The organism is Nonomuraea mangrovi (genome assembly GCF_042681425.1).
GTDB classification, from domain to species: Bacteria; Actinomycetota; Actinomycetes; order Streptosporangiales; family Streptosporangiaceae; genus Nonomuraea; species Nonomuraea mangrovi.
In genome coordinates, this window is the sequence record NZ_JBHUFV010000035.1 from 112,617 (window position 1) to 168,396 (window position 55,780).

The following is a 55,780-nucleotide window of genomic DNA, read 5'->3' on the forward strand; positions in this document are numbered from 1 at the left end:
GACGGCGTCGTCGAGGAGCTGTGCAGCGGCGGATTCGAGCTCGACGTGGAGTTCTCCGCGACGCGGCTGCGCGAGCTGGCCAAGATGGACGGTGCGATCGTGCTGAGCTCCGGCGATCACAAGATCGTGCGGGCCGCGGTGCACCTCGTCCCCGATCCGTCCATCTCCACCGACGAGTCAGGCACCAGGCACCGTACGGCGCAGCGCGTCGCCCGGCAGACCGGCTTCCCCATCATCGCGATCAGCAAGTCGATGCGGATCATCGCCCTCTACCTCGACGGCATCCGCTACGTCCTGGAGGAGTCGGCGGCCATCCTGTCCAAGGCCAACCAGGCCCTGGCCACGCTCGAACGTTACAAGCACCGCCTCGACGAGGTCTCCGGCACGCTGTCGGCGCTGGAGATCGAGGACCTGGTGACGGTCCGCGACGTGGCCGCCGTCGCCCAGCGCCTCGAGATGGTGCGCAGGATCTCCGAGGAGATCCGGGGTTACGTCGTCGAGCTCGGCACCGACGGCCGCCTGCTGTCCCTGCAGCTCGACGAGCTGGTCGCGGGCGTCGACTCCGACCGCGAGCTGATCGTGCGCGACTACCTTCCGGCGTCATCGGCGCGGACGAAGCGCAGGGTGGCCGACATCCTCAACGACTTCGACGGTCTGTCGGCGAGCGAGCTGCTCGACCTTTCAGCGGTGGCGCAGGTGCTGGGGCGCGCGGCGAACGAGACGCTCGACAGCCCGGCGAGCCCGCGCGGATTCCGGCTGCTGGCGAAGGTCCCCCGGCTGCCGGCGACGGTGGTCGACCGGCTGGTGGACCATTTCGGCGGGTTGCAGAAGCTGCTGGCCGCGAGCGTCGACGATCTCCAGGCGGTGGGCGGGGTCGGCGAGTCGAGGGCCAGGAGCGTGCGCGAGGGGCTGTCCCGGCTGGCCGAGTCCAGCATCCTCGAACGCTACGTGTGACCCTTCCCTTTCTGAACCCCGGTGCCGGTGACATCGGCCACGGGAGACGAGCCGTCACCATCCGAGAGGGTCTGCTGCGCGACGAGATCAGCGCAGGTGGAAGACCGCCTTGGGGCTGCGCATGCCGCCCGTCCGCACCACCGCGACATACGTGCCCGGCAGCGCGTCCGCCCCCCTGCCCGCGCAGTCGGCGCCTGAGCGGCGACGGTTCCAGTCGAGGCTGCGGACGTAGGGGATGCCGCGTTCCAGCTTGTGGATCTCAACGCCCGCGCCGCTCACGCAGTCGGACGTCGACCACACCCGGTCGGTGCCCGAGGTGATCCGTACCTCCATCGAGCGCGGCCCCACATCAGCCGTGCACATCACGGGACCGGTGTTGACCAGGGTGAGCATGAAGGTCGGCTGGGCCTGCGCCGTGTAGACCTCCTGCCGCTGCTCCAGATTGAGCACCAGGTCCTTCTCCTCGCACGGCATCCCCGCCCTGCGCACCGGCTGCGACGGCGACGGCGACGGAGGCGGCGCGGGAGAGGACGAGGGCGTGGCACGGGTCTTCGACGGCTTCGGCGTCGGCGTCATCGTCACGGAGGGCAATCCTGCGAGGACCGGCTCCGCTGACGGCGAAGACGCCCTCCCGGCGTTCGAAGCGTCCTGCGGTCCGCTCGTGGCCGAACACGCCCACGCCACGAAGGCCACCACGACCAGCACCCCGACGAGTACGGTCATACGCCTTCGCCAGTAGACATCCCCAGTGCCGCCACGCAGGGTATCCGGATCCATAGTCACAGGATGCTGATGGCTCGCGCACGGAGGGTGACGACACGCCGTAACCCACTAGTCTGAGCGGGTGGCCGACCCGAACCTCCTACGAGAGCCGATTCTCGACTGGTACGCCGACAATGCCCGTGATCTCCCCTGGCGCCGCCACGACGCCACCCCGTGGGGCATCCTGGTCAGCGAGATCATGCTCCAGCAGACCCCCGTCGTCCGCGTCCTGCCGGTGTGGGAGCAGTGGATGGAACGCTGGCCCGCCCCCGCCGATCTGGCGGCCGAACCACCCGGCGAGGCCGTACGCCACTGGGGGCGGCTCGGCTACCCGCGCAGGGCGCTGCGCCTGCACGCCTGCGCCAAGGCGATCACCACCGAGCACGGCGGCCAGGTGCCCGCCGACCACGCGACGCTGCTGGCGCTCCCCGGAATCGGCGAGTACACCGCAGCGGCCGTCGCCAGTTTCGCCTTCGGCGGCAGCCACCCGGTGCTCGACACCAACGTGCGCCGCGTGCTCGGCAGGACGGTCCGCGCGGAGGAGTACCCGCCGACCGCCACCACGGCCGCCGAACGCCGCCTCGCTCACGACCTGCTGCCCCTCGTCGGAGCGCCCGTGTGGGGCGTGGCGGTCATGGAGCTCGGCGCCCTGATCTGTACGGCACGCAGCCCCCAGTGCGAGCGGTGCCCCGTTCAGGCGCAGTGCGCCTGGCGTCTCGCCGGCAAGCCACCTGGCCAGGCACGCAAGGGCCAGACCTACGACGGCACCGACCGGCAGTGCAGGGGGCGCCTGCTCGCGGTGTTGCGCGCGGCGCACGGCCCGGTCCCGAAGACGGCGCTCGACGCGGTCTGGGACGAGCCCGTCCAGCGGGAGCGCGCCCTCGACGGGCTGATCGCCGACGGCCTGGCCGAGGTCCTGGACGACGGCACCTACCGGCTTCCCACCTGACACGCCGCTCCAGTGATTCGGCGCGGGTGCCTGCCGACTCGAGGCCGTGCGAAGGGGGTCAGGCGGCGAGTTGGAGGCCCAGGGAGGTGAGGTTGGTGCGGGCCCAGTCGAGCTCCTCGGCCAGCAGCGACACCAGCGCCCCCGGCCCCTTGGCGCGTCCCGGCACCATCAGGTTGTGGGTCTCGACCTCGATATGGGCGGTGCCGTTCACCGCGCCCGACAGGATGGCGGTCAGCGTGTCGTGCAGGACCGCGCCGGTGTCGGTGTGGTTGTGGACGTGCCCCAGCTTGACCACCGGCGCGCCGACCTCGGCGAGCCCGCGCAGCGCGGCGCCAGGCTCCTCGCCGCCGCCGCAGGCGAGGTTGCAGGCGTCGAGGCAGACGCCGAGGTGCTCGGAGTCGATGCCGCCCACCCGCTCGAGGGCCTGTTCGGTCGTCTCGAGGACGCACCCGGGCCACGGCTCGAAGCCGACCCGGATCGTCTTCCCCGTGACGCTGTAGATGCCGCGCAGCTCGCGGGCCAGGCGCTCCAGCCTGCGGGTGGCGATGGTGTGCAGGTCGGCGGGCCAGTCGCGGCGCCAGCCGATCGGGATCGTGGAGATGCTGCCGAACCGCACGTCCTCCGGCAGCAGGAAGGCGAGGATCTTGGCGAGGGACATCGTGTAGCGGTAGCGCTCGGGCTTGGCCCAGTCGGGGCCGGGCACCTCCTGGTTGCGCCCGCCGGTGCCGTTCAGGCTGACCACTTCGAGGCCGCGCTCCTCGAGGGAACGGCGCAGCCGTACGAGCTCGATGCGGTCGGCGATCAGGTGGTCCGCCACGGCGGGCGAGAGCCACAGGCCGATGCCCATCCGCTCGACGGCCAGGCGCTTGCGCACGGGCACGGCGTAGCGGGTCAGGTGGGCGATCAGGTTTTCGAGGTCCTCAGCGGGGTGCACGCCGGCGTTGTAGGCCAAGTGAACGAGCGTTCCGTCATCGTGACGCAGGCGCATCGGCTTCCTCCACGGCTTGCACTGGGTGTTGTGTCCATTGCCCGGACGTATACCGAGCTTGCCCGCCCGGCGGTGGCCTCCGCGTCCGCCCTGAGTTGACTCCTGACTACGCCTCAGGGATTAGCCCCACCCTAAGGACGCCTTCTTGTGGGTCACTTGTGCGGGACTGGCAGGCCTTGCTCTACAGATTGTAGTACTACTTCCGGTGGCGGTATAGCCGATCTCAACCTGGAGTCACCAATCTGACATCAAACCGATGCGCCGCGTCCGCCATCCCGCTCGCCGCCCGTCGGCCGGCGCCCGCGTGAGCCACCGAGCCGGCCCCTCGTGCGGCTCGACGTGCGCCGTGACGGCGGGAAGCGAAGTCCTGCTGGGCGGCGCGCCTTCCGCGATGGCGCGGGTCAGGCGGGAGGTCCGTCGTCCTGGGCGGGGCAGCTGTCCACGCAGCAGCGAACGAAGTCGCGGATCACGGGGTCGCTGCCGGCGGCGGCGGGCCAGGCGACGCCGACCCGGCTGGGACTGATGCCGGTCACCGGCCGGTAGGTGACGCCGGGGCGGCGGTAGAAGCGGGCCGAGGCCGCCGGCGTGAGGCTGATGCCGTATCCGTTGGCGATCGCGGTCAGCCATTCATCGGTGTTGCGGGCGACGGCGCCGACCCGTGCGGTGCTGCCCTCGCGTGCGTCGTTGCCCATCCAGTAGTCCCGCCACGAGCCCGTTTCACGTGGGGCGGCCACGAAGGGCTCATCCCACAGGTCCTGGAACGGGATCTGCTCCTGCGCGGCCAGGGGATGCGTGTCGCGGAGCGCGACCCAGCGGGGCTCGGCGAACAGCTCCTCCACGCAGAAGGCGTCCTGACCGGGGAACGGCAGGCGCACCAACGCGGCGTCCACCTCGCGGTCGGCGAGACCGGCGGTGGGATCAGTCCAGTCGGAATGTCGCATGGCGACCTGCCAGCCGGGGCGGTGCCGCGCGAACGCGGCGACGATGCGCTGCGTGAACTCGTTGGCGGCACTGGCGACGAATCCGACCCGCAGTACCCGGGTCTCCCTGCGGGCCTCGGCGCGGGTCTCCCGCAGCGCCCGGTCCCAGCCGGACAGGAGGGTGGGCGCCTGATCCGCCAGGACCCGGCCCGCTTCGGTGAGGAGCATCCCGGCCCTGGACCGCGTGAACAACTCCACACCCAGCTGGTTTTCCAGCTGCCTGATCTGCTTGGTCAGGGTCGGCTGCGCCACGAAGAGCCGCTGTGCAGCGCGGGTCAGGTTCCCCTCTTCCGCTACCGCGACGAAGTAGCGCAACAGCCGAGTGTCGACGTCCATGCCGCCAGGCTATGGAAGCAACTATTGGACGAGGACGCAGGGCTCTCGCGAGAGTTGACCGTGAAGGGGAACACCAGTTCGCAGGCTTCCCCGTAGCGCGACCTCTATCCCACGGAAGTGCCCATGTTCACGGCCTATGTCGTCGTCACCGTGCTGGCCGCAGCGGCCAGCGCCTACTCAGCACTCAACCACTTCATCCGCCCCAGGTGGATTCTCGACAACATGACCAGGTACGGCGTGCCGCATTCGTGGCTGCCCCCGCTGGGCGCCCTCAAGGCGGCCGGCGTGGTGGGACTGCTCGTGGGCATCGGCGTGCCCGCGATCGCGGTCGCGGCGTCAGCCGGGCTCATCCTGTACTACCTCGGCGCCGTCGTGGCCATCCTGCGCGCCCGTGTCTATACGCATCTCGTCGCCCCGCTCCCGTTCCTCCTGCTGGTCGTGGGCTCGCTGGTGCTGCGCCTGACCGCGTCCTGAGCGAGCCCACCGGCGCTCCCTCGGGTACGCCGCCTGGCGCGGGCGCGCACCGGCCGACGAACCGACCCGCGCGCGGCACCCGGCCACACGAGTGCACAGAGACGAACCGACCCGCGCGCGGCACCCGGCCACACGAGCGAGGGGAACGAACGAACCGCGACGGCGGCCGGTCATGCGGGACCCTTGGCGCGGCCGGACACGGGGGGCGTCATGCGGGACCCTCGGCGCAGCCGGACGCGGGGGGCGCGGGGTGGCAGGGCGGGGTGAGGTGGGGTGCGCGATGGGGCTCGGGGGCGCGTCTTCGGGCGGAGCACGACGCAGGGCCCGCGCGGGAAGTCCCGCGCGGGCCCTGGGAGAACCTTGCGCTAGTTCTGGATCGGCTCCGCGATGGCGGCGGCCGAGTCGGGAACGCGCGAGGCGGTCTCGCCGGTGAAGGTGAACTTGGCGTTGTCACCCTCGCCTTCGATGTCGACCTTGACCACCTGGCCGGGACGCAGCTCGCCGTACAGGATCTTCTCCGACAGAGAGTCCTCCAGCTCGCGCTGGATCGTACGGCGGAGCGGACGGGCGCCCATCACCGGGTCGTAGCCGCGGTCGGCCAGCAGCTGCTTGGCGGCGGGCGAGACGTCGAGCCCCATGTCGCGGTCCTTCAGGCGCTCGTCCACCTGGGTGAGCATCAGATCGACGATCTTGATGATCTCCTTCGGGGTGAGCTGGTGGAAGACCACGATGTCGTCGACACGGTTGAGGAACTCCGGCCTGAAGTGCTGCTTGAGCTCTTCCTGGACCTTCGACTTCATCCGGTCGTAGTTGGACTCCGCGTCGTTGGACTTCGCGAACCCGACCCCGATGCCCTTGGAGATGTCCCTGGTGCCGAGGTTGGTGGTCATGATGATGACCGTGTTCTTGAAGTCGACCACCCGGCCCTGGGCGTCGGTCAGGCGACCGTCCTCCAGGATCTGCAGCAGCGAGTTGAAGATGTCGGGGTGGGCCTTCTCGATCTCGTCGAACAGGACCACGGAGAACGGCTTGCGCCGCACCTTCTCGGTCAGCTGGCCGCCCTCTTCGTACCCGACATAGCCGGGCGGGGAGCCGAACAGCCTGGAGACGGTGTGCTTCTCCATGAACTCCGACATGTCCAGCATGATCAGAGCGTCTTCGTCGCCGAAGAGGAACTCCGCCAGAGCCTTGGACAGCTCGGTCTTACCGACGCCCGAGGGGCCGGCGAAGATGAACGAGCCGCCGGGACGGCGCGGGTCCTTCAGACCGGCGCGGGTACGCCGGATGGACCGCGACAGGCCCTTGATGGCGTCGTCCTGGCCGATGATCCGCTTGTGGAGCTCGTCCTCCATGCGGAGCAGGCGCTGGGACTCCTCCTCGGTCAGCTTGAAGACAGGGATGCCGGTGGCGGTGGCCAGGACCTCGGCGATGAGCTCCTGGGTGACCTCGGCCACGACGTCCATGTCGCCGGCCTTCCACTCCTTCTCGCGGCGCTCGCGCTTGAGCTGGAGCTGCTTCTCCTGGTCGCGGAGGGCAGCCGCCTTCTCGAAGTCCTGCGCGTCGATCGCGGACTCCTTGTCGCGGCGGACGTTGGCGATCTTCTCGTCGTACTCGCGCAGGTCCGGCGGCGCGGTCATCCTGCGGATGCGCATCCGGGAACCGGCCTCGTCGATGAGGTCGATCGCCTTGTCGGGAAGGTAGCGGTCGCTGATGTAGCGGTCGGCCAGCTGCGCGGCGGCCACCAGCGCGTCGTCGGTGATGGACACGCGGTGGTGCGCCTCGTAGCGGTCGCGCAGACCCTTGAGGATCTCGATCGTGTGGCTGAGCGAGGGCTCGGCCACCTGGATCGGCTGGAAGCGGCGCTCCAGCGCGGCGTCCTTCTCGAGGTACTTGCGGTACTCGTCAAGAGTGGTGGCACCGATGGTCTGCAGCTCGCCGCGGGCCAGCATCGGCTTGAGGATGCTGGCGGCGTCGATCGCGCCCTCCGCGGCGCCCGCGCCGACGAGCGTGTGGAGCTCGTCGATGAACAGGATGATGTCGCCGCGGGTGCGGATCTCCTTGAGCACCTTCTTGAGGCGCTCTTCGAAGTCACCGCGGTAACGGGAGCCGGCCACCAGCGCGCCGAGGTCAAGCGTGTAGAGCTGCTTGTCCTTCAGCGTCTCGGGGACCTCGCCCTTGACGATCTTCTGCGACAGGCCCTCGACGACGGCGGTCTTGCCGACGCCGGGCTCGCCGATGAGAACGGGGTTGTTCTTGGTCCTCCTGGAGAGGACCTGCATGACCCGCTCGATCTCCTTCTCACGGCCGATGACCGGATCCAGCTTGCCCTCACGGGCCGCCTGGGTCAGGTTGCGGCCGAACTGGTCGAGCACCAGGGAGGTGGAAGGCGCGGACTCCTGCGGGCCACCCGCGGCGGCCGGCTCCTTGCCCTGGTAGCCGTGGAGCAGCTGGATGACCTGCTGCCGCACACGGTTGAGATCGGCTCCAAGCTTGACCAGCACCTGAGCCGCCACACCCTCACCCTCACGGATGAGCCCGAGCAGGATGTGCTCGGTGCCGATGTAGTTGTGACCCAGCTGCAAAGCCTCACGGAGCGACAGCTCAAGAACCTTCTTGGCCCGCGGGGTGAACGGAATGTGCCCCGACGGAGCCGATTGGCCCTGGCCGATGATCTCCTCGACCTGCTGACGCACACCCTCAAGGCTGATGCCGAGGCTCTCCAGAGCCTTGGCGGCTACGCCCTCACCTTCATGGATCAAACCAAGAAGAATGTGCTCAGTGCCGATGTAGTTGTGGTTGAGCATCCTGGCCTCTTCTTGGGCCAAGACGACAACCCGCCTTGCTCGGTCGGTGAACCTCTCGAACATCTCGTCGCTCCTCACAGAGCGGTCAGTCAGGCCGGTAAATCCGGTCCCGTCCTCCCGCATGCTAGCCCTGGCTCGGCGAACCATGCCTCTTGCCGCTGACACGCTCTATAGCAGAGACGTTCCCCGAGAGCAGGGCGTTCACCCTCCATCCAACTACCTACTGGGGGTGCTGTGTTCCCGATACGCCGCAAGCGAACGACGTTTAGCGCGCCGGCCACTGGCAGCGCGACAGACCCGGTTTTCACGGGCAAACACGATCATGCGCTTATGGCGATCTCCGGGGTTCTAGGCGATCGGCATAAGCGCATGATGTCAGTGGGCTGCTTCGTACTTCTCCACGATCGCGGAGGAGATGCGGCCCCGCTCGCTGACCTGGAGGCCGTGGGCCTTGGCCCACTGCCGAATCTCGGAGCTCTTCTCACGGCTCATCGAACGCGCGCCTCCGCGTACCCGGCGACGGGCCGCAACGGCGCCCGACTTGCGGGCCGACGACACGAAAGGCGTCAGCGCGTCCCTCAGCTTCTTGGCGTTAACATCGCTGAGATCAATCTCATAGGACGCTCCGTCAATGGCGAAGCTGACCGTCTCATTGGCCTCGCCCCCATCGAGGTCATCGATGAGAATCTCCTGGATCTGCTTGGCCATCTACGGAATCCTTTCCCGGAGCATTGTTTCATTCGCCTGCCAAACATATACCCGGAAAGGCGACGAGACAATTCAGCGCTTCGCGGATTCCCTGACTACTGGGTCAGATCCGGTTCCCGGCGGACCCGTCCTGTTTGGACGGCGCCCGGCGGCTCATTCCGCTCCACTCCGCCTCATGGGGTTTGTGGGAGACGCGCCCTTTATGCACAAGCCGCTCGGCGACGGGCGCGGCGCGGCTGTTGTCGACTCTCCGACCCGACGATAGCGCCCCCAAAGAGGGCGACCACCAGGCGGGGTGTGCCACCTAGCCTAATGCCAGTCTCTCCAGAGTTCTTACCCGATCGCCCGGAAAATCCTGAAAAATCGGCGTCTGGGGGTAGATGCACACTTCAGTGAGGGTCTTTGATCACCAAGGAACCCGCCCATCTGTCGTGCAACCCCCGTTGCAAGGGCTTGTCGATCAAGATAGACAGCCCGACGGCGAACACCAGGATTCCCACTACGACATTGACTCCCGGAATCTCCGCCAGGGCGATGGGCCCGGGATAGAGGATCGCGCGTTTCGCAAGGTCCCCCGGCGACAGCCGGCGGCCCGGCGCGGGCTCCAGCCTAATCTTCATGATCGCCTTCCCGAAGGTACGGCGGCGCCGGTAATGAGCCAGGCAGTCATAGCCCGCATAAGCCAACCCGACGACGAGCCAGGCGAACAAGCCGGGCAACCAGTCGCCGTACACCTCGAGAAGCCCTACAGTTCGCAACAAACCCCAGGCCGCGATGAACAGAATGTAATAGAAGACCCCGATGACGAGGGCCTCAATGCTTCGCGCGACGAGCCGTTCCCACCAATCAGCCGGTACGGCCCGCACTCCCGGCGGCGGCGCGACCATAAGGCCCATTCTGTACGCCCGCCGACGGCGATTACAGGGCCAAGACGCGAAAACGGGGGCCGGCGTCCAGCCGGCCCCCGTTTTTTAAGTGTCCGCTTACTTGATCTTCACGACCACGGTTCCGCCGACCTTGTCGGCGAAGGTCTGCTGCAGCGGCTTGTCCCAGAGCTGGGAAGCGGCGTTGACACCGATCGCGGCGAACGAGAGAAGACCGCCCACCACCGGCACCACCTGAAGAATGACGCCGCCCCAGGTGACACCCGCCCGCTTGAGCGCGGCATCGCCGGACAGTCCGCCCGGAGTCAGAGCACCGCCAACCGGGACGATCTTGATGCCCATGACCATCTTGCCCAGCGTCTGCCCCTTGGCCTTGGTCATCAGGTACTCGTAGCCAACGTAGAACAGCGTCGCCAGGACCGCCGCAATCGCCGACGCCGCGAACCCGCTCAGCCCGCTCGTCGCACCGGTGCTGAGGTTGTAGCTGGCCACGAAGAAGATGGCGAGGATGAGACCCAGCACGAACCAGAAGATCCCGAAGATCACACCGTCGACGATGCGGGCGACCAGGCGCTGCCACCACTCGGCGAGCGGGGCGGGCGCGCCGGGCGGCTGCACCCCTGCCGGCGCCCCGTAGGGCTGGCCGTAGCCGGGCTGCCCGTACGCGGGCTGCTGCTGGCCGTAGCCGGGCTGGGCGTAGGGCTGCTGCTGGCCGTACGGGGACTGCTGGCCGTAGCCGGGCTGCGACTGGCCCTGCTGGCCGTAGTCGGGCTGACCGTAGGAAGGCTGCTGGCCCGAGGACGGCTGCTGCTGCCCGTAGCCGGGCTGCTGGCCGTAACCAGGCTGCTGCTGCCCATAGCCGGGCTGCTGCTGGCCGTGGCCGGGCTGGCCGTACTCGGGCGGCTGGCCCGAGGATGCCTGCTGACCGTAGCCCTGCTGCTGCCCGTAGTCGGGCTGACCGTAGGAAGGCTGCTGGCCCGAGGACGGCTGCTGCTGCCCATAGCCGGGCTGCTGACCGTAGGAGGGCTGCTGCTGCCCATAGCCGGGCTGCTGCTGGCCGTAGTCAGGCTGGCCGTAGGGCTGCTGCCCCGAGGAAGGGGCCTGCTGCCCGTAGCCGGGCTGCTGGCCGTAGGAGGGCTGCTGCTGGCCGTAGCCGGGCTGCTGACCCGAGGACGCGGCCTGCTGGCCGTAGCCCTGCTGCTGGCCGTAGCCGGGCTGGCTGTAGCCCTGCTGACCATAGCCCTGCTGCTGCTGGCCGTAGCCCTGCTGCTGGCCGTAGTCGGGCTGGCCCTGGGACGGCTGACCGTAGCCGCCGCCTTCATGGCGGTAGCCCACGATCGTCACGTCAGGATCGGGCTGCTCGCCCGGGCGTCCTGCGTTCTGCTGACCGTATCCGGAATTGTCATCAGGTTGATCCTGCGGATACGGCGGCTGTCCGGTGCTCACCGTGTCACCTCGCTTCGATGGCGCATGTGGCACATGTCAGGACACATGCTTGCTGTTGCCCAACGTATCGACATGAGTATCAACAATCACCTTTCCTCTTGGTCAACGCCATAGTCAACTGCTTCCAGATGGAGCAGCATCCTGGTGTTGCCAAGGGTGTTGGGCTTGACATGCTCCAGATCCAGAAACTCGGCCACACCCTCGTCGTAGGAGGCCAGCAACTCGGCGTAGACCTCGGGTGACACCGGTGTTCCCTGGATCGGGACGAAGCCGTGCCGGGCGAAGAAGTCGACCTCGAACGTCAGGCAGAAGACCCTGCGGAGCCCCAGGTCACGGGCCGTTCCCACCAGCGCGGTAACAATACGGTGACCGATGCCTGAACCTTTGACGGCGGGGTCGACCGCGACCGTGCGAATTTCGGCGAGGTCCTCCCAGAGCACATGGAGCGCGCCGCAGCCGACGACCTGGCCGCCGCGCTCGGCGACCCAGAACTCCTGGACGTCCTCGTACAGCGTGACCGTGGCCTTTTCCAGCAGCTTGCGGCCCGCGCCCGCGTAGATGTCGACCAGGCGCCTGATCGACCTGACGTCCGGCGTGCGGGCTCGCCGTACGACGATCTCGGTGTCCTGCATTGTGCGCTCGACGACCTGCTCCATGGCCCTTCAGCGTACCTAGCTCGTTTCGGCCCACCCTTAACTACCGTCACATGACGCACTGTAGCGAGGCGGGCACGCTATGCATCTCTGCACGACAAACCCGACAAACCTTCGCGAAACTCAGTAAAGGCTTTGCAATCCCCTGGTCGATCGGGCTTTTGCGTGATCTGCCCGTGATCCTTTGGATGCGCATCCTCTACTGGATTGGCAGTTCTGGTTGAGCACGAACCTTGCTTGCACTAGTGTCCACCGACGATGTCCCCCACGCGGCCAGGCGTGGAGACACGCCTAATCCCCCACAAGGGGAGCCGGGGACCCGCCGGCGGCCGCCCAGCCGTCAAGGGGTGAATCCGAGCTCGGGCTCGGTAGGGCTGCTCCGGCCCGAACCCGTCAGCTAACCCGGTCGGCGACTACGAGAGGAGCTGGTTGGTGAAGCGCAGGCGCATCCGCGAAGGGGAGTCGGCGGGCGAGCACGCCCGCCCCCACGAACCCGGTTCCCGCCGGAAGCGGTTCGCGATCCTGGGCGCCGCGATGGCCGTTCTGGTCCTCACCACGCCTCTCGGCTCGGCCATGGCCGACCCCAAGCCGTCGCTCAGGGAGCTCTCCAAGCAGGTCGAGAAGCTCCACAACGACATCGAGACGCTCACCGAGCAGTACAACGGGCAGCGCGAGAAGCTCAAGAGCGTCAAGAAGTCCGCGGACAACGCCAAGAAGATCCTGGCCACCAGCGAAGCCGATCTGGCAGCCAAGCGCGCCAGGGCCACCCTCCTGGCCGAGAGCACCTACATGTCCGGCGGTTTCACCGACGGCCTCGCCTTCGCCAACGCGACCGATCCCGGCGCCTTCCTCGACGCCGCCGCCACCTCCTTCGCCATCAACCAGCAGCAGGGCCAGGAGGTCAAGGAGCTCGCCGAGTCCATCGCCGCCGCGGAGAAGGCCAGGGCGACGGCCAAGACGCGCCTGGCGGAGGTCCAGAAGCTCGTCGACGACCTCGGCGGCAAGCGGGACAAGATCACCTCGATGGTGGCCAAGGTCGAGAGCAGCCTGTTCAGGCGGGCGATCGGTGAGGCGGGACGGCCCGGCACCCGCGCCACCAAGGTCAACCTGCCGATCATCGGCAGCGGCAAGGCGGCGGAGGCCGCACGCTGGGCGCTGACGCAGCAGCTCAAGCCGTACGTGTGGGGGGCCGAAGGTCCCGGCTCCTACGACTGCTCGGGGCTGGTCATGGCCGCCTACCAGCGCGTCGGCATCAGCCTGCCGCACTACACCGGCGACCAGTGGACCGCGGGCACGCACATCACGCGCGAGGAGCTGCGCCCGGGTGACCTGGTCTTCTTCTACAGCGACCTGCACCACGTGGGCATCTACATCGGCGGCGGGATGATGGTGCACGCGCCCCAGACCGGCGACGTCGTCCGGATCGCCACGATCGGCAACAGGCCCTTCGCGGGAGCCGTCCGCATCGCCGACTAGCCGGGAGCCGCTCGCGCCGGAACCGGATGGAGGCCGTACGCGAGACGCAACCGCGCCGGCTAGATGAGTCTTCGGCGCGCCGCCCAGGCCACCGCCTCGATCGCCGTGGCGACGCCGATCCTGTCGCAGATGACCCGCAGGCGGCGGCGGACCGTGCGACCGCTGATCTCCAGCGTCCTGCCCACGCGGTCGACCGTGACGCCCTTGGCCAACTCCGCCAGGAGTTCCAGGTCGTCCTGGCTCAGCACGACTCCGTCGTCGGTGAGCACATCCATCGGGAGCCCTCCCCCCAACAGCACAACTCGGCGACGTCTCGGCCCGAGCAAGCTGCTCGTCTCGCAGACGGTAAACGCATACGGGAAAGGTCGTCAAGGTCGATTCGTGCGGCGCTTGACGGCGGCTATTGACTTGATCGTTTCTATATGAAGAACTCGCATGGCGTGTGGTGCGTAGAACGGTCCACAACCGCCTAACAGGAAACTGTCCTTATCCGGAATTTCGCCCCGATTGTTCGCCGTCCCGTTGGGCGTCATAGTGTTCGCGGGCGAGCTCGACATCCTCGATGTGGCTCTCGGCCCATTCCTTGATCGCCGCCATGAGTGGCAGCAGGCTCGTTCCGAGTGGCGTCAGCCGATAATCGACCCGCACCGGCACCGAGGCGGTCACCGTTCTGGAGGCCAGGCCGTCCCTTTCCAGTCCGCGAAGCGTCTGGGTCAGCATCTTCTGACTCACACCCGCCACCGTCCTGGCGAGATCGCTGTAACGCAGCGGCCCATTGGCGAGAGCCGTGAGCACCAGACTGACCCATTTGTCACTAAGCGCGTCGAGCAGCTTCCTTGAAGGGCACTGCGCGATATAGGCGTCATAAGCCTGCTTGGCCTCGGCGCGGCGCTCGGCCGCCGTCATGGTCGCCAACGGGGCTCCTTCGGGTGGGTTACGCACTTCCAGGTGCCTTCTTACCAGAAGAGAGCAGCTCTCCCTAGGGTCGGCGGCATGACGACAATGCGTGCGCTCATCGGCGGTTCAGGCTCGCCCGAGCTCATCGAGGCTCCGATCCCTCAGGCGGGCAGCGGCCAGGTGCGAATCAAGGTGGCGGCGGCGGGGGTGAACCTGTTCGACCTCGCGGTCGCGGCGGGAACCCTCGTCGACTACGGCGTCGCCCGCAGGCTCGCCTCCTACGGGCTCGGCTTCGACGCGGCAGGCGTGATCGACCAGGTCGGCGAGGACGTGGCCTTCACGCCCGGCCAGGAGGTGATCGCCCTCGTCGGCCGGCTGGAGCTGCCGACCAAGGCGCAGGCGGAGTACGTGGTGGTCGACGCCCACGCGGTCGCGCCCGCGCCGCAGGGGATCTCCGCCGTCGAGGCGGCCACGCTGCCGCTCAACACGCTGACCGCGTGGCAGGCGCTCGACAGGGCGCGGCTGGACCAGGGCAGGACCGTGCTCGTCACCGGCGCCGCCGGCGCGGTCGGCGGGTTCGCGGTGGAGCTCGCGACCGCCCGCGGCCTGCGGGTGGTGGGCGCGGCCGGGAGGGACGACGAGGAACTGGTGCGGGGCTTCGGTGCGGAATGGTTCGTCCCGCGCGAGGAGGACCTCGGGGAGGGCGTCAGGCGGCGGGTGCCCCACGGGGTGGACGCCGTGATCGACGCCGCGGTGACCGGCCTCGCGGGGCTGAACGCTCTACGCGACGGCGGCACCTTCATCACGCTGACGGCCGGCGTGGCACCCGTCGCGCTGCGCGGGACCGACGTGGCGACCGTGTTCTTCAGGGAGGAGCCGCGCCAGCTCGCCGAGATCGCCCGGCTCGCCGGGCTCGGCAGGCTCACCGCCAGGGTCGCCGGCACCTACCCGCTGGAGAAGGCCGCCGACGCGCACGCCCGCCTGGCCGCGGGAGGCCTGCGCGGCCGCCTGGTCCTCACACCTTGACGCGTCACGACGCGTGTCCGGTACGGCGAGAGCCGCTCGCCTGCCGTACCCGGTCCCTCGCGGGAAGCCCGTGCGGGACCGGGGCAGAGGCAGGGTCAGTGGGAGGGCTTGACCAGCGGGAACAGGATCGTCTCCCTGATGTTCTTGCCGGTGAAGGCCATGATCATCCGGTCGATGCCCGCGCCCATGCCACCCGTCGGCGGCATCGCGTACTCCAGCGCCTGGAGGAAGTCCTCGTCGAGCTGCATCGCCTCGAGGTCGCCCCCGGCGGCCAGCACCGACTGCTCGGTGAGCCGGCGGCGCTGCTCGATCGGGTCGACCAGCTCGGAGTAGGCCGTGCCGAGCTCGGTGCCGAATCCGATCAGGTCCCACTTCTCGGTGAGCAGCGGATCGTCGCGGTGCTGCCTGGTGAGCGGCGAGGTCTCCAGCGGGTAGTCCATGACGAACGTCGGCTGGATCAGCGTGTGCTCGACGAGCTCCTCGAAGAGCTCCTGGACGAGCTTGCCCTGGCCCCACTTCGGGTCCCAGTGGATGTCGCGCTTGTCGGCGTACTTCCTGACCTGGTCGAGCGGGGTCTCGGTGGTGATCTCCTCACCGAGCGCCGCGGAGACCGACCCGTACAGCGTGATGCGCGGCCACTGCGCCAGACCCAGGTCGATCTCGACGCCGTCGTGGACGACCACGGTGGTGTCCAGAGCGGCGACGACCGCCTTCTGGTACATCCGCTGCGTGAGGTCGGCCATGTCGTTGTAGTCGAGATAGGTGCCGTAGGCCTCGAGCATCGTGAACTCGGGGTTGTGCGTGGAGTCCGCGCCCTCGTTGCGGAAGTTGCGATTGATCTCGAAGACCTTCTCGATGCCGCCGACCACGAGCCGCTTCAGGTAGAGCTCGATCGCGATGCGGAGGTAGAGCTCCATGTCATAGGCGTTGATGTGCGTCTTGAAGGGACGCGCCGCCGCGCCGCCGTGGATCGGCTGCAGCATCGGCGTCTCGACCTCGAGGTAGCCCTCCTCGTGCCAGAAGTCGCGCACCGCGCGGACCGTGGCGCTGCGGACGTGGGCCATCCTGCGCGCCTCGTCGTTGACGATGAGGTCGACGTAGCGCTGCCGTACCCGGGCCTCGGGGTCGGTGAGGCCGACGTGCTTCTCCGGCAGCGGGCGCAGGCACTTGGAGGTGATCTGCCAGCTGTCGGCCAGGATGGACAGCTCCCCGCGGCGGGAGGTGATGACCTCGCCCTCGATGCCCACGTGGTCGCCGAGGTCGACGTCACGCTTCCATGCGGCCATCGACTCCTCCCCGACCTTGTCGAGGGAGATCATGACCTGCAGGTCGCCGCTGCCGTCACGCAGGGTGGCGAAGCAGAGCTTCCCGCCGATGCGGTTGAGCATGACGCGCCCCGCGACGCCGACCTTGTCGCCGGTCGCGGTGTCAGGGTCGAGGCCCTGGTATTTCTCCCTGATCTCGGCGTTGGTCGCCGTACGGGGAAAGGTCACCGGATAAGGGTCGACGCCCTCGGCGCGAAGGCGGTCGAGCTTCTCCCTCCGGATGCGCATCTGCTCGGGAAGTTCGTCGCTCACAACACCAAAGGGTACCGATATGGCGCAATGCAAGAGTTCGTCAGCTCTTTGCAAAGGGAGTGCAAGCAGAGGGGCTTAGAACTGACGCATAGAGCCCAGGGGGGATCCGGCAGGGAGCCGGAACCGTGGGGCTCAAGGAGAGATCATGATGAAGAAGCTCGCGACAGGCTTCCTCGCAGTGGCCGCCACCGGCGCACTCGCTCTGTCGCTCCCCGCCACCGCCAACGCCTCCACTTCCTCCTCCACCACCTCCGCCTCGGACTACGACGACTACTGGGGCCCCTACTACTCCAAGTACGGCCTCGCCAGGGCGAACGGCTGGATCGGCGTCGAGGGCGACTACGAGGACGGCAACTCGGTTCACGTCAAGGGCCGGCTGTACGACCTGGACAACAGGAAGTACAGCGAGGGCGGCAAGTGCGCCTACGTGAAGTTCCAGGCGGCCGACGACGAGTACGACTGGTACCAGGTCTACTCCCGCTACTACTGCGGCTACCCCGGCTACAAGACCTTCTCCTTCCACGAGGACGACGTCTACGCGGTCCGCGTCAAGGTCTGCCAGTACGACCCCTACACCCACAAGGTCAGCAAGTGCGGCAAGTGGTGGGACATCTACGACGCCGAGGAAGTGTGATCGTCACTGCGCCGAAGGGCCCCTTCCCGCGGGGGCCCTTCGTCATGTCGTGTTGCGGTTGTAGATGAGCCTGAGCCCGATGAGCGTCAGCCACGGCTCGTGCACGTCGATCGAGCGCGACTCCCTGACCACGAGCGAGGCGTGGCCGCCGGTCGCCACCACCGTGACGTCGTCGGGGTCGTCGGCGAGCTCGGCCGCCATCCGCTCGACGATGCCGTCGACCTGGCCGGCGAAGCCGTAGATGATGCCGGACTGCAGCGCCTCGACGGTGTTCTTCGCGATGACGGACCGCGGCCTGATCAACTCGACCTTGTGCAGCTGCGCTCCCGCGGCCGCCAGTGCGTCCACGGAGATCTCGATGCCGGGCGCGGTGACCGCGCCGACGTACTCGCCCTTGGCCGACACCGCGTCGAAGGAGGTCGCGGTGCCGAAGTCGACGATGATGCAGGGCCCGCCGTACTGGTCGATGGCGGCCAGGGAGTTGACGATCCTGTCGCTGCCGACCTCCTTGGGGTTGTCCATCCTGACCGGCACGCCGGTGCGGATGCCCGGCTCCACGATGACCGCGGTGACGTCGCCGTAGTAGCGGCGGCACATCTCGCGCATCTCGTTGAGGACAGAGGGGACCGTCGAGCAGATCGCGATGCCGCTCACGTCCGCGCCCTTCAGCAGGGGCGACTGGGCCAGCAGCCCCTGCACGACGACCGCGATCTCGTCGGCGGTACGGCGGGCATCGGTGGCGATCCGCCAGTGTTCGATGACCTCCTCGCCCTCGAAGAGGCCGAGAACCGTGTGCGTGTTGCCGACGTCGATCGCTAGCAGCATTTAGTTCCCCCGTAGATCCAGGGCTATGTCAAGCGCAGGTGCCGAGTGCGTGAGCGCTCCCACAGCAACGTAGTCCACGCCAGTTTCGGCTACATCACGGGCCGATTCCAAGGTCAGCCCTCCGCTCGACTCGAGTCGCGCCCTCCCGTCGACGAGTTTCACGGCCCGGGCCAGCTCCTCCACCGTGAAGTTGTCCAGAAGGATCTCTTCGGCGCCTTCGGCGAGGAGGGGCGCGATCTGGTCGATCCTGTCCACCTCCACCTCGATCGGGAGGTCCGGATACAGATCTCTCACCTTGCGGAAAGCCTCGGCGACGCCTCCCGCGGCGACCACGTGGTTGTCCTTGATGAGGGCGGCGTCCGAGAGCGACATGCGGTGGTTGACCCCGCCGCCCGCCCTGACCGCGTACTTCTCCAGCGCCCTCAGCCCCGGCAGCGTCTTGCGGCTGTCGCGCACCCTGGTGCCCGTCCCCTCGACCGCGGCGACCCAGCGGGCGGTGAGCGTCGCGACGCCGGACAGGTGGGTGAGCAGGTTCAGCGCGGTGCGCTCGGCGGTGAGCAGGTGGCGCGTCTCGCCCTGGACGGTCATGAGCACGTCGCCGCGGCGCACCCGCTCGCCGTCCTTGACGGTGCGCTCGACGGAGGTGACGCCGAGCCTGCGGAAGACCATCTCGGCGACGGCGAGGCCCGCGACCACGCCGTCGGCCCTCGCGACGACGTCTGCGGTCGCGAGCTGGCCCGGCGGGATCGTGGCCAGGGAGGTGACGTCGCCCGCCTCCTGGAGGTCCTCGGCGAGCGCGCGCGAGACGACCTCGTCGACGATGGCGGCGTCGAGGCCCGCGGACTCCAGTTCGTCCGCCAGGCGCGGCCCCGTCCCGTGCGGGGTGTAGGTCATGGTCAGTCCTTCCGGTGTCAGCGTGATGTCCAGGTGTCCGAGCCAGTTCTCGTCGTCGCGGTCGGGGAAGTCCTCCCGCCAGTGCGAGCCCCTCGTCTCCAGGCGGGCGTGGGCGGCGGCCACGAGGACCGAGGCCACGGTGAGCAGGTTCGTGCTCTCCCACGACTCCACGCATGGCTGGACGGCCACCGGGGTCCATCTGGCGTCCCGCAGCGCGGTCCCCGTCCTGACCACCGAGGACCTGCTGCGCAGCACGCCCGCGCCGCTGCTCATGTGGGCCTGGACGCGCGTGCGGGCCCGGGGGTCGACGAGGCCCTCCTCGGCGGTGGACACCACGGGCTCGCCGGGGGCCGGCCGTACCTGGTGGATGTCCTCGGCGATCCGCTCGGCGAAGACGAGCCCCTCAAGCAGCGAGTTGGAGGCCAGCCTGTTCGCGCCGTGCACGCCCGTGCAGGCGACCTCGCCGCAGGCGTAGAGGCCCTCGATCGAGGTGCGCCCCCGCAGGTCCGTCCTGACGCCGCCGCTGGCGTAGTGGGCGGCGGGCATGACGGGGATCGGCTCGGTGGTCGGGTCGATCCCGTGGTCGAGGCAGATCGCGTAGATCGTCGGGAAGCGGTTCTTCCACTTGTCGAGGCCGAAGTGGCGGCCGTCGAGGTAGACCTGCCCGGGCTCGCTCGTGATCGCCTTGGCCACGACGTCCCGCGGCGCGAGCTCGTCGGTGAACCTTTCGCCCCGGGCATTGACGAGGTGGGCGCCCTCGCCGCGCACGGCCTCGGAGATCAGCGGCTGCTGGCCCGTCGACTCCTCCCCCAGCCACAGCACGGTGGGGTGGAACTGGACGAACTCCAGGTCCCTGACGACGGCCCCCGCGCGCAGCGCGAGCGCCACGCCGTCGCCCGTGGAGACGACGGGGTTGGTGGTGGAGGCATAGACCTGGCCCATGCCGCCGGTGGCCAGCACCACGGCCCTGGCCCGCGCCTCGCCCACGCCGTCGCGCGCGCCTTCGCCCATCACGTGCAGCGTCACGCCCCTGGCCCGGCCCTCGGCGTCCTTGACCAGGTCGAGCACGAGCGCGTGCTCGATCACCTCGATCGTGGCGTGCGCGAGCACCGCCTCGATGAGCGTCCGCTGCACCTCGGCGCCTGTCGCGTCGCCGCCCGCGTGCACGATGCGGTTGCGGTGGTGGCCGCCCTCGCGGGTGAGTTGCAGCTCGCCCCGCTCGTCGGTGTCGAACCTGGCGCCCCTCGCGATCAGGTTCCGCAGCGCGCCGGGCCCCTCGGTCACCAGCGTCCTGACGGCCTGCTCGTCGCACAGCCCGACCCCCGCGACCAGCGTGTCGTCCAGGTGCTCGGTGGGCGAGTCCGCGGGGTCGAGCACGGCGGCGATGCCGCCCTGCGCCCACCTCGTGGAGCCGGACGACAGCACGTCCTTGGTGACGACCAGGATCTTCGCGGCGGGTTCGAGCTCGGCGTAGCGCAGAGCCACGGTCAGCCCTGCGACACCCGAGCCCACCACGACGACGTCGGCCTCGACCGTCCACCCGGGGGCGGGCGCGGTGAGCTTCATGGGGATCGCCGGTGCACTCATGGGGGACCTCCTCAGATTTCGTCAATATGACGATAACGCCCGGCGGCCCGTGCTCCCTTCCCGCCCCCCATGTTTCATCAGTGGACCACGTCGCCCCGCATGGCTCCTTCTACGGCCGCCGCCAGGTCGGAGCCCAGTTCGACGATGCGGTTGTCGCGGTCGACGTGGACCACCCGAGGCGTGAAGGAGCGCGCCTCGGCGTCGTCGAGCTGGCCGTACGCGATGATGATCACCAGGTCGCCTGGAGAGATCAGCCGGGCGGCGGCGCCGTTGACGCCGATGATCCCCGACCCTCGCGGACCGGTGATCGCGTAGGTCACCAGGCGGGCGCCGTTGTCGATGTCGACGACGTGGACCTGTTCGCCCTCCAGCAGGCCGGCCGCCTCCATCAGGTCCTCGTCGATGGTGAGGGAGCCCACGTAGTGCAGGTCGGCCTGGGTGACCGTGGCTCGATGGATCTTGGACGACATCATGGTCCTTAACACAAGCGCCTCCTCAGAACGTCACAAGGACGTTGTCGATCAAGCGGGTGGTGCCGACTCTAGCCGCCACCGCCAGGACCGCCTGGCCGCTGAAGGAGTCGGGAACCTCCGCGAACGTCGCGGGGTCGACGAGGACGAGGTAGTCGACCGCGAGCCCCGACGCGGCCAGTTCCGCGGTGGCGGCGGCGCGCACGGAGGCGGGCGCGCTCTCGGCTGCTCCCGCGAGCAGGGCGCGGGACAGGGCGAGGGCGGTCCGCCTGTCGTCGGTGGTGAGGTACCGGTTACGGCTGGACAGGGCGAGCCCGTCGGGCTCGCGCACGGTGGGCGCGCCGACGATCTCCACGGGCAGGTCGAGGTCGGCGACCATGCGCCTGATAAGCGCGAGCTGCTGGGCGTCCTTCTGGCCGAAGACGGCCACGTCGGGCCGGACCAGGTTGAACAGCTTGAGCACGACGGTGAGCACGCCGTCGAAGTGCCCGGGGCGGACCGCGCCCTCGACGATCGCGCCCATCTCGCCCGCCGAGACGCCTACCTGCCGGTCGGGGCGGTACATGTCGTCGGCCGAGGGGGCGAAGACCACGTCCACCCCCTCTTCCGCGCAGACGTCGAGGTCGGTGTCGAAGGTGCGGGGGTAGCGGGAGAAGTCCTCGCCGGGGCCGAACTGCAGCGGGTTGACGAAGACGCTGACCACGACCTGCTCGGCCAGTGCGCGGGCCTGCCGCATCAGCGAGCGGTGCCCCTCGTGCAGGGCGCCCATGGTGGGGACGAGCGCCACGCTCCCCGAGGAGCGGGCTTTCTCGAGGTCGGCGCGGTCGTGCGCGACGATCAGTTCCATCGATTCCTCCTAGACTGATCAGGTCCAGGCGGAACGTCCCGGCCCGATCAGGTCCAAATGTTCCCCCCGAGCGCGTCGAGCAGTCGCTCGGCCGCCTCGGGCTTCAGCAACCCGGCGGCGAGCGCCCGGTCCGCCGTGAGCCTAGCGAGTGCCACGTATGCGTCGGCCGCTTCGGGTGCCGCCAGGATGAGCGCGTCGACGTGTTTGCGCACGGTGCCGGCGTCACCGCGCACCACGGGCCCCGTCAGCCCCGAGATGCCGAGCCTCAGGACGTTGTCCAGCGCGGCCCCGAGCAGCGGTCCCAGCATCCTGCCGGGGTGCTCGACGCCGATCCTTTGCAGGAGCTCGGACGACTCGGCGATCAGCGTCACCATGTGGTTGGCCGCCCCCGCGATGGCCGCGTGGTAGAGGGCACGGTCGGTGTCGGCGATCCAGACCGGCTCGCCGCCCATCTCGATGACCAGCGCCTCGGCGATCGGGCGCAGCGGGTCGGGCGAGGTGACGCCAAAGGAGATGCCGGTGATCCTGTTGAGGTCGTCGTCCCTGCCGGTGAAGGTCATCACGGGATGCAGGGCCAGCGGCAGCGCGCCTTCCTGCGTGGCGGGATCGAGTACGGCCAGCCCGTACGCGCCGCTGGTGTGGACGAGCAGCTTGCCGCGAAGGTCGGCGCCGGTGGCCGCGAGACCCGCGACCAGCTCGGGCAGCGCGTCGTCGGGGACGGTGAGCAGGATCAGCTCGGCCCTGGCGACGACCTCTTCCGGGCTGAACGTGCGCACGCCGAGCCGCTCGGCCGCCCAGCGCTGCGAGGTGTCGGAGACGCCGCCGGCGGCCACGATCCTGTGGCCTGCCTGGGCCAGCGCGGCGCCGAGCACCGAGCCCACCTTGCCCGCGCCCAGTACGCCGACGGCCAGCCGGCCCGGGCGATCACCTGCGTCCATGACGTCGCGCTCCCCTGTCATCCGACACTGCTGACCAGGGTATCCGGCGCTCTACAGCAGCCACGGTCATGGCTCTTTTGCCGCATGTTGGGCTGAGTCAAAGCCTGACAAGGGCATACATATGGGACACCCCCGCCAGAGGGCGGGCGCCGAGCCATGGTGACTCGGCGCCCGTTCCCGCACCAGAGGGCCGACCCACCGCCGACGGGCCGGCCCCTGGTGTGAAAGCGCGGGTGTGAAAGCGCGCCCGCCCTGCTTCGTCGCAGGACGGGCGCGCGGTCTTCAGGTCACCACCGGTTGACGACCGAGGCACCGCCCTTGCAGCCGGCGACAGCCACGCCGAAGAGGGCCACGGCGTTGCCGCACACGTTCACCGGGATCGAGATCGGCGCGATGATCTGGTTGCCCGACAGCACGCCGTTGTCACCGCTGGTGACGTTGTCCGCGTGGGCGGCGGGCGCGCCGAACGCCATCATGGCCAGCACGCCGGCGGCGACGACAGTCTTCTTGAGCATGGGGGTGTCCTCTCATTGCGCGGCGCGCGGCCGCGGTACCGATGCCTGCATCGACGATCGGCCGGGCCCACTGGGGGTAAGGTCGGGGCGACCGTCCGATGACACCGGGTAACCGTAGCGCAAAGCAGCGACAGGGAGTAGTCATTACATCACTGGGCGTGTCATCGGGTGACCATGAGATAGTCCGTGACATGTGGCTCACCTGGCGAGCGGCGATGGAGCGGGCACTTTACGGGGAGAGCGGCTTCTACCTGCGCGAACGCCCCTCAGGGCACTTCCGCACCTCGGTCGGCGCCTCGTCCGTCTTCGCGGGGGCCGTGCTGACGCTGCTGCGGCGCCTCGACACCGATCTCGGCCGGCCCGACCGGCTGGACCTGGTCGACATCGGCGCCGGCGACGGAGCGTTGTCCGCCGCCGTGCTCGCGGCCGCTCCGCCGTCGCTGCGCGACCGGTTGAGCGTCACGGCCGTCGACCTGTCCTCCCGCCCCGCCGGGCTGCCCGACGAGATCGCGTGGAGCCACGCGATCCCGCAGGGGATCACCGGCATGGCGATCGCCAACGAATGGCTGGACAACATCCCCTTCGACGTGGTGGAGCAGACCGCCGAGGGCCCTCGGGTGGTGCTCGTCCACATCGAGACGGGCGAGGAGCGGCTCGGCCCGCCGCCCTGCGAGGACGACCTGCTCTGGCTGGAACGCTGGTGGCCGCTGCGCCGCGTGGGCCAGCGGGCCGAGGTCGGCAGGTCGCGGTGCGCGGCGTGGGCGGCCGTGATCGGACGGCTGGCCGGCGGTCAGGCGATCGCCGTCGATTATGCACACCCTGTGGATAACCGACCGCCCCGCGGCACGCTCACCGGATACAGGGACGGTGCGGTCGTCGCGCCGATACCCGACGGGACCTGCGACATCACCGCTCACGTCGCGCTCGACGCGTGCGCGGACGCGGGCCGGCGAGCCGGCGCGATATCCACAACCTTGTCCACACAGCGCGACATTCTGCGCACTCTCGGAGTGACCGGCGTCCGCCCCCCGCTCGACCTCGCGCGGACCGATCCGCCCGGATACCTGCGGGCGCTGGCCCGCGCCTCGCGGGAGGCCGAACTGATCGACCCGGCAGGCTGGGGCGCCTTTGGGTGGCTTAGCCAGATACGTTAACCATGTGGAGATCGAACAGACCCCGCTTCCAGGCATCGGACTCAAACACGAGTTCGGTACCCAGTCAGGCCGCCGCGTCGCCGTCGTCTCACACCGTTCGGGGCGGCGTGACCTCATCATCTACGACCGGGGCGATCCCGACCGGGCGTGCGAGGCCATACAGCTCAACGACGAGGAAGCCGACGCGCTGGTCGAGCTGCTCGGCGCGCCGCGCATCGTCCAGCGGCTCAACGCGCTGCACCGGGAGATCGAAGGGCTGGTCAGCCTTCAGGTAACGGTCCTTCCCGGCTCGCCGTACGACGGCAGGACGCTGGGCGAGGCGCGCATCCGCACCCGCACCGGCGCCTCCGTGGTCGCCGTGGTGCGCGGGTCCCAGGTCCACGCGAGCCCCACGCCCGACTTCAGGTTCGCGGCCGCGGACGTCGTGGTCGTCGTCGGCGACGCCGAGAACACCGCCGCCGCCGCCGACATCCTCGCGGACGGCTGATGCGAAGTCTGCTCGTCAGCTCGTCAGAGGCCATCTGATGGGAGTTCTCGCAGGAGAAGTCCACAACACGGCCATAGTCTTCCTCGAACTCGGCGGCATCATCCTCGGCCTCGGCGTGCTCGGCGCGCTGGCGTTGAGGGTGGGGATCTCCGCCATCCCCCTCTACCTGATCGCCGGCCTCGCCTTCGGACAGGGCGGCATCCTCCCTCTCGCGACCAGCGAGGAGTTCATCGCCATCGGCGCCGAGATCGGCGTCGTGCTGCTCCTGCTGACGCTCGGCCTGGAGTACAACGCGGGCGAACTCGTCTCCAGCCTGCGCGGCAACGCCCGGGCGGGCCTGGTCGACATCGTCCTCAACGCCACCCCTGGCGCGGTCGCGGCGCTGCTGCTCGGCTGGGGTCCCGTGGCGGCCGTCGCGATGGCCGGCGTCACCTACGCCACGTCTTCGGGCATCACCGCGAAAGTGCTGTCGGACCTCGGATGGATCGGCAACCGCGAAACACCCGTCGTGCTGTCGCTGCTGGTCTTCGAGGATCTGGCGATGGCCGTCTACCTGCCGCTGCTCACCGCGATGCTGGCCGGCGTCTCCCTGGTGACAGGAGCGATCTCGCTGAGCATCGCCCTCGGTACGGTCACCGTCGTCCTGGTGATCGCGCTGCGCTTCGGCAGGTTCATCGAGGCGTTCGTCTCCAGCCCCAACAACGAGGTGCTGCTGCTCAAGGTGCTCGGCCTGGCCCTGCTGGTGGCGGGTTTGGCCCAGGAGCTGCAGGTGTCGGCGGCCGTCGGCGCCTTCCTCGTCGGCATCGCGCTGTCGGGCGAGCTCGCGCACGAGGCGAGAGCGCTGCTGATGCCGCTGCGCGACCTGTTCGCCGCGGTGTTCTTCGTCTTCTTCGGTCTGCAGACCGACCCGACGAAGATCCCGCCCGTGGCGCTGCTCGCGCTCCTGCTCGCCTTCGTCAGCATCGTCACCAAGCTGCTGACCGGCGCCTACGCCGCCCGCAGGGCGGGCATCGCCAAGGCGGGCCGGATGCGCGCGGGCATCGCGCTGGTCCCGCGCGGCGAGTTCAACATCGTCATCGCGGGACTGGCGGTGGCGGCGGGAGCCCATCCCGATCTCGGCCCCCTCGCCGCCACCTACGTGCTGATCCTGGCGGCCTTCGGCCCCCTGGCGGCCAAGCTGGTCGAACCGCTTCTCACCCGGCCTCCTGCGTCGGCCCCGTGAGAAGACCCGCTGTGCCCGCCGGCTCGCTCGCTTCGCTCAGTCGCAGGAGACCTCCAGCGACCGGAGCCCGCGAATGATGTAGCCGGGGTTCCAGACGGGCTCGCTCGTCAGCTCCATCGCCGGCGCCCTCCTCAGAAGGGCGCCGAAGGACTCCACCAGCTCGATCCTGGCCAGCGGCGCGCCCAGGCAGAAGTGGATGCCGGCGCCGAACGAGATGTGCGGGTTGTCCGCCCGGCCGACGTCGAGCGTGTCGGGCTCGTCGAAGACCTCGGGGTCGCGGTTGGCCGAGCCGAACAGCAGGGCCACCTCCACGCCCTTCGGGATGGCCACGCCGCCGACCTCGATGTCCTCCAGCACCCAGCGCTCGAACATCTGCAGCGGGGTGTCGTAGCGCATCAGCTCCTCGATCGCCGTGGGAAGCAGCGAGAGGTCCTCGCGCAGCCGTACCAGCTCGGAGGGGTTGCGGAACAGCGACCACCAGCCGTTGCCGGTCACGTTCACGGTCGCCTCGTGGCCCGCGTTGAGCAGCAGCACGCAGGTGCCGACCAGCTCGTCCTCGGTCAGCTCCTCGATCTGCGCGAGGGCGCTGATCAGGTCCTCGCCGGGAGCGGCCTTGCGGGCGCGGGCGAGGTCCTTCAGGTAGTCGGAGAACTCCGACGCGGCCCTGACCGCGGTGTGCTGCGCCTCCTGCGAGGGGTTCAGCTCGTACATGCCGCAGATGTCGGCCGACCACGGGCGCAGCAGGTGCCTGTCGGCGTCCGGGACGCCGAGCATCTCGGCGATGACGGTGACCGGCAGCGGCTCGGCGACCTCGGCGATCAGGTCGCCGCCGCCCTTCTCCACGAAATCGTCGACCAGGCGCTCGACGATCACGCGGACCCTGGGCCGCATCGACTCGACCATCCTCGGCGTGAGCGCCTTGGAGACCAGCCGGCGCAGGCGGGTGTGCACCGGCGGCTCGACGTCGAGCATGCCGGCGTTGACCACCCGCCAGAACGGCTCCTGGAACTCCGGCTCCGGCTCGCGCCCGAACTCCTCGTGCGTGGCGAGGTGCAGGTAGGACCTGCCCAGACGGCGATCCCTGAGCAGCGCGTTGACGTCCGCGTGCCTGGCGATCAGCCACTGTCCCGTGGGCTCGAAGAAGCTGACCGGCGCGTCGCGCCGCAGCTCGTCGTAGACCGCGTAGGGCGAAGCTACAAAATCCGGATTCCAAGGATCAAAGCGCACTACTGCATATTAGATTCGGCCTTCGCGTGCCTGCTCCTCATCCTGATGTTGAGCAGCTCGACGATCACCGAGAACGCCATCGCGAAGTAGATGTAGCCCTTCGGGATGTGCTGGTCGAAGCCCTCGGCCAGGAGCACCACCCCGATCAGCACCAGGAAAGACAGCGCCAGCATCTTGATGCTCGGGTGCCTGTCCACGAACCTGCTGATCGGCCCCGACGCGAACAGCATCACCAGCACCGCGACGATGACGGCCGCGACCATCACGCCCAGCTCGTCCACCATGCCCACCGCGGTGATGACCGAGTCGAGCGAGAACACGATGTCGAGCACCATGATCTGGAGGATGACCGACGTGAAGGAGGTCACCTTGCGGTCCTTGCCGTCCTTGTCCTTCAGCTCCATGCTCTCGCCGATCTCCAGCACGCTCTTGGCCAGCAGGAACAGGCCACCGAGGATGAGGATCAGATCGCGGCCCGAGATCCCGTGCCCGAAGACCTCGAAGAGCGGCTCCGTCAGCTTCACCACCCAGGAGAGCCCGAGGAGCAGCAGCAGACGCGAGACGAGGGCGGCGGCGAGTCCGAGGACCCTGGCCCTGTCGCGCTGCTCGGGCGGAAGCTTCCCCGCCAGGATCGAGATGAAGATGATGTTGTCTATTCCCAGGACGATCTCCAGGGCGACCAGGGTGAAGAACCCGATCCAGATCTGTGGGTCTGCCACCCAGTCCATCATCATGTGCCTCCTTGGTTCGCTGTCCCCAACCCCAACGACCCGATCGCCCCAGAAGTTCGCGGCTTGCGAAGTGGCACCCCGTGTCGGTTATAGTTCGGGCGTAGGTCATGAGTGCCAGCGCTTAGCCCCGGCTTGCTGGCCGGCAACCCTCGCGTCCGCGGCGGGGTGCCCCGGGTGAAGACCTGGTCCGCCACGAGGTGTGGCGGGCAAGCGCGGGCTCCGATGCGCCACGGCCGGGGGTCCGATGACCCCAGAAGGGCTGTGCCGTGTCCGTTGCGACGATCTTCAACCCCGTTCAGGTCAAGGTGCTGGGCGAGGACCTCGAGGTGCCGGTCAAGGGTGGCCGCCTGGTCTCCTACGCCAACCTCGACTACGCCGCCAGCGCGCCCTGTCTGGAGCCGGTCAGCGCCGCCGTCACCGCCGCGCTCCCGGCCTACTCAAGCGTCCACCGCGGCGCGGGCTACGCCTCGCAGCTGACCACCGCCCGCTACGAGCAGGCGCGCCACACCGTCCGCGCCTTCGTCGGCGCCCGCACCGACGACGCGGTCATCTTCACCCGCAACACGACCGACGCCACCAACCTGCTGGCCCGGTGCCTTCCCGAGGGCACCACGACCGTCGTCTTCGACACCGAGCACCACGCGTCCCTGCTCCCGTGGCAGCGCGTCGTGCGCCTCGCTCCCCCCGCCTTCCCCGGCGAGGCCGTACGGCAGGCCGACGAGGCGCTCGCCGCCATCGAGGGCCCCAAGCTGCTCGTCGTCACCGCCGCCTCCAACGTGACGGGCGAGCTGTGGCCGATCGCCGCCCTCGCGCACATCGCCCACAGGCACGGCGCCCGCGTCCTCGTAGACGCCGCCCAGCTCGTCCCGCACCGCAAGCTCAACCTGACGGCGCTCGACCTGGACTACGTCGCCTTCTCCGGCCACAAGCTCTACGCGCCCTTCGGCGCGGGAGTGCTGGTCGGGCGGCGTGACTGGCTGTCGGACGGCGAGCCGTACCTCAAGGGAGGCGGGGCGGTGAGGTCGGTGGGCGCCCTCGACGACGGGGCCACCGAGTGGCACGAGGACGCCGAGCCCAGGCACGAGGCGGGCACCCCGAACGTGCTGGGAGCGATCGCGCTGGCCGCCGCGTGCGACGCGCTCACCGCGACGGGGTGGACGCCGCTGGTCCGCGAGGAGGAGCGGCTGATCGCCAGGCTGCGCGAGGGACTGGGCGCCATCGAGGGGGTGCGCGAGCTGTCGCTCTGGGGGCCCGACCACCCGCGGGTCGGCATCGTGTCGTTCGTCGTCGACGGGTACACCGCCAGGCAGGTCGCCGAGGCGCTGTCCACCGAGTACGGCATCGGCGTGCGGGACGGGAAGTTCTGCGCGCACCCGTTCCTGCGCCACCTGCTCGACATAGCGGACGGCGGTTGCGAGGACGACGCCGCGTCGGCCGTCAGGGCCTCGATCGGGATCGGCACGACCGAGGAGCACGTCGACCGGCTGATCGGCGCGCTGCAGGATCTGGTCGCCCGCCGCTAGGGGCGGGTGGGCGGCGCGTCGGGCGGCAGGTCGTCGTCCCTCCGGGGCTCGTCGAAGATGTCCATGGGGGGACGTCCGTCCGCCCGCTCGCGCTCCTGCTGGTCGGTATCCCGCTGCTCGGCCCGCTTCCTGGTGTAGCGCATGAACAGCCCGTCGATGCCGAAGTGTCCCCCGCCGACCGCCATCAGCAGGACGCAGCCCGCCGCCAGCGCGCCGACCAGCTCCCAGCCGCCGCTCGTCACGAAGACGCCCTTGCTGCCGTGCACGAACACGAACGCGCCCACCATGTCGACGGCCAGCGCGAGCGCCGCCAGGCGCACCAGCAGGCCCAGGATCAGGCAGACACCACCCAGCAGCTCGGCCGCGGCGGCGAAGGTCGCCGACAGCCCCGGCATCGGGATCCCCATCTGGGTGAACATCTGCGTGACCGCGCCGAGCCCACCCTGGAACTTCTGCCAGCCGTGGGCGACGAAGATCACGCCGATCACCACCCGGCCCACCAGCACGGCCAGGTCGAAAACCGCTCGCTTCATGGGCCCTATGTCCCCGCCACCACCTGGCGAAATGCGCAAATAGACCATTCCTTGACTGGATCACTATCAGCGCCAGTGGCAGCATGACGGTATGGAAGAACGCGTGGTCGGCATCGGAGCTGGCGCCAAGGAGCTGGCCACGGAGGACATGATCCTCAACATCGGCCCCCAACACCCCTCGACGCACGGTGTTCTCCGGCTCCGCCTCACCCTCGACGGCGAGCGCATCGCCACGGCCGAGCCGATCATCGGGTACATGCACAGGGGCGCGGAGAAGCTGTTCGAGGTCCGCGACTATCGCCAGATCATCATGCTGGCCAACAGGCACGACTGGCTGTCCGGCTTCGCCAACGAGCTCGGCGTGGTGATCGCCACCGAGCGCATGCTCGGCATGGAGATCCCCGCCCGCGCGGTCTGGACCCGCACCCTGCTGGCCGAGCTGAACAGGGTGCTCTCCCACCTGATGTTCCTCGGCTCCTACCCCCTCGAACTCGGCGCCATCACGCCGATCTTCTACGCCTTCAACGAGCGCGAACGCATCCAGGGCGTCATGGAGGAGATCTCGGGCGGGCGGATGCACTACATGTTCAACCGCGTCGGCGGGCTCAAGGAGGAACTGCCCGCGGGCTGGCTCGACCGGGTCACCGCCGCCGTCGCCGCCACCCGCGCCAAGGTGCCCGACATCGAGGACCTCATCCTCGACAACGAGATCTTCCTGGCCCGCACCAGGGGCGTCGGCGTCCTCGACCGCGAAACGATCATGCAGTACGGCGTGAGCGGCCCCATAGCCAGAGCCTCGGGGGTCGACTTCGACCTGCGGCGCGACCAGCCGTACCTCGCCTACGACGAGCTGCCCGTCAAGGTCGTCACCCGTACGGCGGGCGACTGCCACGCCCGCTTCGAGGTCCTGCTCGACCAGCTCAAGGTCTCTCTCGACCTCGCCGACGCCTGCGTCGAACGGCTGCGCTCGCTACCCCCTGGCCCGATCAACCAGCGCCTGCCCAAGGTGCTGAAGGTGCCGGAGGGCCACACCTACGCCTGGACGGAGAACCCGCTCGGCATCAACGGCTACTACCTGGTCTCCAAGGGCGACAAGACACCGTGGCGGATGAAGCTCCGCTCGGCCTCCTACAACAACATCCAGGTACTGCGCGAGATGCTGCCGGGGCACCTGGTCGCCGACATGGTCGCGATCCTCGGCTCGATGTTCTTCGTGGTGGGTGACATCGACAAGTGAGGGACAAGTACGTCGACTGGCTCCGGGCGGTCAGTCTCATCACCGTGGTCGTCTGGCACTGGGCCTTCACCATCCTCGTCTGGACCCCGGAGGGGCCCTCGCCGACCAGCCCCCTCGGCTTCACCTCCGGCCTGTGGATCCTCACCTGGCTGTTCCAGGTGCTGCCGCTGTTCTTCTACGTCGGCGGGCACGTCCACCTCCTGTCCTGGCACCGGGCCTGCGAGCGGGGGACGGGCATCGGCTCCTTCGTCTGGCGGCGCATCAAGGCCCTGGCCGTCCCCGGCCTGACCCTGGCGGGCATCTGGCTCGCCATCGGCCTGGTCGTGACCCTGCTGTTCGACGTGCCGTGGATGTGGCGGGTGGTGCTGCTCGTGCTCAGCCCGCTGTGGTTCCTCATCGTCTACGTGATGCTGGTCGCGCTGCTGCCCGTCGCGCTGTGGCTGCACCGCCGCTACGACGTGCTCGCCCTCATCTGGCTCGGCGGCGCGACTCTCGTCGTCGACGTCATACGGCTGCGCTACCACGTCGAGTGGGTCGGCTGGCTCAACATGATCCTGGTGTGGGGCCTGGCCCACCAGGCGGGCTTCTTCTACGAGCGGGTCGTGATCCTGCCCCGCCGCTACGACTTCGCCATCCTGTGGACCGGCCTGTTCGGCCTGTTCGGCCTGGTCTACTCCGGCCTGTACCCGGGATCGATGGTCGGCGTGCCCGGCGACAAGCTGTCCAACATGGCCCCGCCCACGTTCGTCATCGTGGCCCTGCTCATCTTCCAGATCGGGCTGGTGGAGGTGCTCAGGCCGACGATGGAGCGGGTGCTGGAGCGGCCCAGATGGAAGCGCGTCAACGAGACCATCAACCGGTTCGCGCTGCCGCTGTTCCTGTTCCACACCACGGGAATGGCGCTCGCGCTGGGCGCGTGGTGGGGACTGTTCGGCTTCCCCTCGGCCGACCCGCGACCGAACCTGATGTGGTGGCTGGAGCGGCCCTTCGCCGTCGTCGGGCCGCTGCTCTTCACCCTCCCCGTCATCTACCTGTTCTCCAGGGGAAGACGAGCGGACCGCACGCCCACCCCCACCTGAGCCGGCTCAGAGGGGGCGCTTGAGCTCGTCCTCGGGCTCCTTCGGGACGCGGCAGGAGTTCTCCAGGTAGAGGGCCGCGACGATCAGCACCACGAACGACATGAACGACCCCGTGGCGACGAAGAACTCCGCGCGCGGCGTCTCCCTGGTCAGCAGTTGGACCGTCGTCAGCGAGAACCCGGCGAAGATCCCCGCGAACACCGCGCCGGCGTACGCCGAGGCCTTCGCCAGGGCGGCGAGCCTGGCCACCGCCAGCGGCTCCACCGGCTTGGTGTCGGGCTTGCGGGCGATGCGCGCACGCGTCATCCAGCCGCTGTAGAGCTCGCCGACGGCCAGCAGCAGCACGGTCGGAATCGCCGTCCACGGCACCAGCGGCAGGCTGGCGTAGAACTGCCTGACGATCAGCCAGGACACCAGGGCGACGACGACCAGCACGCCTACCAGGACGGCGGGGCGGGTGGGCTTCAATCCGGCCCCTGCAACTTGAGGTCCTGGCGCAGCCGTACGCCCGACTGGTCCAGAGCCGCCAGCAGGTCGGCGACCGCGCCGCGACCCGGCACCACCGCCGTGGGGTCGGCGTTCGACCACGGCACCAGCACGAACGCGCGCTCGTGGCAGCGGGGATGCGGCAGCGTCAGGTCAGGGTCGTCGGAGACGACGTCGCCCGCCGCGATGACGTCGACGTCGAGCGTGCGCGGCCCCCAGCGCTCGGTGCGGACCCGGCCGAAGGCGTTCTCGACGCTCTGGGCGCGGTCGAGAAGCGTCTCGGGGGTGAGCTTGGACTCGGCGATGACGACCGCGTTGAGGTACGGCTTCTGGTCCTCGGGACCGCCGACAGGGTCGGTCTCGTAGACCGGCGACACCGCGACGAAGCGCAGTCCGGGCGCGTCGAACAGCGAGTCGATCGCGCCCTGAAGGGTCTGGAACCGGCGTCCGAGGTTGCTGCCAAGAGCGAGAACCACTTTCATGCTCGGCTCCGCAGGATCGTGACGGCCACGTCGTCGAAGGGCAGCGGAATCGGGGCAGACGGCTTGTGCACCGTGATCTCGGCCGCCTGCACGACCTCGCTGGCGAGGCAGAGCTCGGCCAGCCGTTCGGCGAGGGTCTCGATCAGGTTGACCGGCTCGCCCTCGACCACCTTCGTCAGGTCCTGGGCAAGCTCCCCGTAGTGGACGGTCCTGGTGACGTCGTCGGTGTCGGCGGCGGGCCTGGTGTCGAGGAAGAGCGTCGCGTCGATCACGAATTCCTGGCCGAGCTCGCGTTCGGCGGGCAGCACCCCGTGCCGGCCCCGCGCGCGCAGCCCCTTGAGAGTGATCCGGTCAGCGGTCACGTTCGGCTTCCTCCTCCTCGTCCTCGTCCTCGCTCTGCAGCACGGGCGAACCATGGTGCATCCACAGCCGCCACCCCCTGCCCGACCTGACATAGACGTTGCTGGCCACGACCTTGCCCGCGGCGAAGCTGGACTCGCCCTCCTCGCCCGCGGTCAGGATGTTCTCCACGCAGGTGAGCACCGCCAGGTCGCCCAGCACGGTCGTCTGGACGTCGGTGAGCACGAACTGGATGTAGGTCGTGTTGGCCATGATGAGCGCCCACGAGCGCAGCACCTCGGCCCTGCCCGCCAGCATCGACCAGCCGGGATGCACGCACGAGACCTTGCCTTCGAGGGTGTCCTCGGCCCAGATCTCGGTCATCTTGTCGAGGTCGGCGTCCTCGATCGCGGTATAGAAAGCCTGGTTGACCGTCTCGATCGCAGCGACGTCCACGCTCATCGGCCGCCTCCTCGCTTCCAGGCGGCCGCCACGCGGACGGCGTCGGCGTTGGGACCCACCTCGTGCACCCGCACACACCACGCGCCCGCCTGCGCGGCCAGCGCCGTCACCGCGGTCGTGGCGTGGTCGCTGCGGTCGAAGGGGCGGGGAGCGCCGTCGGCATCGGCCAGCAGCCTGCCGAGGAACCTCTTGCGCGAAGCCCCGATCAGCAGCGGGAAGCCCAGCTCGGCCAGCTTGTCGATCCCGGCCAGCAGCGCCCAGTTGTGCTCGGCGTTCTTCGCGAACCCCAGCCCGGGATCCAGCACGATCTGGCTCTCGGCGACACCCTCCGCCATCACCAGCGCCACCCGCTTGGCCAGCTCCTCGCGCACCTCGGCGACGACATCGGTGTAGACGGCCCTGCTCTCCATGTCATGGCTGTGGCCCCGCCAGTGCATCACGACGTACGGCACGCCCGTCGCGGCCACCACCCTCGACATGTCGGGGTCGGCCAGGCCGCCGCTGACGTCGTTGACGAGCGCGGCGCCCGCCTCGACCGCCGCCCGCGCCACCTCGGCCCGCATCGTGTCGACGCTCACCGTGACGCCCTCGGCCGTCAGAGCGCGGATCACGGGGACGACCCTGGCGAGCTCCTCCTCCTGCGACACCCGCGCCGCGCCGGGCCTGGTGGACTCCCCGCCGACGTCGACCAGGTCGGCGCCCTCCTGGACCAGCTCGAGACCGTGCTGGACGGCGGCGCGCTCGTCGAACCACAGGCCGCCGTCGGAGAAGGAGTCAGGCGTCACGTTGACCACGCCCATGACGAGACAGCGCTCCTCAACTGGCAGCCCCATCCTCATATCCCCAAGCCTAGGTGCATCACTCGTGCCGTCTCCCCGCCGGGTCGCCCCTTTGTGGATAACGATCTGGTCCGTCGCCCACCCCGGCCACGCGCGCTCGGTGACGCGTATCCCTGGACAGACGCCGGCCACGTGCGGTGGGTGGCGCCTGCCCGGGCTTGCCGTACAGAGGAGGGGGCGGGCAGAGGGAGGAACAGGGTCAGCGACCCAGAATGAGCGCCATCGCCTCGGCGCGGGTCTTCTCGCTGGTGCGGAAGTCGCCCCGCACCGCGGACGTCAGCGTCTTCGCGCCGGGCTTGCGGACCCCGCGCATGGTCATGCACAGGTGCTCGCACTCCAGCACCACGATCACGCCGCGCGGCTCCAGCACCCGCATGAGCGCGTCGGCGATCTGCGAGGTCATCCGCTCCTGCACCTGCGGCCTTCTGGCGAAGACGTCGACCAGGCGGGCCAGCTTCGACAGCCCCGTGACCTGTCCCTTGTCGTTGGGGATGTAGCCGACGTGGGCCATCCCGAAGAAGGGGACGAGGTGGTGCTCGCACGTCGAGTAGACCTCGATGTCGCGGACGAGCACCATTTCGTCGTGGTCGACGTCGAACACCTTGTTCAGCACGTCCTCGGGGCGCTGGTTCAGCCCCGAGAACTGCTCGGCGTACGCGCGGGCCACACGGGAGGGCGTGTCGAGCAGGCCGTCACGGTCCGGATCCTCGCCGATGGCGTAGAGGATCTCCCGGACGGCCTTCTCGATCCGAGCGTGGTCGACGTCGCGCGGGTTCACGCACCCTCGCCAGCGGGGAGGGCGTTGTCCGCGTGACCGCCGGTCAGAGCGCCGTTGCCGGACTGCTCCTTCGGGGTCAGCACCGGCGGGCGGTCCGACGGGAGCCGCTTGCCGTAGCCCGCGTAGGACGGGCGGTGCTCCTTGACGACGACGGGGGCGAAGATCTGGAGCACCATCTCGCGGGAGAGGGTCTCCTTCTCCATGAGCTCGAGCACCAGGTTGTCGAGGACGTCGCGGTACTCCACGAGGATGTCCCACGCCTGGTCGTGCGCCGTCTCGATCATCCGGCGCACCTCCTCGTCGATCGTGGAGGCGATCTTCTCGGAGTAGTCGCGCTCGTGGCCCATCTCGCGGCCCAGGAAGACCTCGGCCTGCCCGGTGCCGAACTTGCGGGCGCCGAGCTGCTCGCTCATGCCGTACTCGGTGACCATGCGGCGGGCGACGGCGGTGGCCTTCTCGATGTCGTTCGAGGCGCCGGTGGTGGGCTCGTGGAAGACGAGCTCCTCCGCCGCGCGACCGCCGAGCAGCATCGCGAGCTGGTCCATCATCTCCGACCGCGTGGCGAGGAACTTGTCCTCCATCGGCAGGGTCATCGTGTAGCCGAGCGCGCGACCACGGGAGAGGATCGTGATCTTGTGCACGGGGTCGCTGTTCGGCAGCGCGTGCGCCACGAGCGCGTGACCGCCCTCGTGGTAGGCGATCATCTTCTTCTCCTTGTCCGACATGACCCGGGTCTTGCGCTCGGGACCTGCCATGACACGGTCGATCGACTCCTCGAGGGTGTCCATCGAGATCAGCTTCTGGTCGGCGCGCGCGGTGAGCAGCGCCGCCTCGTTGATCACGTTCGCCAGGTCGGCGCCGGTGAAGCCCGGCGTACGGCGGGCGATGACGTCGAGGTCGACCTCGGGCGCGAACGGCTTGCCGCGGCCGTGGACCTTGAGGATGCCCTTGCGGCCCTCCAGGTCGGGACGGTCGACGGTGACCTGCCGGTCGAACCGGCCCGGACGCAGCAGCGCGGGGTCGAGGATGTCGGGCCTGTTCGTCGCGGCGATGAGGATCACGCCGCCCTTGACGTCGAAGCCGTCCATCTCGACGAGCAGCTGGTTCAGCGTCTGCTCGCGCTCGTCGTGCCCGCCGCCGAGACCCGCGCCGCGGTGACGGCCGACGGCGTCGATCTCGTCGATGAAGATGATCGCCGGGGCGTTCGCCTTGGCCTGCTCGAACAGGTCGCGGACGCGGCTGGCGCCGACACCCACGAACATCTCGACGAAGTCGGAGCCGGAGATGGAGTAGAACGGCACGCCCGCCTCACCCGCGACCGCGCGGGCGAGCAGGGTCTTGCCGGTACCGGGCGGGCCGTACAGCAGCACGCCCTTGGGAATCTTGGCGCCGATCGCCTGGAACTTGGCCGGAGCCTGCAGGAACTCCTTGATCTCCTGCAGTTCCTCGATGGCCTCGTCCGCACCGGCGACGTCGGCGAACGTCGTCTTGGGAGTGTCCTTGGTGATCAGCTTCGCCTTGGACTTGCCGAAGTTCATCACCCGGCTGCCGCCGCCCTGCATCTGGTTCATGATGAACAGGAAGATCAGCACGATGATGACGATCGGCAGGAAGCTGACGAGGAGACCGATCAGGAAGTTCTCCTGCGGCACCTCGACGTTGAAGCCGTTCTTGAGCTTGCCGGCCTGATCCTGCTTCTCCAGCTCGCCGACGAGCTGGACGCCCTGCCCCGCCACCCAGCTCGACTGGATGCGGTTGGTGGAGACGTCCCCGACGTTGATCGGGCTGTTGAGAGTGAGCTCGATGCGCTGGTCCTTGTCGACGACCTTCGCATTGGCAACATTGCCGTCGCGGATCTGCTTGAGCACCGTGGACGTGTCGGCAGTCTTGAAGTTGCCGTCACCGCTCCACATAGTGGTGACAAGCAGGAGCAGCACGACGATGCCCAGGATCCACAGCAGTGGCCCACGTGTAAATCGCTTGAGATCCATCCGATGCGGAACCCCTGCGGGCCCGTCCCTTCCTGACCATGGCCTGGAACCCCGGAACCATCCGGGGCTGCGGCATCCGACACCGCTCCTACTGACTACCCGGGGGCGACACGCGGTCACCCCCTCGGTGTCAGAAGGTACACCGGGGGAGGCGCAGGGTCACTGCCCGCTCCTCCGGCCTTGCCCTACCAACGTACGTCAGGTCGCTCGATGTTCCCGGCTATTCGTCGTCGGTCAACCGCTGTAGACGTGAGGGGCCAGCGTCCCGATGAACGGAAGGTTGCGGTAACGCTCGGCGTAGTCGAGGCCGTAGCCGATGACGAACTCGTTGGGAATGTCGAACCCGACGTACTTCACCGAGATCGGCACCTTGATGGCGTCCGGCTTGCGCAGCGCCGTGCAGATCTCCAGCGAGGCGGGGTTGCGCGACTTCAGGTTGTCGAGCAGCCAGCTCAGCGTCAGGCCGGAGTCGATGATGTCCTCGACGATCAGCACGTGACGGTTGGTGATGTCGGTGTCGAGGTCCTTCAGGATCCGCACGACCCCGGACGACTTGGTGCCCGCGCCGTAGGAGGACACCGCCATCCAGTCGGTCTGCACGGGCAGGTGCAGGGACCTCGCCAGGTCGGCCACCACCATCACGGCGCCCTTGAGCACGCCGACGAGCAGCAGGTCCTTGCCTGAGTAGTCTGCGTCGATCTGAGCCGCCAACTCCTTGATCTTGGCCTGGAGCTCGTCTTCGGAGATGAGGACCTTCTCGAGGTCCTTGCCCATGTCGGCTGCGTCCACCTGGGTGTCCTTACGCTTGGTTCTCGGGCGCGGGGGCGAACACAAGGGTGCCATACCGCCGAACCACGCCAACTCCCCCGGGTAGGTCCGCCCTTCCCTGCCCTCTCCACGCCGTGATCAGCCGTTCCGCGGCCATCACGTGGCCCGCCGACAGCGCCCCTGAGGGCGCGCCCGCGGCGATCGCCGCCCGCCGCAGCACCCGCCGCCTTACGGCGGAGGGAAGGCCTTCGAGCGCCGGGACGGCAAGCGTCACGACTGCCCCGATATCGCTAAGAGCGCAATCGTCGAAGACCTTCGAAGCCCATTCGTCAAGAGCGTCGGAGTCGTCCCTCGCCAGTTCGGCCGTCCGGGCGAGGGCCTGGGCGACGCCGGGGCCGAGCTCCTTCTCCAGCACCGGCAGGACCCGCCTGCGCACCTTCACCCTCGTGTAGCGGGTGTCGGCGTTGTGCGGGTCGTCCCAGACGTCGAGGCCGAGCGCCTCGCACGCACTCTCGGTGCTGTCCCTGCCCAGGTGCAGGAACGGCCTGCGGTAGCGGCCCGCCCGCCGCGCCATCCCCGACAGCGACCGCGGCCCGCTGCCCCTCGCCAGGCCCAGCAGGACGGTTTCGGCCTGGTCGTCACGCGTGTGGGCGAGCAGGACCGCCGCGGCTCCCCAACGATCGGCCGCCTCGGCGAGGGCCTGGTAGCGGGCGTCGCGGGCGGCGGCCTCAGGGCCGCCGGCCGTACCGACGCGGACGGTGAGGACCTCGACAGGGTCCAGACCCCACGCCTTCGCCGTCTCGGCGACCTTGACGGCCCTGTCCTTCGAACCTTCCTGCAACTGGTGGTCGACGGTGAGCAGACCGGCGCGGATGTTCGCCCTCGGCGCAACGAACGCCAGGGCGGCGGCCAGCGCGAGCGAGTCCGCGCCGCCGCTGCACGCCGCCAGCACGAGGTCGCCGGGGCTCAGGTCGGCCAGCGCGTCGCGCACGGCTCGCCGGACGTCCGCGACGGCGGGGTGTGGACCCATGCCCACCATTGTCCCGCCCCGGCCACCACTCGCCACCGGACGCCCGGATCCTCACGAGGTCCGTCAGCGCGCGGCGCGGAGACCTCCCGCTCTCCTCGCGACCCGCACCGCCGGAGCTGGGTGCGGGCGGAAAGCGTCACAACAGCCCCCGGATCCCTTCGCGACCCGCACCGCCGGAGAGGGTCGGTGCGGCGCGAGGGCACGGATCCGGAGGGAGGGGTCAGGCCTCCGGATCGGACGGCTGGGCCGGGATGGCGGTCGGTTCCCGCGGGACGACGCGCGCGATCCACCGGTCGGGCTCCGCGATCTCGTCCGACATCGGCAGGGTCTCAGGCGAGGTCCAGATGCGGTTGAACCCGTCCATCCCCACCTTGCCGACCACGTGACGCACGAACGCCGACCCCTCGGCGTACTGCTTCATCTTCATCTCGAGACCCAGCAGCTTGCGGACCGTGCGGTCCAGCCGCGAGGTCCCCTCCCGGCGCTGGCTGAACTTCGCCCTGATGTCGGCCACGGACGGCACCACGGTCGGTCCGACGGCGTCCATCACGAAGTCGCCGTGGCCCTCCAGCAGCGTCATCACCGCGGTGAGCCGGTCGAGGATCTCCTTCTGCTCCGGCGTCTGGATCACGTCGATGAGGTTGCCGTCGCCGGTGCCGCGCACCACGTCGGCCACGGTGTCGGCGGCGGCGCGCAGCCGTTCGAGCAGGGTGGTCAGATCGAGGTCGGAGGCGAGCAGGAAGTCGGTCATCTGCGACCTGACGTACTCGCGCAGCCACGGCACCCCGGTGAACTGCACCCGGTGGGTCTCCTCGTGCAGGCACACCCAGAGACGGAAGTCACGCGGGTGCACGCCCATCTCGCGCTCGGCGTTGACGATGTTCGGCGCGACGAGCGTGAGGCGGCCGATCGGCTCGACCCCCGTCGGGTCCGGCGGGAGGAACAGCTCGTACTGCCCGAGCACGCGCGAGGCGAGGAAGGCGAGCACGGCGCCCACCTCGACGCCGGTGATGCGGGAGCCCACGGCGCTGACGATGGCGGGCGGCGGGTTGTCACGGTTGGCCATCCGCTCCGTGAGCGGTTCGAGCACGACGCGGAAGCCTTCGACGTTCGCCCTGATCCAGCCGGGCCTGTCGACGATGGTGGCGGGTTGCGGCGGAGTGGCCGCATCTATCTTGGTGAACTCGCGGACGTGGCCCTCCGCCTCTCGCGAGAGCGTGCGCAGTTCGGCGACGGCGTGGCGGGCCTCCTCACGACTCACCTGTGGTCCGGGGCGCACCAGGCGCGTTCCGGTGGAGACGGCCAGATCCCAGTCGATCACCTGCATACCGTCCACCGTACGTGGTCAGCTCGTCGGCTGCGAAGAACTGGTTCGCCGTCCCTGCTGGAGCGCGGCCGTGGCCGGGGTTCTCGGGGTCCAGGGGCGCCATCCCGGACGGCGTGGCACCGTTCGCCCTCGCGGGGCGGAGACGCCTCGGCCCGGGCCGCTGGTCTCTCCCGAAGCGCCCGGACCTGCGCTTGGACCCACCGGCCTGCCTCTTTGGGAGACGAGCCGCGCCGGATGCGTCGGCCTGCCTTTCGAGAGAACGAGCCGCGCGCCCGGATGCGCAGGGGCGGCACGAAGGGTGGGTGCGGGCCGCCGTTCTGGAGCGGGTCCCACGGGAGCCGGGAGACGGCGGGCCAGGAACGGCCCCGCAAGGGCGATGGGTCAGGAGTGGCTGGGCCCCCGCGGGCGCGGTGGGCACGCGGGGGCGGTGGGCCAGGAGCGGACCGGGCCCCGCGGGGGCGGTGGGCAAGGAGTGGGCCGGACCCCGCGGAGGGCGGGGCGGTCAGGAGCGGGCGACGATGGCGGCGAGGCGGTCGAGGACCGATTCGGCGGTGTAGGGGACCTTGTCGGCCATGAACGCGAACGTGACCAGCCGTCCCGTGCGCGTGGTCGCGAACCCGGCGAGGGTGTTGACGTTGTTGAGGGTGCCGGTCTTGGCGCGGACCAGACCCACCTCCGCCTTGCTGTCGTCGCGGGTGAAGCGGTGGCCGAGCGTGCCGGTGAACCCGGCGATCGGCATCCCGGACAGGAGCGGCCGCAGCGCGGGGTCCTTGGTCGCGATGGCCAGCACGCGGGCCATCGCGTCCGCGCTGATCCTGTTCCTGATGGACAGCCCCGACCCGTCGGAGACCATGACGCCCCTGTCGCCACCCAGCCGCTTGAGCACCGACAGGACCGCGCGGGAGGCCCCCTCGAAGGAGGCGGGCTGGCCCTCCTTGATGGCCACGTGCCTGACCAGCGCCTCGGCGAGGTCGTTGTCGCTCTTCGTCAGCGTGCGTTCGACGAGCGCGTAGAGGGGGGCGGACTCGACGGCGGCCAGGGTGTCCGCCCCGGGAGTGGCCTTCGCCGGCTTGATCGACCTGCTGACGCCGATGCCGTACTTGCCGAGGGTTCTGGCGAACGCGGAGGCCGCGTAGGCGGCCGGGTCGGCGACGCGCGGGGCGGAGGAGGCGGGGTTCTGGCGGCCCTCGTCGATCGCCAGCGCGTGGACGGGAGCGACCTCGCCCTCGGGGATGTAGTTGGGCTTCCATCCGGGCGCCGAGGTGGCGCCGGTGAAGAGGGAGGCGTCGTAGGAGAGCGTGACCTTGGTGACGCCGGAGGCCTTCAGCGCCGCTGCGGTGCGGGAGGCGAGCTGGACCAGCGACGCCTGTTTGGGGTAGGCGCCCGGCTTGGCCGACGGGCCGGCGAGTGTCGGGTCGCCGCCGCCGACGAGGATGATCGTGCCGCGCTTCGGGCCCTGGACGACGGAGGTCGTCAGGCGCGCGTCGGGGCCGAGGGAGGCGAGCGCCGCGACGCAGGTCACCACCTTGGTGGTGGACGCGGGGGTGATGCCGGTGGCCGCGTTGGCGGCGAAGATCTGCTGGCCGGTCGCGGCGTCGATGACGACCGCGCCGACCCTGCCGCCGAGCGCATCGTCACCCAGGGCGTCGGTGAGCCGTGCGGCCAAAGTACCCTTGGTGGGGAGAGGTCCGTCTCCACCCGTGGCCAGTACCGGCCCCGCGGTGACCACAGGGACGGGCGAAGGCTCAGCACGCTCGGTCGGAAGTGGCTCAGGCCTCGTCAGCGCGCCCAGGCTGAAGTCGTTCGTCATCGCGTAAGCGCCGATGGCGATCGTCACCGCCTGGAGCATGGCGAGTGTGGTCAACGCCACCCATCGCTCGCGCCGCACCACGTCGCCGACCTCTCTCTCAGTTCGCCTACGAGACATTAACGCCCAACCGGGGTTGCCCGGGGGCTCGAGCGGAGGAACCGCGGTGGAGTTCGACGTTGTCGTTGAAATTCCGAAGGGACAACGGAACAAGTACGAAGTGGACCACGAGACCGGCAAGATCAGGCTTGACCGGCTCCTGTTCACCTCCACGCAGTACCCCGCCGACTACGGCTTCATCGAGCACACCCTCGGTGAGGACGGGGACCCGCTCGACGCCCTGGTGCTGTTGCAGGAGCCGACCTTCCCCGGCTGCTACATCACCTGTCGCGCGGTCGGCATGTTCCGCATGACCGACGAGAAGGGTGGCGACGACAAGGTCCTTTGCGTCCCCGCCACCGACCCCCGGATGGAGCACATCCGCGACATCCACCACGTGGCCGAGTTCGACCGGCTGGAGATCCAGCACTTCTTCGAGGTGTACAAGGACCTCGAGCCCGGCAAGTCGGTCGAGGGCGCCAACTGGGTGGGCCGCGTCGAGGCCGAGGCCGAGATCGTGCGCTCGTTCCAGCGGGCGAAGGACCAGGGCTACACCGCTCACTGATCGCCTTCCGCGGGACGCGGGGTTTCGTGGTGGCCGGCGCCTCACGGAACCTCCGTCTCGCCGCGACCGCGGCCTGACCGGAACCACGGTCTGACCACCGCGGTCTGACCAAGAAACCGCGGCCGACCGGAACCGCGGTATGACCACCGCGGCCTGACCGGAACGGCCGCGCGCCTGCCGCACGGGCGTCTCCGCGTCCTCCGGCGTACGGTCCATGCGTGCGGCCTAGTGCGGTGTCCACGAACCTTCGCCGGGTCGGCGTGGGCCGTCAACCTCGGCGCTCCGGAAGCCCAGAGCCGGTGCACGTTAGTGGACACCGCACTAGCGGGGACGGGTCGCGCCGACCAGGTCCCTGCGCCACATGGAGGCGACGCGGACCACGTCTCCCGTCTGCGGGGCGTGCACCATCATCCCGCGCCCGACGAACAGGCCCACGTGATGGATGTCGCCGGGATCGCTCGTTTCCCTGCCGTAGAAGAGCAGGTCGCCTCTCTTCAGCCGGTTCAGCGGGATGTGCGGGCCAGAGGTCCACTGGGTGCCGGTCCAGTGGTCGATCCGCACCCCGACCTTCTCCCACGCCCGCATCGTGAGCCCGGAGCAGTCGTAGCTCGACGGGCCGTCGGCCGCCCACACGTAGGGTTTGCCGAGTTGCGAGAGCGCCCAGTTGGCCGCGACATCCCCGGCCGAGTCGCCTGAGGCCATCCACCGGGCCGCCGATCCGGCGCCGCCCATGCGGTTCAGCCTGTCCTGCTCCAGCGCCGCGGCCCGCTCCCTGGCCAGCCGTTCGGCTCTGGTACGCGCCGCGTCGGCGCGCTGCTCCATCTCGGCTTTCTCGGCCTCGAGCAGCTTGGCCTCTCGCTGCTGTCCGGCCACCGCGGCCTCGGCGACCGCCTTGAACTGTTCGGCCTGTTTCGCGGCCTGTTGTTGTTCGTTGTAGGCGTCGGCGGCCTGAGCTCGCAGCACGGCCGCCACCTGTTGGGTGTCGCGCACCTGTTTCAGCTTCTCGCTCTGCTCCTTGCCGATGGATTCGAGCATGGCCGCCCTGTGCAGGTAGCCCTCGAATCCGCCGCCGCCGCTGAACAGGCTGACCATGGGGTCGCTGAGGTCCATGCCAGCGTAGGACTGGGCCGCCAGCATGGAGACGGCCGCCTTGGTCTCGTTCACCTTGGCTTCGGCCGCCTGCAGGCGTTCCATGGCGATGGCGTGATGCTGCTGCGTCGCCGCCAGCCGTACGAGCTGGCCGTTGTAGGCCTCCACCAGCCGGCCCGCCTCGGCGGCCAGGTCGTCCAGGCGGGTGTTGGCGCTGGCCAGCCGGGCGGTGGCCGCGCCGAGAGCCTTGGCTCTCGCCTGCACGGCGGCACGAGCCCTGGCCACGTCTCCCGCTGATGGCGCGGGTTCGGCGGTGGCCGGTGGGCACATCGTCACCACCAAGCAGCAGGCGATCGTCAGCCGTGCCTTGACGGTGTGCATAAGGGTCTCCCTTGCGCATGCGTCGTCACTCTATGCACACAATTCCCAGTGGTAACACTCCGCACACATGAAACTCACGTAACGTAATCATCGCAGGCGAAACAGGCGTTCCATCCACGACCGAAGTCCTGTTGAGGCGGGTATCGCCCCTCTCGGATAGGCGAAGACCGGAGCCTCACTCCCATACGCAGCGTGAAGTTCGGCGGCCTTGCACCAGTCGGCGGTGACGCGTGAGGCCGCCCACGCCGCGGCGATCGCGGGACGCGCGTCGGGGTGGCGGTCGTAGGTCTGGTAAAGGGTCATCGTGGCGTGGGCCGCCTGGTGGCCGACCCGGGGGTAGGCGGCTCCGGCGAGGTACGGGGCGGTGACCCTGCCGCCGTAGGCGGTGCCGAGCACCCACGTCCAGTCGGCCACGACGAGCGCGAGGACGGGGTCGGGGACGGCGGCGGCCGCGCCGTACATGCGCTCCTGGCGGGGGCCGGTCAGCCGGCGCCTGGTCCACAGCCAGTCGAGGTCGGCGGGCTGGTCGCCGAGGGCCAGCCACGACAGGGCGGCCAGCGAGCGGGCGGTGAGCAGGCGGGACAGGTCGAGCACGTCCCTCAGCATGCGGGGGCCGGGGTCGAGCCAGGTCGGCCAGTCGACCTCATGAATGCGGGGCACCAGGTCGGCCAGCTCCCCTGGGACGGGGAGAGGGCAGACCCGGTGCCCCTTGACGGTGAAGCGCTCCACCGGGCTTACGTGTTCTCCTGCGTGGACGCCTCGTTGAGGACCCGCGGGGGCGCGTCGGCGGACGTGACGACCGGCGCGCCATCGCTTCCGGACCCGGACCCTCCCGACCCGGATCCCCCTGAGCCCGCTCCTCCTGACCCGGTTCCTCCCGAGCCTGCTCCTTCCGACCCGGATCCGCCGGAGCCGCCCTGGCCGCCCGAGCCTCCGGTGCCGGGCCCGCCCGAATCTCCGGCGGCCCCCGATCCTGGGCCTGCCCCGCCCGATCCCCCTGCGCCGCCGGAGTCGGCGCCGCCCGCGGCCGTACCGGAGCCGCCCGTGCTCTGCTGCGGGTCCTTCGTGGGCGGCGGGTCGGCCGGCGTGGACGTTGGGGTGGGGTCGGGCTTGGGCGGCTCCGTCGGGACCCTGGGGGCCGTGGGTCCGGTCGTGGGTGTCACGGTCGGCTTGGGCGGCGTCGGGGTCGGGGTCGGGGTCGGCGGCTTCACCGTCGACGTCGGCGTGGACGGAGCCGTCGGCCTGGGGGTCGGCGTTCTCGTGGGGCACGGCGTCTTCGTCGGCCTGCCCTGGTGGTCACGCGGCGGCTCGGTCCACGGCGGATCCCCCGGCGACAGCGTCCGCGGCGGCTCCTGCGGCCCGGTCGGCGCGGGGCCTGTCGGCGCGGGCCCGGGCCCTGTGCGGGTCGGCCACGGCACAGGGATGTTCGGGGGCGGCGCGGGTACGGTGTCCGGCGTCGTCACGGTGATCGGCGCCGTCGATCGGTGCGCCCCGATCGGGTAGGTCGCCGAGCTGTCGAGGATGGGCTCGACCTCGATCGGCGTCTCCTGCGGCTCGGGCAGCCACGGCAACCTGATCCCCGGGGGCTCACCGGTCGCGGGAAACGCCCCCGAGGCGATGCCCGTGACCCCGTCGCCCTCCTTGCCGAAGTAACTGAAGATCATGCCGATGGCGGCGACCGCCGCCACCGCCGCGAGCGCACCCGCCAGCGCCTGCGACCAGCGGCGCCCCCTCCCCTCTCCGGTATGGGGAAATCCGGCCGCGTCCAGCGCCGCCGACCTGCGCGCCACATACCTCCTGTACGGCAGCAGCTCGGGGTCGACGAAGCAGCTCATCACCCTGACCCTGAGCGTCTCCGGCAGCACCACGGTCGGCAGCAGGTCGAAGACCTTCGCGATCGCCACCTGCCTCGACCTGTGCGGCGCGCAGGTCTCGCACCTGCCCAGGTGGACGATCACCTCCTCGCGCATCTCCGCGGTCAGCTCGCCGGAGAAGCCGGTCAGGATGGCGGCCCGCTGAGCGCAGTCGTAGGGCCCCTTCCTGGCGAGCACCTCGGCGGTGATCGCGTCGCCGAGCCGTTCGCGCGCGTTCTCGTGGGCGACCTCGATCTGGCGCGGCGTGACCCCGAGAACCGCCGCGACATCGAAGGTGGAAAGCCCGTGCCTGGTGGCCAGTTCGAGCAACTCGGCCTCGGCCGCCGTCAGGCCGCGGACGGCGTTCCACGCCATGACCCGCATGTCCGCGTCGGCCGGGTCGGCGATGGGAGGGACCGCGACGAGCGTCTCGGTCACGTCCTCGACCGCGGCGGTGCGCCGCCGCAGGCATTCCTGCCTGGCCAGCGCGTAGAGCCAGGCGCGCAGCCTGCCGGGGTCGGCCAGCTCGCCGACGTGGGCGTCGGCGGCGATGAGCGTGTCGCGCAGGGCGACCTGGGCGCTGTCGGGACTGTTGAGGAGGGTCCAGCAATATCGGTAGATGCTCTGGGCATGCGAGTCGTAGAGCGCTGCGAGGGCACCGGGGTCGCGGACGCGGAGAGCCTCGACCAGAACGCGGTCGTTCATCTGTTGTGTGGCGCGGAACCCATGACGTCAGGACAGGGGGAAGGCGCCACCCTCCTTTCGACGCTCTTGCGGCAGGTGTGGGGTCCCGGCGGGCCGCCGTGCCTGCCCTGGTGTGGAGCCGCGGGGCACGCACACGGTGACCGGCCTCCCTTCGACCAGGCGGGACCGAGAAGGCGAATTGCCGACGTCACCGAAGGTAATGGATTGGTAACTTGCAGTTCTACCCTTTCATTCGGGTCCGTAAAGAAAACCCCTCCCCCATGCCCGATTTATCGCCCTATTGGCGAGCGGACCACAGAAGAAAACCAATCCGGAAATTTCATGACTGAGGCGGCAAAAATATGGCCCGCGGAATCCGCGGGCCATGGTTCTGGGTCCGTCAGCTAGGCGCTCACGGCTTGGACTCGCCCGGCAGCACCTGCCGGCCCCTGTCCTTCGCGAACGGCGCGGTGGTCGGCTTGACCGTGTGCATGGGCACCGCGCCGCCCAGCGCCAGTTCCTCGTACGGCCGCCCGGTCGCGCCCCATGTCCTGGCCACCACGTCCGTCTTCGCCACCTGCGCCGACGGGGGCAGACCCTCGACGGTCAGGATGAAGCGCGGAGCCTTGCCCGCCTGGACGTCGTCGACGAACGTGCTCGCGCCGGCGAGCAGCTTGCCCGCCTTGTCACGCAGCAGCGCGCTGATGACCAGGCTGCTCGCGGGCAGCACGTACGGGTTGCCGACCTCGCCGGTGATCAGGTAGGCGCCGCCCTTCTGCTTGAAGGTCTGCACCTTGCTCACGGGGAACTTCCGCAGCGACGAGGGGACGCGCGCCGCCTGCCGCCACTGCGTCGAGCGGTACTCGATCGTCACCTTCACCGGCTTGGCCGAGGCCATCGCCTGCCCGGTGAACGCCAGCGTCCCCGCCGGCGGCACCGCGTCGAGCGGCTGGTCCATGTGGACCACCTCGGCCCCCTTGGCGTCGCGCCCGACGACCGTGGCGACGACGTGCTCGCCGAAGTGCCACGGGTTGCTGTTGACCAGCACGCCCGCCCAGTTCACGACGTACCCGTCGGCGCTCTTGGCGACCGTCGAAGCCTGCTCCTTGAGCACGAGCGGCTTCATCTGGACAGGCGGCTTCTCCGCCGCGGAGCAACCCGTCACGAGGATCAGGGCTAGGGCGGCGATGGTACGGATACGCGGAATCACTGTGCCGTGATAACCGGTTTCCGTGGTACGGCAAGCACGGACACGCGCCTGCCGTACCAACTCTTTAATGTGTCACGACAGTTGCCTATAACGTCAGCGCTGCCGGACCACGCGAGTTTCGTCCCACACCGGTTCGGGCGATTCATACACATTGCCATCGGAGCCGAACACCAGGAACCTGTCGAAGTCATCGGCGAACCATCGGTCGTGCGTGACCGCGAGCACGGTGCCGTCGAAGGCGTTCAGCCCGTCCTGGAGCGCCTCGGCGCTGGCCAGGTCGAGGTTGTCGGTCGGCTCGTCGAGCAGCAGCAGCGTCGCGCCCGACAGTTCGAGCAGCAGGATCTGCAGCCGCGCCTGCTGCCCTCCCGACAGCGTCTCGAAGCGCTGGTCGGCGATGAGCCCGGCAAGCTCGTAGCGGGCCAGGATCTTCATGGCCTCGTTCTTGAGCCTGGCGTGCTCGGTCATGACGATCTCGCACGGCGTGCGGCCGTGCAGCTCCGGGCGGGCGTGCGTCTGCGCGAAGTGGCCGGGGACGACGCGCGCGCCGAGCCTGGCCACGCCCGTGTGCCTGACCTGGTCCTCGGCGAGCAGGCGCAGGAAGTGGGACTTTCCCGACCCGTTCGAGCCGAGGACGGCGACGCGCTCGCCGTACCAGACCTCCAGGTCGAACGGCTTCATCAGCCCGGTCAGCTCCAGGCTCTCGCAGATCACCGCGCGCTTGCCCGTGCGCCCCCCGCGCAGCCTCATGTTGATCTTCTGGTCGCTCGGCGCCGACTCCGGCGGTCCCGCCTCCTCGAACCTGCGCAGCCGTGTCTGGGCCGCGTGGTAGGCGGGTGCCATGCCGTCGTTGTACCTGGCCTTGTTCTTGAGCATGTTGACCAGGGCCTTGAGCTTGGCGTGCTCCTCGTCCCACCGCTTGCGCAGCTCGTCGAGGCGCTCGTTGCGCGCCCTGCGGGCCTCGGCGTAGGTGCCGAAACCGCCGCCATGGATCCAGATGTTGCCCGACTCGACGGTGACGATGCGGTCGGCGGAGTTCGCCAGCAACCGCCGGTCGTGGCTGACCAGCACGACGGTCTTCGGCGTCTCCTTGAGCTGCTGCTCCAGCCAGATCTTGCCCGGCACGTCGAGGTAGTTGTCCGGCTCGTCCAGCAGCAGTGTCTGGTCGGGGCCGCGCAGCAACGCCTCCAGGACCAACCGCTTCTGCTCACCACCCGACAGCGTCGACGTCTCCCGATATTTCACCCTGTCGTACGGCACGCCGAGCGCCGCGATCGTGCAGGTGTCCCAGAGCACCTCGATCTCGTAGCCCCCGGCGTCGGTGTAGTCCGTGATCGCCTGGGCGTAGCGCATCTGGGTCTTCTCGTCGTCGCGCTCCATCATCGCCAGCTCGGCCCTGTCGAGCGCCGCCGCCGCCTGCCGTACGGCGGGAGGGGCCACGCTGAGCAGCAGGTCGTGCACAGTACTGCCGTCGCGGATGCTGCCGATGAACTGGCGCATCACGCCCAGCCCGCCCGAGCTGGCCACGCTGCCCTCGACCGGCTGCAGGTCGCCGGCGATCAGGCGCATCAGCGTGGTCTTGCCTGCGCCGTTCGGCCCGACGAGGGCGGCCTTGACGCCCTCGCCGATGCGGAAGGACACGTCGTTGAGCAGCGGCCGCCCGTCCGGCAGGACGTAGGTGAGGTGTCCTACCTCGACGTGTGCCACAGCGATTCCCTTCTTAGGTCCTCGCGCAGGCTACAGGGGCGTTTCGCGGGTGGGCATCCGATTTTCAGCTCGTGCGGTCGACCACACCTCGGAGAAGCTCGGTCTTCACGACTCCCTCGACCGCGTGGCAGAGCCTGGCATCGATCGTGAGCAACGGGCGAGCCCCGGAAGGGTCTCATCGTCGCGCACGCGATGGGCGAGCTTCTGGTCGCCGGCCCAGGGCCGGCATCCGGTTCGACGAAGCTCACGTGCCGGCAAGCGCTTCCGTGGGAGGCAGGCGGGCGGCGCGGATCGCCGGGTACAGGCCCGCGATCACGCCGATGAGCAGGGTGGCCGCGAGCCCGCCGCCACTCGCCCACCCGGGTACCACGGCAGGCCACGTCTGTGTGGCCGCGTACCCGGCCGTCACAGCGACGCCGACCAGCACGCCGCCCAGACCTCCGACGGCGGACAGCAGCAGTGACTCCGCCAGGAACTGCAGCCTGACCTGCCCGCGGGTCGCGCCGAGGGAGCGGCGCAGACCGATCTCGGCGCGACGTTCGAGCACCGAGATGACCATCGTGTTGGCCACGCCGACGCCGCCGACCAGCAGGGCCACGGCGCCCAGGCCGAGCAGCAGGCCGGTGAAGGCGCGATCGGTGGCCTGGCGGGCCGCCAGCGCATCCGACGGCCTGGACACCTTCACCTCGTTGGGCGCCTGCGGGTTGGCGGTGGCCGCGAGCACCGCCCGTACCGCCTCGACGGCCGCGTCGGCGGTGCGGGTGTAGACGGTCGTCGGGTGTCCGTCGAAGCCCAGGTAGGAGCGTGCGGCGGGCCAGCCGACCAGCGCCGCCGAGTCCAGTTCGGCGGCCAGCGGGACGGGCTCGAGGATCCCGACGACGGTGAACCACCTGCGGCCGAGGTAGACCTGGACGTCGGCGCCCGCGGCTGCGATGCCCAGCCGTCCGGCTGCGGTCGCGCCCAGCACCACGGCCGGGTAGCGGGCCGTCGCGGCGTTGAGCCAGGTGCCGCTGGCGACGGTGGCGGCCACGGTGGTGGGCAGGCCGAGGTGTGCGGACTGCACCGAGATGCCGCCGCTGCGGGTGGCGGGGATCCTGTCGTTGCGGTAGACGTGCGTCTCGGCCAGCTTCCCTGTGGCGGCGACCTGCTCCACAGGCCCGATCCTGGAGATCATGGCGACGGACTCGGCGGGAAGCGTGGCGTCCTTACCGAACAGGGTGTTACCGGGAGCGACGGTGAGCAGGTTGGTGCCGAGCGCGGCCAGCGTGCGGTCCAGTTCGGCGCGGCCGGATGACGAGATGCCCACCACGGCGGTCATCGCGGCGATGCCGATCGCGATGCCGAGCGCCGACAGGAAGGCTCGCAGCGGCCGGGTGCGCAGGCCGGTGCCACCGACGCGCAGCACGTCGCCGGGGCGCAGCCGCGCCAGAGCCGGGGACCACGGGCCTTGGTCACCCGTCGCTCCCGATGGTGGGAGCGTCGGAGGGGCCTCCGGACGGTGGTGCGGGCCGCAGTTTGGCGCACTCCTGCTGGGCCGCCTGCACCTTGGGGTCGTTCGGGTCCACCCCGCCCTCAGGGCCGATCTGGAAGCCGCCGCTCGCGTCCGGGTCGGGGAACCTCTCGACGCCGTTGTCGCGCATGCACTGCGCGAACGCGCGCTGCTGCTCCACCGCCTGCGGGTCGGCCTTGGCCGCCTCGCCGCCGTTGGGCAGGTGCCGCCTGCACTGCTCGGTCGCCGCCTGCGCCTTCTGCGGGTCGACGCCCTGCGGGAGTCTGATCTCGACCCGCCCGTTGTCCTGCGGGTCCGGGATGTCGACGCCGTGCTCTCTCATGCACTGGGCGAACGCCAGACCGCCGGTGTCCGACCGGGCCGCCGTGGCGGAGGCGGTGGCGGCCGCCGTGCCGGCGGTCGCCACCTGGGCGCCGCTGTCGCTCTGCCCGCATCCGGCCATGCTCAGGGTCAGCAGCAGGCCGAGCACGAATCCTGTCCTGATACGCATCGTTCGTCCTTCGTTCGGGTCAGCGGTCGAGCAGGTCCAGGGCCTTGGCCAGACCCGGATCCCTGCCGGCAGTCGCGGTCATGGCTCCCGCGCCGGGCGTCAGGGTCGTGGCTCCCGCGACCGCCAGCGCGACGGCGACGAGTCGCCGCCGGGTCGGTGCGAAGCGCTTCATCGTGGCGATGCTCCTTGGTCACGTCGAGGGGAAGAAGACGATCTCGGGGTATTTCGCGGACGGACCGTCCAGGAGACGGGCGTCGTGCTCGCGCAGGCAGCGGTCGAAGAACGCGGCGATGTAGGCGCGTTGCGCGGCGGTGCACCGGCCGGGCGCGATGGTGCCGACCGGCTCGGTCAGCGCGGCAGGGATGACCTTGGCCGCGGCCAGCTGGTGGATCAGCTGCTTGTCGTCGGTGTAGCTGGCGTGGGTCGAGCCCTTCAGCGACACGAACCTCCGCCAGCCGCGCAGGTGGGACCAGAATCCCGCCATGAGCGCGCCGAGCTCGTCGGGCCCCTTGCCCGCGCTGCTCATGATCATGAAGGGTCGCTCGCCGATCCGGGTGGCGACCTGCCCGACCAACTCGGCGGCCTTCTCCGGCGGCATGGGCGGAGCGATCGAGACAGTCGGGATGACATGACCGTCCAGGTCGAGGCCCGCGCGAATCCTGGTGTCATGGGCCATGCTCTGGCCGGTGGTCGCGCCGCCCAGGGAATGCCCGAACATGCCGATCCTGTCCAGGTCCAGGCAGCCGGCCAGGCCTGCGGGCAGCGAGCGCCTCGCGGCGTCGGGGTTGCGCCCGGCGGCCAGCGCGGCGAGCGCGTCGAGGACGGAACGGGTGTCGGCCACGCGTACCTTCACAGCGGTCTGCGCGCCGTCCTTGTCCAGGGGCGGCAGGTCACGCTCGATCCTCCCGCCGGGGAACTCCACGGCCCAGGCGTCGTGGGGGTGGTCGATCGTGACCACCACGAAGCCGCGGCTGGCCAGGTCCTCGACCAGCGTGGTTCCCACCGCGCGAGGCTCGCCGGCGCCCGGCGAGTAAAGCACGACGGGACAGCGCAGGCCGGCCCGGACCGGGACACCCTCGCGCGCGTGGGTGAGAGGGAAGCCGACGCCGTCCAGCGAGATGTCGACCTCGCCCAGGTCGAGCCGCGCGGCGGTCTGCCGCAGACCCTCGGTCGTCATCGTGCGGTAGCGGGCCAGCGCCCGCGTGGTCATCCACGGAGCCGGCCGATATCGGCCGCCGAGGCCGCGGGCCGCCGGATACCAGATGCTGATCATCAGCTCGCGGGCGCCGGCGGCCTTCCACGGGTCGCGGCGCCTGCGGTCCACCAGGTGCAGCGAGACCGTGCCCACGTCGTGCGGTCCGGTCGGGGCGGGAAGTTTCAGTCGCGGCCCGCCGGCCGCCAGCGCGGTGGCCGTCGGCGTCGGGAGCGCCAGGGCCGCGGCGAGCGCCGCGGCCCCGCCCAGAAGGCCCCGCCGGCCGACGACGTCGGCCTTGTGCCACAGGTGATCTGACATGGGCACAAGATGTACGGCGGAGCCTGTCACACGGAGATCACAGCGGCGGGGAACGGCCCGGCGGCTGCGGTAGAAACCCTGCTGTGACCCTGGTCGAGCGACGCTTGACCGGCTGCCATGGCTCATCGAAGGGAATGACCCGTGCGGGTGCTGGTGATCGAGGACGACGTGGAGATGGCCGAGGCGGTGGCCGACGGCCTGCGCCGGGCGCGGATGGCGGTCGACGTCGCCTATGACGGCAGGGGCGGGCTCGAGCGGGCCGAGGAGAACGACTACGACGCGATCGTGCTCGACCGCGATCTGCCGGGCGTGCACGGCGACGAGGTCTGCGCCGCCCTGGTGGCCGCGGGCAACCGGGCCCGAGTCCTGATGCTGACCGCGGCGGGCACGAGCCAGGACCTGGTGGAAGGGCTCGGCATCGGCGCCGACGACTACCTGCCCAAGCCGTTCGACTTCCCCGTGCTCGTCGCCCGCATCGGGGCGCTGGTACGGCGCGCCCAGCCCGTCATCCCGCCGGTCCTGCGGCACAGCGGCCTCGTGGTCGATCTCGCGCGGCGCCGCGCCTACGAACGCGAGCGGCCGCTGGAGCTCACGCCCAAGGAGTTCGGCGTCCTGGAGCTGCTGCTGGCCTCCCACGGACGGACGGTTTCCGCGGAGGAGCTCCTGGAACGTGTGTGGGACGAGTTCGCGGACCCGTTCACGCGGACCGTCACGGTCACGGTCAGCAGGCTGCGCGCCAAGCTCGCCGACCCCTCGATCATCGAGACGGTGGCCGGGGCCGGCTATCGGTTGCGGAGCGCCTGATGCGCACCCGGCTGCCGCGCAGGACCGTCCGCATGCGGCTGACGATGCTGTACGGCGGGCTCTTCCTGCTGTCCGGCGCGGCGCTGCTGGCCATCACCTACGCCCTGGTCGTTCACGCCACCAGCGGCGTCGTCTTCAGCGGCCAGGGCGGCAGCCTCGTCACCGGCACGCCCGCGGACTCCTTCGATCCGGAACCACAGGTGATCGGCGGCGTCGAGGGACTGACCGTCGGACAGATCCAGGCGCAGGCCGAGGCGATGCGCACACAGGCGTTGCGGCAGCATGACGCCGAACTCGACCAGCTCCTCACCCAGTCGGGCATCGCGCTCGCCGCGATGACGGTCGTCTCGATCGCGCTCGGCTGGATCGTCGCCGGCCGGGTGCTGCACCCGCTGCGCACCATCACCCGCGCCGCCCAGCAGATCTCCGCCACCAACCTGCACGAACGCCTCGCCCTTTCCGGGCCCGGCGACGAGCTCAAGGAACTCGGCGACACCTTCGACGGACTGCTGGCCAGGTTGGAAACTGCCTTCACGGCCCAGCGCCGGTTCATCGCCAACGCCTCACACGAACTGCGGACGCCCCTGGCCAGGCAGCGAACCCTGGTGCAGCTCGCCCTGTCGGATCCCGAGGCGTCCACCACGTCGCTGCGGGCCGCTCACGAGCGGGTGCTGACGGCCAACCAGCAGCAGGAGCGCCTGATCGAGGCGCTGCTCACCCTCGCCCGCGGCGAGGCGGGGCTCGACCGGCGG

General features: G+C 69.7%; 56 protein-coding genes and 2 riboswitches (2 of these 58 only partly in view). Of the genes, 16 read left to right on the forward strand and 40 right to left on the reverse strand.

The window, feature by feature from the left end:
* Positions 1–954, forward strand: partial view of a DNA integrity scanning diadenylate cyclase DisA gene (gene disA / locus ACFSKW_RS24490; RefSeq protein ID WP_379574723.1) — the 3' portion only. Its footprint begins 132 nt before the window's first position; 954 of the gene's 1,086 nt are visible here — the last part of the coding sequence; its start codon lies beyond the left edge, outside the window; it ends in the stop codon at positions 952–954.
* Positions 955–1,041: 87 nt separating this feature from the next.
* On the opposite strand, the gene ACFSKW_RS24495 is transcribed toward disA, so the two are convergent.
* Positions 1,042–1,404 (reverse strand): hypothetical protein, encoded by a 363-nt coding sequence (locus tag ACFSKW_RS24495; protein ID WP_379574724.1) that lies wholly within the window; start codon positions 1,402–1,404, stop codon positions 1,042–1,044.
* Here ACFSKW_RS24495 and ACFSKW_RS24500 point away from each other — a divergent pair.
* Positions 1,397–1,693: a hypothetical protein gene (locus tag ACFSKW_RS24500; protein ID WP_379574725.1), complete on the forward strand. Its 297-nt coding sequence runs from the start codon at positions 1,397–1,399 to the stop codon at positions 1,691–1,693. The genes ACFSKW_RS24495 and ACFSKW_RS24500 overlap by 8 nt on opposite strands.
* A 105-nt stretch (positions 1,694–1,798) precedes the next feature.
* Positions 1,799–2,665 (forward strand): HhH-GPD family protein, encoded by an 867-nt coding sequence (locus ACFSKW_RS24505; RefSeq protein ID WP_379574726.1) that lies wholly within the window; start codon positions 1,799–1,801, stop codon positions 2,663–2,665.
* Between the two features lie 58 nt (positions 2,666–2,723).
* Here ACFSKW_RS24505 and ACFSKW_RS24510 read toward each other — a convergent pair whose 3' ends face one another.
* Both ACFSKW_RS24510 and ACFSKW_RS24515 read right to left on the reverse strand, forming a co-directional pair.
* Positions 2,724–3,617, reverse strand: coding sequence for a TIM barrel protein (locus tag ACFSKW_RS24510; protein WP_379574727.1), 894 nt, complete (start codon positions 3,615–3,617; stop codon positions 2,724–2,726).
* A 437-nt stretch (positions 3,618–4,054) separates the two neighbouring features.
* Positions 4,055–4,969, reverse strand: a complete 915-nt coding sequence (locus ACFSKW_RS24515) for a LysR family transcriptional regulator (protein ID WP_379574728.1) — start codon at positions 4,967–4,969, stop codon at positions 4,055–4,057.
* Between the two features lie 123 nt (positions 4,970–5,092).
* Between ACFSKW_RS24515 and ACFSKW_RS24520 the strand changes: the two genes are divergently transcribed.
* Complete coding sequence (locus ACFSKW_RS24520) at positions 5,093–5,443, forward strand: DoxX family protein (RefSeq protein ID WP_379574729.1); 351 nt, start codon at positions 5,093–5,095, stop codon at positions 5,441–5,443.
* Between the two features lie 365 nt (positions 5,444–5,808).
* On the opposite strand, the gene ACFSKW_RS24525 is transcribed toward ACFSKW_RS24520, so the two are convergent.
* The 5 genes from ACFSKW_RS24525 to ACFSKW_RS24545 all read right to left on the reverse strand — a co-directional run bounded on the left by ACFSKW_RS24525 (position 5,809) and on the right by ACFSKW_RS24545 (position 11,941).
* The gene (locus ACFSKW_RS24525) at positions 5,809–8,310 is read right to left on the reverse strand and encodes an ATP-dependent Clp protease ATP-binding subunit (protein WP_379574730.1); all 2,502 of its coding nucleotides are present in this window, start codon (positions 8,308–8,310) and stop codon (positions 5,809–5,811) included.
* 312 nt (positions 8,311–8,622) lie between these two features.
* Positions 8,623–8,955 (reverse strand): histone-like nucleoid-structuring protein Lsr2, encoded by a 333-nt coding sequence (locus ACFSKW_RS24530; protein ID WP_358137658.1) that lies wholly within the window; start codon positions 8,953–8,955, stop codon positions 8,623–8,625.
* Between the two features lie 389 nt (positions 8,956–9,344).
* Positions 9,345–9,842: an RDD family protein gene (locus tag ACFSKW_RS24535; protein ID WP_379574731.1), complete on the reverse strand. Its 498-nt coding sequence runs from the start codon at positions 9,840–9,842 to the stop codon at positions 9,345–9,347.
* Positions 9,843–9,938: 96 nt separating this feature from the next.
* A complete protein-coding gene (locus tag ACFSKW_RS24540) occupies positions 9,939–11,285 on the reverse strand; it encodes an RDD family protein (RefSeq protein ID WP_379574733.1) in 1,347 nt (448 codons plus the stop codon).
* A gap of 86 nt (positions 11,286–11,371) precedes the next feature.
* A complete protein-coding gene (locus ACFSKW_RS24545) occupies positions 11,372–11,941 on the reverse strand; it encodes an amino-acid N-acetyltransferase (protein WP_379574734.1) in 570 nt (189 codons plus the stop codon).
* Between the two features lie 275 nt (positions 11,942–12,216).
* Positions 12,217–12,365, forward strand: a riboswitch (cyclic di-AMP (ydaO/yuaA leader).
* 5 nt (positions 12,366–12,370) lie between these two features.
* On the opposite strand from ACFSKW_RS24545, the gene ACFSKW_RS24550 reads away from it, so the two are divergent.
* Positions 12,371–13,414 (forward strand): C40 family peptidase, encoded by a 1,044-nt coding sequence (locus tag ACFSKW_RS24550; RefSeq protein ID WP_379574735.1) that lies wholly within the window; start codon positions 12,371–12,373, stop codon positions 13,412–13,414.
* A gap of 59 nt (positions 13,415–13,473) precedes the next feature.
* Here the strand turns inward: ACFSKW_RS24550 and ACFSKW_RS24555 are convergent, their stop codons facing one another.
* Both ACFSKW_RS24555 and ACFSKW_RS24560 read right to left on the reverse strand, forming a co-directional pair.
* On the reverse strand, positions 13,474–13,689 hold the full coding sequence (locus tag ACFSKW_RS24555) for a LuxR C-terminal-related transcriptional regulator (protein ID WP_358137671.1): 216 nt from the start codon (positions 13,687–13,689) through the stop codon (positions 13,474–13,476).
* 211 nt (positions 13,690–13,900) lie between these two features.
* The gene (locus tag ACFSKW_RS24560) at positions 13,901–14,320 is read right to left on the reverse strand and encodes a winged helix-turn-helix transcriptional regulator (RefSeq protein ID WP_379574815.1); all 420 of its coding nucleotides are present in this window, start codon (positions 14,318–14,320) and stop codon (positions 13,901–13,903) included.
* 87 nt (positions 14,321–14,407) lie between these two features.
* Between ACFSKW_RS24560 and ACFSKW_RS24565 the strand changes: the two genes are divergently transcribed.
* Positions 14,408–15,337, forward strand: a complete 930-nt coding sequence (locus tag ACFSKW_RS24565; protein ID WP_379574736.1) for an NADP-dependent oxidoreductase — start codon at positions 14,408–14,410, stop codon at positions 15,335–15,337.
* Between the two features lie 95 nt (positions 15,338–15,432).
* On the opposite strand, the gene lysX is transcribed toward ACFSKW_RS24565, so the two are convergent.
* The gene (lysX, locus tag ACFSKW_RS24570; protein WP_379574737.1) at positions 15,433–16,914 is read right to left on the reverse strand and encodes a bifunctional lysylphosphatidylglycerol synthetase/lysine--tRNA ligase LysX; all 1,482 of its coding nucleotides are present in this window, start codon (positions 16,912–16,914) and stop codon (positions 15,433–15,435) included.
* A gap of 145 nt (positions 16,915–17,059) precedes the next feature.
* Between lysX and ACFSKW_RS24575 the strand changes: the two genes are divergently transcribed.
* Positions 17,060–17,548 (forward strand): hypothetical protein, encoded by a 489-nt coding sequence (locus tag ACFSKW_RS24575; protein ID WP_379574738.1) that lies wholly within the window; start codon positions 17,060–17,062, stop codon positions 17,546–17,548.
* Positions 17,549–17,590: 42 nt separating this feature from the next.
* Here the strand turns inward: ACFSKW_RS24575 and ACFSKW_RS24580 are convergent, their stop codons facing one another.
* The 6 genes from ACFSKW_RS24580 to ACFSKW_RS24605 form a co-directional block, all read right to left on the reverse strand.
* Complete coding sequence (locus ACFSKW_RS24580) at positions 17,591–18,373, reverse strand: type III pantothenate kinase (protein WP_379574739.1); 783 nt, start codon at positions 18,371–18,373, stop codon at positions 17,591–17,593.
* Positions 18,374–20,854 (reverse strand): L-aspartate oxidase, encoded by a 2,481-nt coding sequence (locus tag ACFSKW_RS24585; RefSeq protein ID WP_379574740.1) that lies wholly within the window; start codon positions 20,852–20,854, stop codon positions 18,374–18,376.
* A gap of 77 nt (positions 20,855–20,931) precedes the next feature.
* A complete protein-coding gene (panD, locus tag ACFSKW_RS24590) occupies positions 20,932–21,339 on the reverse strand; it encodes an aspartate 1-decarboxylase (RefSeq protein ID WP_379574741.1) in 408 nt (135 codons plus the stop codon).
* A gap of 10 nt (positions 21,340–21,349) precedes the next feature.
* Complete coding sequence (gene panC / locus ACFSKW_RS24595; protein ID WP_379574742.1) at positions 21,350–22,171, reverse strand: pantoate--beta-alanine ligase; 822 nt, start codon at positions 22,169–22,171, stop codon at positions 21,350–21,352.
* 47 nt (positions 22,172–22,218) lie between these two features.
* Positions 22,219–23,109 carry a Rossmann-like and DUF2520 domain-containing protein gene (locus tag ACFSKW_RS24600; protein ID WP_379574743.1) on the reverse strand — a complete coding sequence of 297 codons (891 nt, stop codon included), beginning with the start codon at positions 23,107–23,109 and terminating at the stop codon, positions 22,219–22,221.
* Between the two features lie 287 nt (positions 23,110–23,396).
* On the reverse strand, positions 23,397–23,624 hold the full coding sequence (locus tag ACFSKW_RS24605; protein ID WP_379574744.1) for a chaplin family protein: 228 nt from the start codon (positions 23,622–23,624) through the stop codon (positions 23,397–23,399).
* A gap of 191 nt (positions 23,625–23,815) precedes the next feature.
* On the opposite strand from ACFSKW_RS24605, the gene ACFSKW_RS24610 reads away from it, so the two are divergent.
* From ACFSKW_RS24610 to ACFSKW_RS24620, 3 genes are read left to right on the forward strand one after another with little or no spacing between them, the layout of a single operon-like run.
* On the forward strand, positions 23,816–24,778 hold the full coding sequence (locus ACFSKW_RS24610) for an SAM-dependent methyltransferase (RefSeq protein ID WP_379574745.1): 963 nt from the start codon (positions 23,816–23,818) through the stop codon (positions 24,776–24,778).
* 4 nt (positions 24,779–24,782) lie between these two features.
* The gene (locus tag ACFSKW_RS24615) at positions 24,783–25,265 is read left to right on the forward strand and encodes a cation:proton antiporter regulatory subunit (RefSeq protein ID WP_379574747.1); all 483 of its coding nucleotides are present in this window, start codon (positions 24,783–24,785) and stop codon (positions 25,263–25,265) included.
* Positions 25,266–25,302: 37 nt separating this feature from the next.
* Positions 25,303–26,487: a cation:proton antiporter gene (locus ACFSKW_RS24620; protein WP_379574748.1), complete on the forward strand. Its 1,185-nt coding sequence runs from the start codon at positions 25,303–25,305 to the stop codon at positions 26,485–26,487.
* A 36-nt stretch (positions 26,488–26,523) separates the two neighbouring features.
* On the opposite strand, the gene ACFSKW_RS24625 is transcribed toward ACFSKW_RS24620, so the two are convergent.
* Both ACFSKW_RS24625 and ACFSKW_RS24630 read right to left on the reverse strand, forming a co-directional pair.
* Positions 26,524–27,714 carry a cytochrome P450 gene (locus ACFSKW_RS24625; RefSeq protein WP_379574749.1) on the reverse strand — a complete coding sequence of 397 codons (1,191 nt, stop codon included), beginning with the start codon at positions 27,712–27,714 and terminating at the stop codon, positions 26,524–26,526.
* A complete protein-coding gene (locus ACFSKW_RS24630; protein WP_417629460.1) occupies positions 27,714–28,448 on the reverse strand; it encodes a TerC family protein in 735 nt (244 codons plus the stop codon). Before ACFSKW_RS24630 ends, ACFSKW_RS24625 begins: the two co-directional genes overlap by 1 nt.
* Positions 28,449–28,548: 100 nt before the next feature.
* A riboswitch (SAM riboswitch) is annotated at positions 28,549–28,664 on the forward strand.
* A gap of 47 nt (positions 28,665–28,711) precedes the next feature.
* Between ACFSKW_RS24630 and ACFSKW_RS24635 the strand changes: the two genes are divergently transcribed.
* On the forward strand, positions 28,712–29,968 hold the full coding sequence (locus ACFSKW_RS24635; RefSeq protein WP_379574751.1) for an aminotransferase class V-fold PLP-dependent enzyme: 1,257 nt from the start codon (positions 28,712–28,714) through the stop codon (positions 29,966–29,968).
* Here the strand turns inward: ACFSKW_RS24635 and ACFSKW_RS24640 are convergent.
* Entirely contained in the window at positions 29,965–30,501 is a 537-nt protein-coding gene (locus ACFSKW_RS24640; protein ID WP_379574753.1) for a DoxX family protein, read from the reverse strand. The genes ACFSKW_RS24635 and ACFSKW_RS24640 overlap by 4 nt on opposite strands.
* A 91-nt stretch (positions 30,502–30,592) precedes the next feature.
* Between ACFSKW_RS24640 and ACFSKW_RS24645 the strand changes: the two genes are divergently transcribed.
* Both ACFSKW_RS24645 and ACFSKW_RS24650 read left to right on the forward strand, forming a co-directional pair.
* Positions 30,593–31,738, forward strand: a complete 1,146-nt coding sequence (locus ACFSKW_RS24645; RefSeq protein WP_379574754.1) for an NADH-quinone oxidoreductase subunit D — start codon at positions 30,593–30,595, stop codon at positions 31,736–31,738.
* Positions 31,735–32,817, forward strand: coding sequence for an acyltransferase family protein (locus ACFSKW_RS24650; RefSeq protein ID WP_379574755.1), 1,083 nt, complete (start codon positions 31,735–31,737; stop codon positions 32,815–32,817). The genes ACFSKW_RS24645 and ACFSKW_RS24650 overlap by 4 nt, the downstream gene beginning before the upstream one ends.
* A gap of 6 nt (positions 32,818–32,823) precedes the next feature.
* Here ACFSKW_RS24650 and ACFSKW_RS24655 read toward each other — a convergent pair whose 3' ends face one another.
* The 11 genes from ACFSKW_RS24655 to dacB form a co-directional block, all read right to left on the reverse strand.
* Positions 32,824–33,285 carry a DUF3180 domain-containing protein gene (locus ACFSKW_RS24655; protein ID WP_379574756.1) on the reverse strand — a complete coding sequence of 154 codons (462 nt, stop codon included), beginning with the start codon at positions 33,283–33,285 and terminating at the stop codon, positions 32,824–32,826.
* Complete coding sequence (folK, locus tag ACFSKW_RS24660; protein WP_379574757.1) at positions 33,282–33,785, reverse strand: 2-amino-4-hydroxy-6-hydroxymethyldihydropteridine diphosphokinase; 504 nt, start codon at positions 33,783–33,785, stop codon at positions 33,282–33,284. Before folK ends, ACFSKW_RS24655 begins: the two co-directional genes overlap by 4 nt.
* Positions 33,782–34,147, reverse strand: a complete 366-nt coding sequence (gene folB / locus ACFSKW_RS24665; RefSeq protein WP_379574758.1) for a dihydroneopterin aldolase — start codon at positions 34,145–34,147, stop codon at positions 33,782–33,784. The genes folK and folB overlap by 4 nt, the downstream gene beginning before the upstream one ends.
* Entirely contained in the window at positions 34,137–34,586 is a 450-nt protein-coding gene (locus ACFSKW_RS24670; protein WP_379574759.1) for a nuclear transport factor 2 family protein, read from the reverse strand. The genes folB and ACFSKW_RS24670 overlap by 11 nt, the downstream gene beginning before the upstream one ends.
* Positions 34,583–35,419 (reverse strand): dihydropteroate synthase, encoded by an 837-nt coding sequence (gene folP, locus ACFSKW_RS24675; protein WP_379574760.1) that lies wholly within the window; start codon positions 35,417–35,419, stop codon positions 34,583–34,585. Before folP ends, ACFSKW_RS24670 begins: the two co-directional genes overlap by 4 nt.
* Positions 35,420–35,624: 205 nt before the next feature.
* Entirely contained in the window at positions 35,625–36,203 is a 579-nt protein-coding gene (folE, locus tag ACFSKW_RS24680) for a GTP cyclohydrolase I FolE (protein WP_379574761.1), read from the reverse strand.
* Complete coding sequence (ftsH, locus tag ACFSKW_RS24685; protein WP_379574763.1) at positions 36,200–38,194, reverse strand: ATP-dependent zinc metalloprotease FtsH; 1,995 nt, start codon at positions 38,192–38,194, stop codon at positions 36,200–36,202. Before ftsH ends, folE begins: the two co-directional genes overlap by 4 nt.
* A gap of 234 nt (positions 38,195–38,428) precedes the next feature.
* The gene (gene hpt / locus ACFSKW_RS24690; RefSeq protein WP_379574764.1) at positions 38,429–38,983 is read right to left on the reverse strand and encodes a hypoxanthine phosphoribosyltransferase; all 555 of its coding nucleotides are present in this window, start codon (positions 38,981–38,983) and stop codon (positions 38,429–38,431) included.
* 10 nt (positions 38,984–38,993) lie between these two features.
* Entirely contained in the window at positions 38,994–39,992 is a 999-nt protein-coding gene (gene tilS, locus ACFSKW_RS24695; RefSeq protein ID WP_379574765.1) for a tRNA lysidine(34) synthetase TilS, read from the reverse strand.
* Positions 39,993–40,212: 220 nt separating this feature from the next.
* Positions 40,213–41,319, reverse strand: coding sequence for a zinc-dependent metalloprotease (locus tag ACFSKW_RS24700; protein ID WP_379574766.1), 1,107 nt, complete (start codon positions 41,317–41,319; stop codon positions 40,213–40,215).
* Positions 41,320–41,821: 502 nt separating this feature from the next.
* Entirely contained in the window at positions 41,822–43,210 is a 1,389-nt protein-coding gene (gene dacB, locus ACFSKW_RS24705; protein WP_379574767.1) for a D-alanyl-D-alanine carboxypeptidase/D-alanyl-D-alanine endopeptidase, read from the reverse strand.
* Positions 43,211–43,292: 82 nt separating this feature from the next.
* On the opposite strand from dacB, the gene ACFSKW_RS24710 reads away from it, so the two are divergent.
* Complete coding sequence (locus ACFSKW_RS24710; RefSeq protein ID WP_358137755.1) at positions 43,293–43,790, forward strand: inorganic diphosphatase; 498 nt, start codon at positions 43,293–43,295, stop codon at positions 43,788–43,790.
* Positions 43,791–44,111: 321 nt separating this feature from the next.
* Here ACFSKW_RS24710 and ACFSKW_RS24715 read toward each other — a convergent pair whose 3' ends face one another.
* The 9 genes from ACFSKW_RS24715 to ACFSKW_RS24755 form a co-directional block, all read right to left on the reverse strand.
* Entirely contained in the window at positions 44,112–45,260 is a 1,149-nt protein-coding gene (locus tag ACFSKW_RS24715) for a C40 family peptidase (RefSeq protein WP_379574768.1), read from the reverse strand.
* Between the two features lie 87 nt (positions 45,261–45,347).
* Positions 45,348–45,989 (reverse strand): hypothetical protein, encoded by a 642-nt coding sequence (locus ACFSKW_RS24720; RefSeq protein ID WP_379574769.1) that lies wholly within the window; start codon positions 45,987–45,989, stop codon positions 45,348–45,350.
* A 5-nt stretch (positions 45,990–45,994) separates the two neighbouring features.
* Entirely contained in the window at positions 45,995–47,818 is a 1,824-nt protein-coding gene (locus tag ACFSKW_RS24725) for a sigma factor (protein ID WP_379574770.1), read from the reverse strand.
* Positions 47,819–48,209: 391 nt separating this feature from the next.
* Positions 48,210–49,007: a hypothetical protein gene (locus tag ACFSKW_RS24730; RefSeq protein WP_379574771.1), complete on the reverse strand. Its 798-nt coding sequence runs from the start codon at positions 49,005–49,007 to the stop codon at positions 48,210–48,212.
* 93 nt (positions 49,008–49,100) lie between these two features.
* Positions 49,101–50,711, reverse strand: a complete 1,611-nt coding sequence (locus tag ACFSKW_RS24735; RefSeq protein WP_379574772.1) for an ABC-F family ATP-binding cassette domain-containing protein — start codon at positions 50,709–50,711, stop codon at positions 49,101–49,103.
* Positions 50,712–50,955: 244 nt separating this feature from the next.
* Positions 50,956–52,116, reverse strand: a complete 1,161-nt coding sequence (locus ACFSKW_RS24740; RefSeq protein WP_379574773.1) for an ABC transporter permease — start codon at positions 52,114–52,116, stop codon at positions 50,956–50,958.
* Between the two features lie 46 nt (positions 52,117–52,162).
* A complete protein-coding gene (locus tag ACFSKW_RS24745) occupies positions 52,163–52,711 on the reverse strand; it encodes a hypothetical protein (RefSeq protein ID WP_379574774.1) in 549 nt (182 codons plus the stop codon).
* Between the two features lie 19 nt (positions 52,712–52,730).
* The gene (locus tag ACFSKW_RS24750; protein WP_379574775.1) at positions 52,731–52,883 is read right to left on the reverse strand and encodes a hypothetical protein; all 153 of its coding nucleotides are present in this window, start codon (positions 52,881–52,883) and stop codon (positions 52,731–52,733) included.
* Positions 52,884–52,901: 18 nt separating this feature from the next.
* The gene (locus ACFSKW_RS24755; RefSeq protein WP_379574776.1) at positions 52,902–54,224 is read right to left on the reverse strand and encodes an alpha/beta hydrolase family protein; all 1,323 of its coding nucleotides are present in this window, start codon (positions 54,222–54,224) and stop codon (positions 52,902–52,904) included.
* A 141-nt stretch (positions 54,225–54,365) separates the two neighbouring features.
* Here ACFSKW_RS24755 and ACFSKW_RS24760 point away from each other — a divergent pair, with 141 nt between their 5' ends.
* A complete protein-coding gene (locus ACFSKW_RS24760; protein ID WP_379574777.1) occupies positions 54,366–55,028 on the forward strand; it encodes a response regulator transcription factor in 663 nt (220 codons plus the stop codon).
* Positions 55,028–55,780, forward strand: the 5' portion of a protein-coding gene (locus ACFSKW_RS24765; RefSeq protein ID WP_379574778.1) for a sensor histidine kinase. 450 nt of this gene lie beyond the right edge of the window; 753 of the gene's 1,203 nt are visible here — the first part of the coding sequence; it begins with the start codon at positions 55,028–55,030; the stop codon falls past the right edge of the window. Before ACFSKW_RS24760 ends, ACFSKW_RS24765 begins: the two co-directional genes overlap by 1 nt.

What these genes read in the sequence shown, in the direction of transcription:
- ACFSKW_RS24515 (WP_379574728.1), bottom strand. Translation starts at nt 4,969, where the DNA reads ATGGACGTCGACACTCGGCTGTTGCGCTACTTCGTCGCGGTAGCGGAA.
- ACFSKW_RS24520 (WP_379574729.1), top strand. Translation starts at nt 5,093, where the DNA reads ATGTTCACGGCCTATGTCGTCGTCACCGTGCTGGCCGCAGCGGCCAGC.
- ACFSKW_RS24525 (WP_379574730.1), bottom strand. Translation starts at nt 8,310, where the DNA reads ATGTTCGAGAGGTTCACCGACCGAGCAAGGCGGGTTGTCGTCTTGGCC.
- ACFSKW_RS24530 (WP_358137658.1), bottom strand. Translation starts at nt 8,955, where the DNA reads ATGGCCAAGCAGATCCAGGAGATTCTCATCGATGACCTCGATGGGGGC.
- ACFSKW_RS24535 (WP_379574731.1), bottom strand. Translation starts at nt 9,842, where the DNA reads ATGGTCGCGCCGCCGCCGGGAGTGCGGGCCGTACCGGCTGATTGGTGG.
- ACFSKW_RS24545 (WP_379574734.1), bottom strand. Translation starts at nt 11,941, where the DNA reads ATGGAGCAGGTCGTCGAGCGCACAATGCAGGACACCGAGATCGTCGTA.
- ACFSKW_RS24555 (WP_358137671.1), bottom strand. Translation starts at nt 13,689, where the DNA reads ATGGATGTGCTCACCGACGACGGAGTCGTGCTGAGCCAGGACGACCTG.
- ACFSKW_RS24560 (WP_379574815.1), bottom strand. Translation starts at nt 14,320, where the DNA reads ATGACGGCGGCCGAGCGCCGCGCCGAGGCCAAGCAGGCTTATGACGCC.
- ACFSKW_RS24565 (WP_379574736.1), top strand. Translation starts at nt 14,408, where the DNA reads ATGACGACAATGCGTGCGCTCATCGGCGGTTCAGGCTCGCCCGAGCTC.
- ACFSKW_RS24575 (WP_379574738.1), top strand. Translation starts at nt 17,060, where the DNA reads ATGATGAAGAAGCTCGCGACAGGCTTCCTCGCAGTGGCCGCCACCGGC.
- ACFSKW_RS24580 (WP_379574739.1), bottom strand. Translation starts at nt 18,373, where the DNA reads ATGCTGCTAGCGATCGACGTCGGCAACACGCACACGGTTCTCGGCCTC.
- ACFSKW_RS24585 (WP_379574740.1), bottom strand. Translation starts at nt 20,854, where the DNA reads ATGAGTGCACCGGCGATCCCCATGAAGCTCACCGCGCCCGCCCCCGGG.
- panC (WP_379574742.1), bottom strand. Translation starts at nt 22,171, where the DNA reads ATGGAACTGATCGTCGCGCACGACCGCGCCGACCTCGAGAAAGCCCGC.
- ACFSKW_RS24600 (WP_379574743.1), bottom strand. Translation starts at nt 23,109, where the DNA reads ATGGACGCAGGTGATCGCCCGGGCCGGCTGGCCGTCGGCGTACTGGGC.
- ACFSKW_RS24605 (WP_379574744.1), bottom strand. Translation starts at nt 23,624, where the DNA reads ATGCTCAAGAAGACTGTCGTCGCCGCCGGCGTGCTGGCCATGATGGCG.
- ACFSKW_RS24610 (WP_379574745.1), top strand. Translation starts at nt 23,816, where the DNA reads ATGTGGCTCACCTGGCGAGCGGCGATGGAGCGGGCACTTTACGGGGAG.
- ACFSKW_RS24620 (WP_379574748.1), top strand. Translation starts at nt 25,303, where the DNA reads ATGGGAGTTCTCGCAGGAGAAGTCCACAACACGGCCATAGTCTTCCTC.
- ACFSKW_RS24630 (WP_417629460.1), bottom strand. Translation starts at nt 28,448, where the DNA reads ATGATGATGGACTGGGTGGCAGACCCACAGATCTGGATCGGGTTCTTC.
- ACFSKW_RS24640 (WP_379574753.1), bottom strand. Translation starts at nt 30,501, where the DNA reads ATGAAGCGAGCGGTTTTCGACCTGGCCGTGCTGGTGGGCCGGGTGGTG.
- ACFSKW_RS24645 (WP_379574754.1), top strand. Translation starts at nt 30,593, where the DNA reads ATGGAAGAACGCGTGGTCGGCATCGGAGCTGGCGCCAAGGAGCTGGCC.
- folK (WP_379574757.1), bottom strand. Translation starts at nt 33,785, where the DNA reads ATGAAAGTGGTTCTCGCTCTTGGCAGCAACCTCGGACGCCGGTTCCAG.
- ACFSKW_RS24670 (WP_379574759.1), bottom strand. Translation starts at nt 34,586, where the DNA reads ATGAGCGTGGACGTCGCTGCGATCGAGACGGTCAACCAGGCTTTCTAT.
- folP (WP_379574760.1), bottom strand. Translation starts at nt 35,419, where the DNA reads ATGGGGCTGCCAGTTGAGGAGCGCTGTCTCGTCATGGGCGTGGTCAAC.
- ftsH (WP_379574763.1), bottom strand. Translation starts at nt 38,194, where the DNA reads ATGGATCTCAAGCGATTTACACGTGGGCCACTGCTGTGGATCCTGGGC.
- tilS (WP_379574765.1), bottom strand. Translation starts at nt 39,992, where the DNA reads ATGGGTCCACACCCCGCCGTCGCGGACGTCCGGCGAGCCGTGCGCGAC.
- ACFSKW_RS24700 (WP_379574766.1), bottom strand. Translation starts at nt 41,319, where the DNA reads ATGCAGGTGATCGACTGGGATCTGGCCGTCTCCACCGGAACGCGCCTG.
- ACFSKW_RS24715 (WP_379574768.1), bottom strand. Translation starts at nt 45,260, where the DNA reads ATGCACACCGTCAAGGCACGGCTGACGATCGCCTGCTGCTTGGTGGTG.
- ACFSKW_RS24725 (WP_379574770.1), bottom strand. Translation starts at nt 47,818, where the DNA reads ATGAACGACCGCGTTCTGGTCGAGGCTCTCCGCGTCCGCGACCCCGGT.
- ACFSKW_RS24745 (WP_379574774.1), bottom strand. Translation starts at nt 52,711, where the DNA reads ATGCGTATCAGGACAGGATTCGTGCTCGGCCTGCTGCTGACCCTGAGC.
- ACFSKW_RS24750 (WP_379574775.1), bottom strand. Translation starts at nt 52,883, where the DNA reads ATGAAGCGCTTCGCACCGACCCGGCGGCGACTCGTCGCCGTCGCGCTG.
- ACFSKW_RS24755 (WP_379574776.1), bottom strand. Translation starts at nt 54,224, where the DNA reads ATGTCAGATCACCTGTGGCACAAGGCCGACGTCGTCGGCCGGCGGGGC.